Annotated in this window: 36 protein-coding genes; 9 read left to right on the top strand and 27 right to left on the bottom strand. The window is 39.0% G+C overall.

The window, feature by feature from the left end; genetic code table 11:
- Positions 1-877: 877 nt before the first annotated feature.
- Entirely contained in the window at positions 878-1,813 is a 936-nt protein-coding gene (locus DSM02_RS19465; protein WP_128767150.1) for a hypothetical protein, read from the bottom strand.
- A 342-nt stretch (positions 1,814-2,155) separates the two neighbouring features.
- Between DSM02_RS19465 and DSM02_RS19460 the strand changes: the two genes are divergently transcribed.
- Positions 2,156-2,719, top strand: coding sequence for a DUF4494 domain-containing protein (locus tag DSM02_RS19460; RefSeq protein WP_128767149.1), 564 nt, complete (start codon positions 2,156-2,158; stop codon positions 2,717-2,719).
- A 167-nt stretch (positions 2,720-2,886) separates the two neighbouring features.
- The gene (locus tag DSM02_RS19455; RefSeq protein ID WP_128767148.1) at positions 2,887-3,522 is read left to right on the top strand and encodes a thiamine phosphate synthase; all 636 of its coding nucleotides are present in this window, start codon (positions 2,887-2,889) and stop codon (positions 3,520-3,522) included.
- 128 nt (positions 3,523-3,650) lie between these two features.
- On the opposite strand, the gene DSM02_RS19450 is transcribed toward DSM02_RS19455, so the two are convergent.
- The 12 genes from DSM02_RS19450 to DSM02_RS19395 form a co-directional block, all read right to left on the bottom strand.
- On the bottom strand, positions 3,651-3,863 hold the full coding sequence (locus DSM02_RS19450) for a hypothetical protein (RefSeq protein WP_128767147.1): 213 nt from the start codon (positions 3,861-3,863) through the stop codon (positions 3,651-3,653).
- Position 3,864: 1 nt separating this feature from the next.
- Entirely contained in the window at positions 3,865-5,127 is a 1,263-nt protein-coding gene (locus DSM02_RS19445) for a S8 family peptidase (protein ID WP_128767146.1), read from the bottom strand.
- A 2-nt stretch (positions 5,128-5,129) separates the two neighbouring features.
- Positions 5,130-5,711, bottom strand: a complete 582-nt coding sequence (locus DSM02_RS19440; protein WP_128767145.1) for a hypothetical protein — start codon at positions 5,709-5,711, stop codon at positions 5,130-5,132.
- Between the two features lie 2 nt (positions 5,712-5,713).
- Complete coding sequence (locus DSM02_RS19435; protein ID WP_128767144.1) at positions 5,714-6,412, bottom strand: hypothetical protein; 699 nt, start codon at positions 6,410-6,412, stop codon at positions 5,714-5,716.
- A 3-nt stretch (positions 6,413-6,415) separates the two neighbouring features.
- Positions 6,416-7,246 carry a DUF2589 domain-containing protein gene (locus DSM02_RS19430; RefSeq protein WP_128767143.1) on the bottom strand — a complete coding sequence of 277 codons (831 nt, stop codon included), beginning with the start codon at positions 7,244-7,246 and terminating at the stop codon, positions 6,416-6,418.
- A gap of 808 nt (positions 7,247-8,054) precedes the next feature.
- Positions 8,055-8,654, bottom strand: coding sequence for a DUF6642 family protein (locus tag DSM02_RS19425; RefSeq protein WP_128767153.1), 600 nt, complete (start codon positions 8,652-8,654; stop codon positions 8,055-8,057).
- Between the two features lie 483 nt (positions 8,655-9,137).
- Positions 9,138-9,818, bottom strand: a complete 681-nt coding sequence (locus tag DSM02_RS19420; RefSeq protein ID WP_128767142.1) for a type 1 glutamine amidotransferase domain-containing protein — start codon at positions 9,816-9,818, stop codon at positions 9,138-9,140.
- A 248-nt stretch (positions 9,819-10,066) separates the two neighbouring features.
- Positions 10,067-10,540 carry a ferritin-like domain-containing protein gene (locus tag DSM02_RS19415; RefSeq protein ID WP_128767141.1) on the bottom strand — a complete coding sequence of 158 codons (474 nt, stop codon included), beginning with the start codon at positions 10,538-10,540 and terminating at the stop codon, positions 10,067-10,069.
- A 272-nt stretch (positions 10,541-10,812) separates the two neighbouring features.
- Positions 10,813-11,634, bottom strand: a complete 822-nt coding sequence (locus DSM02_RS19410; RefSeq protein ID WP_128767140.1) for a hypothetical protein — start codon at positions 11,632-11,634, stop codon at positions 10,813-10,815.
- Positions 11,635-11,654: 20 nt separating this feature from the next.
- Entirely contained in the window at positions 11,655-12,668 is a 1,014-nt protein-coding gene (locus DSM02_RS19405) for a zinc-binding alcohol dehydrogenase family protein (RefSeq protein WP_128767139.1), read from the bottom strand.
- A gap of 217 nt (positions 12,669-12,885) precedes the next feature.
- Complete coding sequence (locus DSM02_RS19400) at positions 12,886-15,279, bottom strand: TonB-dependent receptor (protein WP_128767138.1); 2,394 nt, start codon at positions 15,277-15,279, stop codon at positions 12,886-12,888.
- Between the two features lie 49 nt (positions 15,280-15,328).
- Positions 15,329-16,219, bottom strand: coding sequence for a DUF6607 family protein (locus DSM02_RS19395; protein WP_128767137.1), 891 nt, complete (start codon positions 16,217-16,219; stop codon positions 15,329-15,331).
- 97 nt (positions 16,220-16,316) lie between these two features.
- On the opposite strand from DSM02_RS19395, the gene DSM02_RS19390 reads away from it, so the two are divergent.
- Both DSM02_RS19390 and DSM02_RS19385 read left to right on the top strand, forming a co-directional pair.
- Entirely contained in the window at positions 16,317-18,401 is a 2,085-nt protein-coding gene (locus DSM02_RS19390; RefSeq protein WP_128767136.1) for a TonB-dependent receptor plug domain-containing protein, read from the top strand.
- Between the two features lie 7 nt (positions 18,402-18,408).
- On the top strand, positions 18,409-19,041 hold the full coding sequence (locus DSM02_RS19385; protein ID WP_240674113.1) for an HmuY family protein: 633 nt from the start codon (positions 18,409-18,411) through the stop codon (positions 19,039-19,041).
- A 152-nt stretch (positions 19,042-19,193) separates the two neighbouring features.
- Here the strand turns inward: DSM02_RS19385 and DSM02_RS19380 are convergent, their stop codons facing one another.
- From DSM02_RS19380 to DSM02_RS20850, 4 genes are all read right to left on the bottom strand, one after another.
- Positions 19,194-19,715 carry a peptide-methionine (S)-S-oxide reductase gene (locus DSM02_RS19380; protein WP_128767135.1) on the bottom strand — a complete coding sequence of 174 codons (522 nt, stop codon included), beginning with the start codon at positions 19,713-19,715 and terminating at the stop codon, positions 19,194-19,196.
- Positions 19,708-19,965, bottom strand: coding sequence for a peptide methionine sulfoxide reductase (locus tag DSM02_RS19375; RefSeq protein WP_128767134.1), 258 nt, complete (start codon positions 19,963-19,965; stop codon positions 19,708-19,710). Before DSM02_RS19375 ends, DSM02_RS19380 begins: the two co-directional genes overlap by 8 nt.
- Positions 19,965-21,527 (bottom strand): protein adenylyltransferase SelO, encoded by a 1,563-nt coding sequence (locus DSM02_RS19370; protein ID WP_128767133.1) that lies wholly within the window; start codon positions 21,525-21,527, stop codon positions 19,965-19,967. The genes DSM02_RS19375 and DSM02_RS19370 overlap by 1 nt, the downstream gene beginning before the upstream one ends.
- A gap of 411 nt (positions 21,528-21,938) precedes the next feature.
- The gene (locus DSM02_RS20850) at positions 21,939-22,214 is read right to left on the bottom strand and encodes a type VI secretion system tube protein Hcp (RefSeq protein ID WP_128767151.1); all 276 of its coding nucleotides are present in this window, start codon (positions 22,212-22,214) and stop codon (positions 21,939-21,941) included.
- Positions 22,215-22,522: 308 nt separating this feature from the next.
- On the opposite strand from DSM02_RS20850, the gene DSM02_RS19360 reads away from it, so the two are divergent.
- Positions 22,523-22,786, top strand: coding sequence for a YtxH domain-containing protein (locus DSM02_RS19360; RefSeq protein ID WP_205875182.1), 264 nt, complete (start codon positions 22,523-22,525; stop codon positions 22,784-22,786).
- Between the two features lie 89 nt (positions 22,787-22,875).
- Positions 22,876-23,778 (top strand): DUF6268 family outer membrane beta-barrel protein, encoded by a 903-nt coding sequence (locus DSM02_RS19355; RefSeq protein WP_128767132.1) that lies wholly within the window; start codon positions 22,876-22,878, stop codon positions 23,776-23,778.
- Here the strand turns inward: DSM02_RS19355 and lpxD are convergent.
- From lpxD to DSM02_RS19325, 6 genes are all read right to left on the bottom strand, one after another.
- The gene (gene lpxD / locus DSM02_RS19350; protein WP_128767131.1) at positions 23,775-24,767 is read right to left on the bottom strand and encodes a UDP-3-O-(3-hydroxymyristoyl)glucosamine N-acyltransferase; all 993 of its coding nucleotides are present in this window, start codon (positions 24,765-24,767) and stop codon (positions 23,775-23,777) included. The genes DSM02_RS19355 and lpxD overlap by 4 nt on opposite strands.
- Positions 24,768-24,931: 164 nt before the next feature.
- Positions 24,932-27,241 (bottom strand): beta-glucosidase, encoded by a 2,310-nt coding sequence (locus DSM02_RS19345; protein WP_128767130.1) that lies wholly within the window; start codon positions 27,239-27,241, stop codon positions 24,932-24,934.
- Positions 27,242-27,350: 109 nt separating this feature from the next.
- Positions 27,351-27,917, bottom strand: a complete 567-nt coding sequence (locus DSM02_RS19340; protein WP_128767129.1) for a Crp/Fnr family transcriptional regulator — start codon at positions 27,915-27,917, stop codon at positions 27,351-27,353.
- Between the two features lie 116 nt (positions 27,918-28,033).
- A complete protein-coding gene (locus tag DSM02_RS19335; RefSeq protein WP_128767128.1) occupies positions 28,034-28,249 on the bottom strand; it encodes a VF530 family protein in 216 nt (71 codons plus the stop codon).
- Position 28,250: 1 nt separating this feature from the next.
- Positions 28,251-29,801, bottom strand: a complete 1,551-nt coding sequence (locus DSM02_RS19330; protein WP_128767127.1) for an SDR family NAD(P)-dependent oxidoreductase — start codon at positions 29,799-29,801, stop codon at positions 28,251-28,253.
- Between the two features lie 117 nt (positions 29,802-29,918).
- Positions 29,919-30,113 carry a cold-shock protein gene (locus DSM02_RS19325; protein WP_073098306.1) on the bottom strand — a complete coding sequence of 65 codons (195 nt, stop codon included), beginning with the start codon at positions 30,111-30,113 and terminating at the stop codon, positions 29,919-29,921.
- Between the two features lie 675 nt (positions 30,114-30,788).
- Between DSM02_RS19325 and treS the strand changes: the two genes are divergently transcribed.
- The 3 genes from treS (at position 30,789) to DSM02_RS19310 (ending at position 36,700) form a co-directional block, all read left to right on the top strand.
- Positions 30,789-34,106: a maltose alpha-D-glucosyltransferase gene (gene treS, locus DSM02_RS19320; RefSeq protein ID WP_128767126.1), complete on the top strand. Its 3,318-nt coding sequence runs from the start codon at positions 30,789-30,791 to the stop codon at positions 34,104-34,106.
- 7 nt (positions 34,107-34,113) lie between these two features.
- Positions 34,114-34,749, top strand: a complete 636-nt coding sequence (locus tag DSM02_RS19315; RefSeq protein WP_128767125.1) for a YdeI/OmpD-associated family protein — start codon at positions 34,114-34,116, stop codon at positions 34,747-34,749.
- Positions 34,750-34,837: 88 nt separating this feature from the next.
- Positions 34,838-36,700, top strand: coding sequence for a mechanosensitive ion channel family protein (locus DSM02_RS19310; protein WP_128767124.1), 1,863 nt, complete (start codon positions 34,838-34,840; stop codon positions 36,698-36,700).
- Between the two features lie 142 nt (positions 36,701-36,842).
- Here the strand turns inward: DSM02_RS19310 and DSM02_RS19305 are convergent, their stop codons facing one another.
- The 4 genes from DSM02_RS19305 to DSM02_RS19295 all read right to left on the bottom strand — a co-directional run bounded on the left by DSM02_RS19305 (position 36,843) and on the right by DSM02_RS19295 (position 40,250).
- Positions 36,843-37,742: an IS3 family transposase gene (locus tag DSM02_RS19305; protein ID WP_205875184.1), complete on the bottom strand. Its 900-nt coding sequence runs from the start codon at positions 37,740-37,742 to the stop codon at positions 36,843-36,845.
- Positions 37,706-38,140: a hypothetical protein gene (locus tag DSM02_RS20510; protein ID WP_205875180.1), complete on the bottom strand. Its 435-nt coding sequence runs from the start codon at positions 38,138-38,140 to the stop codon at positions 37,706-37,708. Before DSM02_RS20510 ends, DSM02_RS19305 begins: the two co-directional genes overlap by 37 nt.
- A 114-nt stretch (positions 38,141-38,254) precedes the next feature.
- Positions 38,255-39,898, bottom strand: coding sequence for a chaperonin GroEL (groL, locus tag DSM02_RS19300; RefSeq protein ID WP_128767123.1), 1,644 nt, complete (start codon positions 39,896-39,898; stop codon positions 38,255-38,257).
- A gap of 76 nt (positions 39,899-39,974) precedes the next feature.
- Complete coding sequence (locus DSM02_RS19295; protein WP_073100662.1) at positions 39,975-40,250, bottom strand: co-chaperone GroES; 276 nt, start codon at positions 40,248-40,250, stop codon at positions 39,975-39,977.
- Positions 40,251-40,454: the final 204 nt, after the last annotated feature.

Below are 40,454 nucleotides of genomic sequence, written 5' to 3'. Positions count from 1 at the left end.
TACATCCTTGAAAACTACGCAAATCCTTTATCGTGCGGATAGCAAACCGCTGCGCTAAGCTATCCTCCACTGCCCCGCGCTGCAGGCTTCGCTTGTTTTACTACGGATCTAAAAAGTAGGCCGGTGCTGACGTTTGAATAAACTTGAACTTCTAGTTGTGTTCTTGTTCTTTTGCCTTGATGCCAAAGAACCAAAAGATCAAGGCTGCAGTATACTTTGGAAACTATCACGGCTCACTCGCTATATTCTGGAAAGGAGGCTTACCCCTTAAAATGCTTTGAATAAGTTTTAATAATTTATGTAACCAATAAGCCTTACTACTTCTACTCCAGAATATAAACGCTCCTTTCACCTATAGTTTTAACCAAAGTCTACTGAGGCCGTTTGCACTTAAATTCATGTTTTATTTTTCTTTAGACAGGACTAAATTCAATAGACACCTTACAGGAATTATGTTATATGAACTCTTATTATTGAAGGAATTATGATCTTTTGGTATAGCATAACACGGCAATGCGAGGTGTAATTCCTTAAAAATCGTGATGGCAGGTACCAACACGCGATGCAATCGCGCGGAAACGGGGACATGTTTTGGATAACTTGAATTTCTAGTTGTGTTCTTGTTCTTTTGCCTTGATGCCAAAGAACCAACATATCTCCCGGCAGGCAGGAAAATCAAGGCTTACAGGAACTTCTCTAAACTTTTTGTTCGCTTCGCTGCATGCGCTTGACTCGGCGGCTGGCCTCAGACAGAACCGCCTGCTACGCTACGTTCTCTGCAAATTTTATGAGAACCTCCTGATAGGCCGGTACTGGGGTTTGAATAGGTGTTCTTTAGCGCTCTTTTTCTTCAGTATACCCAAAGACTAAACGTACATTAAGGTAGTGCTACTCTAACCCCGTTTTTCCAATAGCAGGCTTTATAGGAAGCTTGATCCCTACCTGTGGATCCACACACATAGATATCAGATCCGTCTATAAAAATTCCGGTTGCCTGAGCATCGTCTTCCAGCTCCATCAATTCTTCATTTTTCCAGTAGCAAGCTGTGTTTCCTGTACTGTTACTATCCGTTTTATTATAGTACCCAACGGCATAGACATCCCCGGCATTTACGGTGATCTGATTGACTTCTCCAAACAAACTTCCTAATTGTATCAATTTGGTGTTTTTCCAGTACATGGGGTATGGCATTTTTCCGCCTACATAAAAATTGTCTTCATCAACAAACACACAACTTACTCCTCTAAAGAAAACATCTTGAGAAACGGGTAATTCTATTGCTTCTGTACTACCGTCCCAGAAGAATGGTACATCCGGACGAAAACCTGGTCCGGCCTCCGTAACGGCTTCTTCGCTAAAGTGTCCACAGAAATAAGCTTGCTGGTTATAGAAATGAATGGCTGACAGAATACCAGGATTAGGAAGTGTTGTGGTCACTGCTCTCCTGTTTTTAAAATAGTCCATGGTACCTGCTGTTGTAAACGCTCCCTGATAGAAACTGTATAGCTCTGCGTCTTCACTTGATGTTTTGCTTACAAAGGTTTTCCGAAATGCGTCGTCCACATCGCCCCGGTAGACGGAACCTGTTTCTAAAGCAGCGCTAAAAGCGGTTGAATCTACCGGAGTACTATCGATCCAATAGGTTGTTTTCCGATTGTTTGAAAATTCAACACCACTCACCAGAACGTTCCCGTCATGGATGAAGATTGAATTGGCAAATGAACCTTTTAGTTCAGGAATTGTGTCCTCATCATCAGTTGAACAGGATATAGCAACGCCAATCCATACCAGAATAAAGATTTTTTTGATCATAATCGTTTGGGTTTTATCGGATAATCGAGATTTAAATGCTCCGAGGCTTGTCTCGTACTAAACATGATGTATTAGTTAGTTAACTGCTTCTCGGGCCTGCCTTTGTCGGCAGACAGGCTTGACCCCGAAGTCGGTTACTATTCAGATGGGGATTTGGGGTTTTGGTTGCGTCATCCACAAAAGAACTTGTGCACAACCCCAACAAGCACAAGTATTAGTTTTTAAAACCTTCACGTTAAAACGGTTACGCTTTACAATTGATATTTGTGAATATCTATCTCCTTTTAAGTCTTGCTGAGCCTTTGTGATATCCTATTTTTGGCGTCCTAAAAATTTGAAATTATGAGTGTAACCTGGTACGAATGCAAAGTAAAATATGCCAAATTTGATGAAGCTTCCGGCCTTAGAAAACTGAAAACCGAGCCGTTTCTGGTAGATGCGGTTTCGTATACGGAGGCAGAAAAACGTATTACTGAGGAGATGCAGCCTTTTCTAAATGAAGGTGAAGGGATGTTGATCACGAATATCAAGGTGGCCAATTTTGCCGAAGTGCATCCTTTTGAAAACGCAGATCGCTGGTTTAAGGCTAAAGTTTCATTAATTGCATTTGATGAGCAAAGCGGAAAAGAGCGTAAAACCAATGAATACCTTTTGGTACAGGCAAATAATGTTAAAGAAGCCTTTGAAAATACCGTATACGCGATGAAAGACACGATGGGTGAATACAGTATTCCCGCTGTTGCTGAGTCCCCTATCGTTGATGTGTTCCCGTATTTTACCGGAGAAGAAGAAAATTCTGAACGTGCAGAAGAATTTATACGCTTAAAAGATTCGGTACCGGTTTCTGCTACTGAAAATGAAGAACTGGCGATGGAAGATTCTTTAGTTGCTGAAGAGGAAGAATAAATAATTCTTAGACACGTTTTGATCTCTCTGAAGATAAACGCTACTTACAGCACAACGTCTAAATAATGCTTTGTGCTGTTTTTATTTACACCACCTAGATTTAGTAATAATTTAAACGTGCTGCCGATTTACAGCAGTATATTTACAAATCTTAAAAAGATTTGCTGATGATTATCCCTAAACTCCATTATGTTTCTCAAGGAAATACCCCTGAAGAGCACTTGGAAAATATACAAAAAGCCTGCACTTCGGGTATTGAACTGGTTCGGTTGAATCTCAATGGATATTCTGATAAAGAGGTTCGTAAAACAGCTGAGGAAGTTCATAAACTAACAGCACACTATCAAACCCGATTAATCCTCAATGATAATTATAAACTCGCACGAGATTTAAAAGCAGACGGTGTACATATTAGCGATCCCAATACAGATTTCATTAAGGTTCGTAATCATTTATACACGTGGCAAATGCTGGGTGGCACTGCATTTAATTTAGAACAATGTGAAACCTTGCTGACCAAAGAAGTAGATTATATAAATCTGGAATCGTTTAAAGCTGAAGTAAATACTGTACAGCATGCATTAGGTCTAAATGGCTATATGTTAATTACCGCAGCCTTAAAAACCGAAACTCCAATTCTTGGTTTTGGTGGGATCACTACTGCAGATGTTACCCAATTGCTAACAACAGGAATTTCCGGAATCAGCATTTCTGATGCGATTACTTCAGATTTCAATTCTATACGTACGTTTAATAAACTTTTAAATGCATCGGTAACTGAAGAGCAGCGTCATACCTTCTAATAAAGATCAATCTATTTGAATGCATGTATTTGTCGCGTTACTCGATAATCGAGATTTACATGCTACAGGTCATGACTCGAAGTAAACTAATGCTCATATGATACCTTGTGAGCTTGCCCCAAGGTGGTTTACGATTCGGTAGCGGGTCCCATAGGTAAATCTTGCTCTAGATTTTTTATATATCTCAAATTGTTACTATCTAATTCTTTTGAACTTTCAATCTTAAGCATCCCCAGATAAGAGTAATTTTTAAGAATTTTTATTTCCTTCTCTTTGAAGTATTCCTTGAGTTGGTTGTCTACTTTAACATGGTGCTCTAAAATGGCTAAATAAATATACATCTCATATAGCTTGAACAATTCCCTGACCAATATCTCGGTATAACTGATTATCCAGTTTCTTAGCTCCTTTTTCCAGTTTTAACCATATTTCTTCTGCTGATGCATTAGGAAATGCTTCCCAATACAATGCTGCGATTCCTGATACAAAGGGTGTTGCCATACTTGTACCATTCATTTTTCGATATATCTTACCCAATTTGCTGTTTGCAGAATAAGAGCTGTAAATACCGGTACCAGGAGCCGAAATATCTACCCGTCCTCCGTTACTTGCATTTAATCCCCCGTTAGAAAAGCTCGCTACCCGTAAAGCTTCGTCAAGAGCACCAATTCCCATTATAGATTCTGCATTTGCAGGGCTGCTCACCGGTTTAGGCAGCCCGGGGCGCTTGCTGTCATTGCCAGCAGCTGCTATAAGTAAGGTATTATTTGCCAAAGCACGCTGACCGATTTGCTCAAAAATAGGAGAAGGTTTTTCTCCTATAGAAACAGGAGATCCCAGGGACATAGATATAATTTTATGTTTTTTCTCAAGACTGTTATCAATAGCATCAAGGATTGCACTGGTAGAACCCATACCCCGATCACTTAAAACTTTACCTATTATGAGATTGGCTTCATAAGCCACGCCATATCTAATTTTTTCAGAAATCGAAAAATTACCTGCTGCAATACCGGCGCAGTGTGTGCCGTGACCGTGTGGATCTGTTTCCCAATTCTCTCCTGTAATAAAAGACTTTCCTTTTACAATTCGATCAACAAAATCAGGATGATCTTTATAAAACCCGGTGTCCAGGACACATAAATCTACGCCTTTACCGGTATATTTACTTTTTGCCAGACCAACTGCGTTAAGGCCCCATGCAAATGCGTTTTGATTGCTATTTTTATTAGCTTCAATACGTACTTCAAGTTCTTCAATACGTTGAGAAAAAGCTTTAAGATCCTCTTTCAATTCAGTTAGCATTTCTAACTCATTTACAGGTTTAAACGTGCGCTCTTCTTCCCAGTAGACAATAGGATTACTCAGCTTAGACTGTGCATTTTCAATTTTTGCAATTTCTAAATCCTCAACAATTGCAATGCCTAAATTTTTAAGATAGAGTCCGTTACCGGCATTCATAACATCCTGCGCGCGCACGGTGCTGCTGAGTTCTGCAGAAGAAGTGAACGTAACTCCCAGGTCACGTTGCGTATTTTTTATATCCTGTAGTTTATCTTCTTTTAACTGAATGATGTATTTTTTAGGTTTAGATTCTGTAGCCATAATCAGTTGGTTTTAAGTTTAGTTAAAGTTTGATCTAACAGGATATTAATATCCTGTTGCAGCACTTCTAGTTTTAATTTTTTATCAATAAGTTTTATTTGCTCATTTTGCTGAAATTGCTCCCAGAGTTTTGCACACTTATCAAGCGAATCTGTTTTTTTTATATGAGTATCTGTGATTAATTTAGACTGGTAAGCAGAGAGAATTACCTGATTTAAAGTTTCTTTTGCTTTTTCTATACTATCTATCAGAATTCTTAAAGCCTGGTCAAGATGCTCACCCAATTGCGATAGCACATAAAAACAGGCGATACGCAACATATCTCTTCTGTTTGTTTTGGTACGTTCCATTTTTACGGGGTCAATACCACCGGAAGCCATATCCAGATATATTTTTAAACGACTTATATTTTCTTCATTGCTACTCTCCCCTACTTGTTTAAAATAATCCTGTACATCAATCAAGAGTTGCATCATAGATTTTTCAAGACTGAATTCTTTTCTTATAAATTTTTCATTTTCAGCAATTAACCTGCTATTAAATAGCTCCAGTTGTTGTTTTTTAAAATGTAGAAATATCCGCATAGCTAAAAAATGATTTCTTCAATAGTTTTGCCCTCTGCGTTTGTGGCTTCGATAATTTGAATTCCTTCTTCTACCATTTCTACTTTTAGAGTAAGTAAAATCTTGTCTTTATCTGTTTCTTTAGAGGTATCAGGATCAAAAAAGATATTGTTAAGTTTAGCCGAAGTTGGCGTATACATCTTTTTTAAGCTGTCTTTAAGAATTGTAGAAATTTCATCTTTTTCTATGTCTTTATCAGTATCAGAGACGCTAACCCCTCTGATCTTTACAATATCCAGCACAGGTTTCTGAAAGTCAATTTTCACCAGTTTTTCATCTATTTTGCGTACAAACTTATCGTCTGGCTTTTCTAATTCATTTACAATTTTTTTAAAAGGTGCACTTTTTAAAGTCTCCTTTGAGATTGGCTGAATGGCCAAATTTTTCTCTTTGTTTACTTTAGAAATACGATTATTGACTTCTTTAAAATAGACATCCTCATCCATTTTAAACTCGTACTTCGTTTGTGAATCTAACTCGTTGATTTTGATTGGGATATCAAGCTTTACCGTGGGCATGATAAATCGCGGCGCTCTAAAGTATTTCAAATAGGGATCTTTAGCGTATTCTTTAGCCATTAGAATAGCTTGCTCATCAGCTTTTTTACGGGCAAGGACTATCTCTTCATTGAGATAGTCCATATAATCAGATAACTTTATCACAGCTTACTCAGATAAAATTCCTAATACTTTCTCTAACCCGCCGGGCATTTGATCATTAGTCGCAACAACCTTTACTCCCATTGTGTATTCTTTTTCAACTTTTACACCGGTACTTGAAGACCGCTTGTAAGAAGCCGATACTTTAAATTTAACCGGTCCCCAACCGCCACTAACCTGAGCGTCTAAACCAAATTCACTTTTTACATCTTTAGTGTAAACCGAATTCAATTTTACATTAAAGTCAACTTCGCAGGTCTCAATACGTAAACTGGGAATATTTAATACCGAAACAAACGGAACCTGTAAAGCGACAGCTTCTGTTATGGGTGTTCCGGGGTTATCAGGATCATCAACCTGTCTATTGTATGAGAAATCAACCATGCGTAAGTTTCCATCTTCATCAAATCCTACTTCTTTGATAAAACTCACTGTAGACATAGAAGCATTTGCTTGTGCTGTAACACAAGCATTTAATGGGCCACCTATAAGGTTTTCAAAATCTATACTTCCTAATTCTGCAGCAAAGTCAGCATCTGAAGCATCAGCTGCAACAAAGGAATCATCTTTACCTGCCAAGGCGAGGATCGTTTTGAAAGTTGCAGTTGAAGCTTTTGACAGATTGTTTTCCCAATCTGCATTGTAGTTTTCATTGAAAGAGCCCAAAATGGCAACAAGATCATCCTTATTTGTCTTCTGGAGTTCGTTTACTTGTAGTCCGGTGATTTTATCAAAGTCATCGCCTACAACTTGGCTGATACCGGTTAAAAGTTCTACCAGTTCTTTTTTTGTTTTTTTTGCGTGATCTTGTGCTAAAACCGCTTGTAATTTTTCCATCTTTTTGAATTAAATTGATTATTAATTCAAAGATTTAAACAAACACACTAATTTTAGTTATGTAAATAACTAATAATCAAAGGTATAAACCCCCTATTCAAAAAGAGGTATATCTCTTTTCGTAAGTATATTGGTGAATCTGCGATTTTTTCGATGAAAAAATGCCCCAACCCGTCTGTTCAGCCGAGCAGGAAAATCTAGGCTTACAGAATGTTCTCTAAATTTTTTGTTCGCTTCGCTAGATGCGCTTAACTCGGCCGCTGGCCTCAAACAGAATCGCCTGCTACGCTACGTTCAATGCAAATTTGACGATAACCTACTGATAGGAAGGTACTTACGTTTGAATAAACTTTAACTTCTATTCATATTCTTGTTCATTTTTTCCATCGATGAAAAAACGAACCAAAAAAATCTAGGCTTATTTTTACATCCTTGAAAACTACGCAAATCCTTTATCGTGCGGATAGCAAACCGCTGCGCTAAGCTATCCTCCACTGCCCCGCGCTGCAGGCTTCGCTTGTTTTACTACGGATCTAAAAAGTAGGCCGGTACTGTCGTTTTGATAAACTTGAACTTCTAGTTGTGTTCTTGTTCTTTTGCCTTGATGCCAAAGAACCAACCTACCTCCCGGCGGGCAGGAAATTCTAGGCTTACAGCAGCTTCTCTAAATTTTTTGTTCACTACGCTGCATGCGCTTAACTCGGCCGCTGGCCTCAAACAGAATCGCCTGCTACGCTACGTTCGCTGCAAATTTAACGAGAACTTTCTGGCAGGCCGGTACTGGCGTTATAAAAGACAATAAGAGCCCCTAATAATACATTCTAAAATCTAAGATTTTACAGGCCGTAAACTGTTTCTGATGTAATTGCTCTACCACATGAAACAGATCGTCGTCTTCATTAAACAGGTGAAAGAAGACTTTATCCAGATTGGAGCTGCTTAACCTGTCAACGGCATTTCCATAACCGGAAAGCGCTCTTGCATTCGTAATATCCAGAAAATACTGTGCTTCTTCCTCATCGAGATCCAGCACTTTAGCATTTGAAAAGTGAACGACTTTACCTCTTAACTTCCCTTCAAACAGTTCGGCTATTTCCTGAAGACTGTAGTAGTAATCATTTAAACAAATACTATTGGCTTCTCCGGTCATTACCAGGTATATAATTTCGTATTCTTTAAAGTAATGGTCGTCCATGATCAGGGTATTTAAGCTCGCTTCTAAGCCCTCAATGGTATCACAAGTTTGATAAATGCTTGCCACACCAAACTGAAGCGCCAGTTCTTCCAGACTTTTTTGAACTTCGGTAATTTGATGGGCATCTACATCGGGTACGCCTTCTAAACAATAAATGAATTTATCAGGTTCTAAATCATGTTCCCGGGGTAATTGGTTTCGTTTTTCCAGCACTTTTAAAACTTTTTTTGGCACCGCCACAGGGTATAATACCCAGTCCCGAGCTATCGGGATGCCTTGAATTCAGGGTTTGTTGCTTTTGTGTACCTCAATGGACCTTACCTGAGGTAGTTACTTTTATGCTCGCAAAGTTAGAATTTAATGCAATTCTTTTTTCAGATACTTAAAACAGTTAGTATATCTTAAATTTTTAAAATTGTAGTTTTTACTCAGGCGCATATATTGTACGGGACTTCATGAATCTGCGATTTTTTCGATGAAAAAACGTCCCAACCCGTCTGGTCAGCCGGGCAGGAAAATCTAGGCTTACAGCAGCTTTTTAAATTTTAGGTTCCTGCCGGTGCTGTGGTTTTGATAAAAAATAGTGCTGACTTTAGAATCGATTCTGTACTCAAAAAAGCCTTAGTGGAATTCATTACTAAGGCTTTTAGTATCTACAGCTATCTTGTTTTTACAAGAATGCAAGAATGTGTGAAATTAGTTTAGTTTTTTGACCAAGAGTTCGGCAACAGCTTCTGAAGAGGCGGGATTCTGACCGGTTATCAGCAAACCATCTTCTACTGCGTAAGACGCCCAGGCTTCTTTTTTAGAATAGATTCCGCCGTTCTTTTTAAGCATATCTTCTACTAAGAAGGGTACAACCTCTGTAAGCTGAACCGCATCTTCTTCCTCATTGGTGAAGCCGGTAACTTTTTTTCCGTTTACTAAAGAAGTTCCATCCGCATCTTTAGTGTGCTTAAATACTGCTGGTGCATGACACACTGCAGCAACCGGTTTTCCATTTTTATAAAAATCTTCTATTAAAGCGATGGAATAGGTGTCTTCTGCAAGATCCCATAAAGGTCCGTGCCCCCCAGGATAGAATACTGCATCATAATCCTGTTGGTTGATGGTATCTAATTTTAGGGTCTTTGCTAAAGTTTCTTGTGTTTCTTTATCCTTTTTGAACCGTTCTGTAGCGGGGGTCTGCGCGTCAGGAGCATCACTTTTAGGATCAATAGGAGGTTGGCCACCTTGAGGAGAAGCTACTGTAATATCAAAGCCTTTATCTTTTAAAAAATAGTAAGGAGCTGCAAATTCTTCGATCCAAAAACCTGTTTTTTCTCCGGTTGTTCCTAAGTCTTCGTGACTGGTTAATACAATCAATATCTTTTTCATAGCATTATTTTTTAGATTTCTATAGGGTTAAAATTAGAAGTTCAGTACGTATTAAAAATTGATGTATGCTAAGAGACTGTGTTAAAACCGTTTTAATTAGCAGAAGGCTTAACCTGATATTGGATCCATTCAAGTTAATCTCAGTATACTACCTCAGAGTATCAAACCTTTTGGCGGTGCCAACAAAAACGCTAAAACTAAAAATGCCACCTTATCGGTAGCATTATCAGACTAACATTTAAAAAGTATTACGCTAAATCTTCAAGCGTTTTGATGTTGCTTAAGCTTTGCTCTACTTCTCGTTTTTGGCTGGTTATGATGTTAGTTATTTCTGGTCGGTACGGCTTTTTTTGCAATACTTCTTCATATTCTTCAACACTGGCTTTTTCTCCACGGATGCATTCTTCTAAAATGGATTCGTCTTTATCTGTACTGAAAGCTTGTTTGATATTCATCCAGGTTCTGTGTAAATCTCCAGCGGTACTCCCCTTTTCCTTAGGTTTTTCATCTAAACGGAGCAGTGCATCACTCAATTCTGTCGCAAAGCGGTCGCGTAATACAGCACGCTCTTTGAGGTAATTCTTTAAATGCACATTTTCAGCCTTTTTTAAAGCTTCTTTATAACCTGCTGACGCATCATAGGTTTTTTCTAAAAGTTCTTGTAAACTGGCTACAGTTTCATCGTGCGATTGCTGTTTGGCTTGTTCTCTCGTTGTTTCCATAGTTCTTTTTTAAATGTTTTATCGAGTTTAAAAAATGCGGCGTTTAACTTTCTTTAAATTCGGGACAAACTCTTCTTTAAACGAACGTTTATTTTTAACCCAGTCATAGGTATAATAAGCCATTTGGGCAACAGTTATAATCCGCAATAATTTTCTCATGATTTCTTGTTTCTACTAAGCTATAACTATCGCTCGTTATATTGTTTTTATTAATATAATTTAACTTCAAATCGTTAAATTAACTTAATACCCCGTGTAGGAGGGCATTCTAATTATTCTAAGTCTTCACAAGAAAAATGGAAATAGGGTGTTGAGCCTATTCTGAATTCAGGTTTGGGATAGTTCTCCGCTTTCAATTGAATATAAGAATCTGAATTATGTGCTTCTGACTTTGGAAATAAGAGATTTTCGGGGTCTAAACGTGTTGGAAACTGAATGGTATTTAAGTACTTTTTACAGTAATTTAAGTCTTCCTCTGAAAGTGTGAATAAGGGACGTTTGATACCCAGACTACTTTCTTGCTGAGTATTCGTGGTTAGAGAAAATTCTTTAACTTCAGTATAATCTGGTTTAAGGTTGATAATCAACAACTCATTAAAATTTTGATCGTTTGTAAATTCATACATTGGAGTTTCCGGAAGGTATGCTGAATTTTGCAGCAAATAGATTTTTTTCACTTCTTGGTCTAAATCAAGGATATACGGAGGCACAAAACAATTTGCTTCTTTATTAAATACCGGGGTCATCTCCCCTTCTAGCGTATTCCAAGCAACAAGGGTTTGGTTGGGTTCATTTATTTTAAAATGAATTTGAGTTCCTTTTAAACCTGCTACATAACGCCCATAACATATATAATGAGGCACTGCAGCAGTTTTAAAATTAATTTGGTCTCCCTCCTGCTGCCAAATACCCTTGAGCATACCTCCAAAAAAAGTAATGACGAACTGCTGGTCTGGAAACAGCATATAATTCGTTCCCCCTTCCGGGCTGTTTCCACGGTGGTGATAGACTCCTGCAGGAGTCTCTGCCGGTTTTTCTTGTGCATGAAGAAGAACCGAAAATAAAAAGACTATTAGTAAAATGTTACTTTTCAAGACATAGCTTTTAGACTCGATTAAAACACGATCACATTCTTCCCGATGCTGGTTCCACTTTCCTGAAGCTCGTGGGCTTTCTTGAGGTTTTCTACCGTAAAACCTTCAAAAGTGGTCGTCAGCGTGTGTTGCAAAGTACCCTTATCCAAGAGTTCGGCGGCCCGATTTAGAATATCGTGCTGACGCTGCATATCAGGCGTCTGGTGCATAGAACGGGTATACATCAATTCCCAGGAAAACGTAACACTTTTGTTTTTAAGCAAGTTTAAATTGAGTGGTTCACTACTTCCTGTGATCGAAACGATATGACCTTGAGGTTTAATTAGTTCGGATAGTTGTTGCCAGTATTGCTTTAAGTCTACAAAATCCATTATAAAGTCGATTTGCTCGTGACCGATTCCTTTCAGTTCCTCCTTTAAATGGTGGTGATTTACCACGTGATCTGCTCCCATCTTATTACACCAGTTTTGGGTTTCTTCTCTAGAAGCCGTGGCGATCACCGTAAGATCAGTTAACTTTTTGGCCAGTTGGATCGCGATGGAGCCTACCCCACCGGCACCATTAAGAATCAGCAGGCTTTTGCCTTTATCCGTCTGTTGATTGTATTTAATGCGGTCAAATATACTTTCCCAGGCCGTTAGCGTAGTCAATGGCATGGCAGCAGCTTCGGCCAGGCTCAGGTTTTTAGGCTTATGGCCCACGATACGCTCATCAACCAATTGATATTCGGCATTGCTCCCGGATCTGGTAAGATCGCCGGCATAAAATACCGCGTCTCCAGCTTTGAAGAGACTTACCTCCTCTCCTACTTCTTCAACGATACCCACGGCATCCCAACCAATGATTTTAGGAGTATCAAGCTCCTCATCTTTGGCAGCATTCTGTCTTATTTTATAATCGACCGGATTGACTGATATCGCCTGAATCTGAACCAAAAGATCCCGTCCTTCGGGTTTGGGTTTTTCAGTCTCAAAAGCGATAAAACTGTTGGGTTCGGTTATGGGAAGTGATTTTTTAAATCCTATTGCTTTCATCGTTTGTTTTTTTATAAAGTTAGCGGCTTTGACGGGAACAGCCTGAGCTTATTTCTTTAGAAAATCATAAGATTTTAGAGGTTGCGTAGTTCCTTTAATAATCTCGTGCGCTTATTGTCTCTCTATAAAAAAGAAGCGCGACAGTTCTGTCAGACTGCCGCGCTTCCGGAAAAACAAGCACATTTTTTAATAGTGTTCGTTCGTTACGTCAAGCCTATTAAAATAAGAATTTAACACTGGCAATGAAGTTTCTAGGCTTTTGAGGCGCCAAACGGTAAGACCAGTAGTGCTCATCGGTTAGGTTATTTGCTTTTAAGGCGTATATCATATGCTGCGTGGTGTACGATAGACTGGCGTCTAAAGTGGTGTATGCAGGAATCACCACCGCTGCGTCTTGAGTTTTGGTTTGATAGGAACTACTGCCGTGATTACCCCCAAAGCCAAGCGCAAAACCTTTTAATGAGCCCGAAAAAGCATACCGCATCCATGTATTTACAAGATGCTCAGGACCTGATTCTGCAGGACGCAAGCCCTTTACTGAAGCATCTGCCATAGTATATTTACTGTCATTATAGGCGTAACCTGCCATAATGTAGAAGTGTTTAAACGGATTCGCTGTTAGGTTTAGTTCTAAGCCTTTACTCGTTAAAGTTCCATCCTGAATGGAATAATCGCTATCGTCTGGATCCTCACGTACAATATCCCGTACCTGAATATCATAATAGCTCAAAGATCCCGTTAGCTTGTGATGGAATACATCAAATTTAAGTCCGCCCTCCCACTGGTTGGCCTGCTCGGGTTTAAAGCCAGCGTCATTCTTGTCGCTTCCGCTCTGGTTGCTGAACCCGTTCATATAATTTCCAAAAGCGGAAAGTCTATGGGGAAGTAACTGATACACCACACCCAGTTTTGGGGATAAGGCGGTCTGCTCATACCCCTCAGTTTGTTTACCCGAAATCAGATTATAAGTACCGGTATCTTTAAAATGATCAACTCTCAGGCTGAGCATGGCCAGAAAGCGATCGGTTAAGTTAATCACGTCTGAAGCGTAAGCACTATAGGTTTGCGTTTCTTGATTTCTAATAGTTTTGCTACCACCCACAGCTGCTGAATCAATATAGGAAGTATTGAACGTGTCATAATATGTGGTAAGGGGCTGGGTAAAGTCTACCGTACCGGTGTTTACTTGAGCTACATTGCGGTCTGCATAGTAGTTGTAATAATCCACACCGACCACCAGTCGGTTTTTAAGACTTCCCAGCTTGAAGTTTCCGATAAAATTTTGCTGTATATCTGTGGAGCGATAGCCGTAGGTACCGGTAGTAATGCTGGGTCTTAAGGTGGTTGCAGCGCGGCCTTTTAACTGGACCGTATACCCATCAAAAGACGAGGACGTACGGGCAATAGCCGTTTGAGAGATCCAGTTTTCTGAAAGTTTATAATCCAGTTTTAAAAAGAGGTTGAGTGATGTACCGGTATAGAAGACATTGTTATTGGCAAAAGAACGGTCGTATGGAATGTTGAGATCGGTTATATTCTGCGAAGTAATACCTGTAGTATAAGGACTGAACCGTATAGGTGATGTCCCTTTATCGTTGTTATATTCTACATCCAGATAGGCTTTCGCTCTATCTGAAATCTGATAAGAAAACGATGGCGCCAACGTAAAACTGTTTAAGAAACCGGCATCCTGAAAGCTGTTTTCCCGGTGCACAGCAGTATTGAGACGAAAAAGTAACGTTTTATCTGCATTTATAGGTGTATTTACATCAGCCGTAAGTCGGTTTAAATTGTAGCTTCCGCCGGAATAACTAATGTTTCCACCGAAACTGTCAAAAGGCTTTTTGGTAACCCGATTTAACAAGCCGCCATACGATACCACACTGCTTCCAAAGAGTGTTGCAGAAGGACCTTTGAGCATCTCAATACGCTCCAGATTTACGGGATCTATATAGGTCTGCGTAAAACTGGTGAGTCCGTTTCTGACTTTCGGTTGTGTGATAAATCCTCTGGAGCGGAATACAATTCGATTTTGATTAAACCGAATGGGTACTCCTGCTCCCGGTATATTTTTAAGGGTTTCATCCAGACTGGTCGCCAGTTGCTCGGCCATCAAGGTTTTAGAAACCGAAGCATATACCTGTGGATTTTCTAAATCTGTTAAAGGTAAACGAGCTACATAACTTGTTGGCGCCTTGATAAATGGAGTTGTCGCTCCTTTTATCAATACCTGATCCAGTTCCTGATCTTCAGGTAGCAATGCTAATTTTAAATCGGTACGATCACCCTCAGTTATGGTAACCGATGTATGCTGAGTTTTCATTCCTATATAACTAATTTCTATAGTAAATTCTCCAAGCGGTAGTCCTGTGAGGTTAAAATGACCTTGTGTGTCTGTTGTCGTACCTTTTGAAGTATTCAAGAGCTTGACACTCACTTGAGCAAGCGGTTGCCCATCTAGAGTTTTTACACTTCCGGAAAGGCTTCCGGTTTGTTGCTGGTAACTTATAGTCGCGGCTCTTTTAAACGTATTTATCGTCGCAAAACTTGTTACGGGCAACGTTAAACAGGCAAGCAATACAGCAAAGGGGTGGTATGCAATTAATTTCATTTATGAAAATTTAGGGAGGCGAAAGGCTTTTTTGATCTTCAAGCGTTTCTTATTCTACAAATTGTGTGAGTATGGCTTTGATTTCTTCTGATCCGGCTTCGGGCTTTAACTCAAATAAATACTCATACAATCGCTTATCAGCTACTTTGCTTTTAAGCTTAATTTGGTCCTTACTTGCTAAAAGCACCTCCCATGCTGCACGTACTTTTTTCCATACGTCTTGATTTTCTACCCACCACTTTTGAGCAACAGCACAACGGGAATCCGGTACACGCTTATAACTATTGTATCCTTTTTCTTCAGCAATGTTAGTTGTTGATCCATCATTATCTTCAGCTATCTTTTTATTATCCTGCTCGTGTAACCAACCATAATCAGTAAGTTGTACCTGATTGTTACGCAGCATAATATTATAATCGTGACGCTTGGTATATTCACGGCGAGGTAAGGGTGCCGGAGTGCTATTTTGCCATTCATCTCTACCATCAACGTGAACCCAAGTCGCAGAACCTGAATACCGCGGACTGTCATCTACCTGATATACTTTTTGCGTCCATTGCCCCTTAACCTCTTTTTTATCCAGATCTTCAAGAGTCCATGATTTATCTGCCTGGTAGGTAAACAAACGGGTATTTTCAAATTCCCAATCCTGACGCCAATGTTTAATCACCATCGTGTCTTGTACGATTAGTAAATGTTGAATAGCGAGTTTGTCTTTTTCGTCTTCAATTAAAGTCGCCCATTCTAATGCTGTTGCATAATAATCATCGTGTTTTTTATAACCCTCCTGATCAGAAAAGGTTTCAGCGTATTTGAATTCAATCTCAAAACACCCGCACATATCCTTAATTGTCTCCTGATCCTTTCGTTTAGTAGATTGAGCAAAGGTTACGCCTGCAGTAAGTAGTGTTAATGTTACAGTTAGTACTCTGTTTTTCATGTTAATAGGTTTTAAATCAAATAAGTTTTTAAACTTATGCATTAAACTTATTTAGAATAAATAAAAATAAATATATTTGCTGCAAATGTAATCAAGAATGATTCTAAACAAATACTTTTTAGGAATTTATTTTACAGTATGTTCTATTCTCCATTCATTTAGTCAGGAAACCAAACCTTTGACAGGGATAGATTCTTCTGAAGTCTTAAATGAAGTCTTGATTACGGCAACCCGAACAAAGAGCCAATTATCATCACTTCCCCTACCCGCTCAAATAATCAATAAAGAAACCATACAGCAATCAGGTTCTATGCGTTTAGGTGATATTCTCGCTGAACAAACCGGCTTGATAACCGTACCTGATTTTGGAGGTGGTGAAGGTTTGCAAATGCAGGGTTTAGACTCTCAATATATACTGGTTTTGGTTGATGGTGTTCCTCTTGTGGGACGCTCTGCCGGTACACTTGATCTCAATCGCATTTCGGTGGGGAATATTCAAAAAATAGAACTAGTAAAAGGAGCTTCTTCCAGTTTATACGGTAGTGATGCGCTAGGTGGAGTGGTGAATATAATCACTGAAACCCCAAAACAAGACTGGCACGGAACCCTCAATTATAGAGCAGGAACCTTAAACACACACGATCTAAGCTTCAATACCACATACGGCAACGACAAATTAAAACTGAGTTTGTTTGGGAACCGGTATAGTTCGTCTGGGTATGATCTTACTCCGCAAAATGCATTACAAACTGTAGAGCCCTTTTCTAATTATACAGCACAGGCTAAACTAGCTTACTCCTTCTCTACCGCCACATCGGCATCGTTGTCTACACGATATTATAGGCAAAGTCAAGAGTATAAAGCCTCAGAAAGTTTACAAGGGGAAAGTAGTATAGAAGAATGGAATACTCATTTAAAACTGAATCATCAGTTCAATTCAGCCTGGAGCAGTTCGTTAGAGCTCTACGCAACCCAATATCAAACAGATGAGTATTTGAACGACGAAGCGGATGCTTCCTTAAATAGTAACGGATTTTACGATCAGCGTTTGTTACGTCCTGAATTGCGGGTACGTTATCAACCCAATACGCAAGCAGCATTTATAGCAGGAACCGGATATAATCACGAGACTTTAGACCGTACTGATTTTAGTGAAAATCCTACCTTCAATTCAGCGTATATGTATCTTCAATATGATGCGACATATTTTGAAAAATTGAATGTGATTGCTGGTGGAAGGCTGGATACCCATAATGTGTATACGACACAATTCAGCCCTAAAGTTGCCTTACGTTATCCCATTAGTAATTCTATAGCTATCAAAACTTCAGGAGGGCGGGGTTTTAAAGCTCCAGCTTTTCGTCAACTGTATTTTGATTTTACCAATGCTACAGTAGGATATACCGTATTAGGGCATCAAGCTGTGCCCACGGCTCTGGCTGCTATGCAAGAGCGTGGCGAAATTGCAACTATACTTGTCCCCGTTTCTACATTTGATAACGAATTGAAACCTGAATCCTCAATAAATTTAAATCTGGGTGTTGATTACTCCTTTTCTAAGCGACTCACTTTTAGCCTAAATGTGTTTAGAAATTCACTTACCAACCTGATTGACACCCGGATTATTGCTACTAAAACCAATGGTCAAAGTGTATTTAGTTACACCAACATCAACGAATCTTATACACAGGGACTGGAATTCAATTTCACTGCCAATGCTATTAAAAATCTAACTATATCCGGCGGCTATCAATTGCTATATGCTAAAGACAAAGAAGCTGAAGCAGCTTTTAACGCGGGAAAAATTTATGCACGTGCAGCAGCGAATGGATCATCATTCGCTTTGAAAAAGTCAGATTATTTTGGATTGTACAACAGATCCAGACATTCAGCAAACCTGAAGCTGTTTTATAACATTCCACAATATCGTATGAATGCCAATTTACGCGCAACCTATCGCAGTAAATATGGGATTTCTGATACTAACGGAAATGGCTATCTGGATAACTATGATGATTTCGTTTCTGGTTACGGAATACTGGATTTTGCTTTGACTAAAAATCTAGGCAAGCATTTGCAATTGGGTGTTGGCATAGACAATGTACTTGATTTTACTGATGCTGAAAACATCACCAACTTACCCGGAAGACTATATTTTGGAAAATTAAACTATCAATTATAATTAAATCATGATGAACATTTTTAAATCTTTAACCGCCTTAAGTCTAGTGCTTGCACTTGGCTCTTGTAGCTCTGATGATGACAATTCAGCACCCTTAATAGCGTTAGAATCTGAAACCGTAACTAATTTATATGCACCACAGATAGGAGGACGTGGAGAACCTATTTCTGGAGACTTTGTAAAATTTGATTTTGAAACCGGTAGTGAGACTACTAGTGAAACCGATTGGGATGTTGCTTTTAGAGGCTCTACCCTAATTGTAAATGGAGGTAGCACAACCGGAACAACAGATGAGCCTGAGCGCACAGCTGATGCAGCGGTTTATTTAACTCAGGGAAGCTTAGCTAGCGTTACAGAAGTAAATATTTCGCTATTTAAACAAGATACCGCAGAAGGCCCTGCAATTGCTACTGGAAGTGGCAACGGCTGGTACAATTATACCGGAGAACCTGATCATTTAATTGTGCCAATACCAGGAACTATACTTGTGTTTAGAACTTCTGAAGGCAAGTATGCTAAACTGGATATTCTGAGTTATTATGAAAATGCTCCTGAAAAACCGAACGCTTCTTTTGATGATACCCCCTATTATACTTTTAACTATGTATATCAACCTAATGAAGGTGTAATAACTTTCTAAGAGGTTAAACGCTTGGGAGGAGTCCCAAATCCTGTACGTTCAGGAATATTAATTGTTATCTGAAACACCCCATATTCTCGAATGCGGGGTGTTTTTTTGTAATGTCGTTTGTTAGATTTAATAATTAAAACAGGGTTCTACAGTCTTTAATCTTAACCCCTTTTTACATATAAGAGGTCTTTATTGGTAAAATATTCAGAGAATTGCTTTTTTAGGAGTGATAGTTTTGGATTTATATAAATCTCACAAAAAGGTTTCTCTGGATTGCAGTAGTAATAATTCAGTAAAGAATCCCGGGAAGCTTTAAAAGATGAAAATGGAAGAATTTGAGTAATCAATGGTTTTTCAAAATCCTGTTGAAGCTTCTTTAAAATAAATTGTGACTCGCGTTCCTGAGCTTCTGAATAGGTATAAATGGCAGAACGGTATTTGGTTCTGAAACTGTGCGCCGAAGTACTCTTATGCGTGTGCAGGTGAATTTCGATAAGCATTGTAAGCGTAATTACTTCTGGATTGAAGTGTACGATAACTGCTTCAGAAAACTCGGTATTTTCACCTGTTGATGTCACATAGCCCTGCTCTACCTGTTTCACTCCTTTTAAAGATTGAAACACGGCTTCGGTACACCAATGACAGCCGCCACCTAAAGCAATTTTTTGCAAGCGCTTACCCATTGATCGGTTTAAAATTTTCAAGAAAATCAATCACTTTTTCCCAGGGCATTTCACAGGGTTTGAGTAAGTCTTTGCTTTCGGTTCTGTAGAAATTAAGGCTGATGAAATCAGTTCCGCCCAATTCTTCCGCATAGATTTTTAAGCTTTTGCCATTATTAAAATCGGTACGCGTGATGCCGTATTTTCGGTCGTTATACATTCCTTCCGAATAACCTGAGGGAATGCGGCTGATGTAGCGTCTGAGGTTCATTACGAACTGCAGGAAAGCATGGAACAACCCACTTTATCCCGTGCCCATTCCGGTCGTTTGGCAAACCAGTTCTGGTATTCCGGTTGGTCTTCATAGGGTTTTTTAAGCATTTGGTACAAGGTGTCGATCAATGAATAATCCCCTTCATCAGCAGCATCTATAGCCAACTGTGCCATATAATTGCGCAATACATACTTGGGGTTAACCCGATTCATCGCTATCCGTCGCTCCTCATCAGAACGGGATTCTTGTTGTAAACGTTTCGCATACGCGGAAAACCAATCGGTCCATTGACTTTTAACTTCTTCAGTTAACTCATTGGGAGCATAAAAGGCTTCTTCAATGAGCTCAAATCCATCTACCGAAGTATCCTTTTTAAAATCACCCCATTTTCGGAAGAAAATCGTCATATCGGTTTCAGTGAGTTGCAGACAATTTTCCAAATCTGCAATCAACTGAAAATCTTCCTCTTCCGGATTGGTAATTCCCAGTTTATCAGCCATCATTTCCAGAGATTTGATGGCATACTCTTTTTTATAGCTATCGAGGATTTCCTCGAAGCCTTCAGATTCCTCAACCAGTGGATATAAAGCATTTGCCAACTGGTATAAATTCCATAACCCAATATTGGGTTGATTGCCGTAACGGTAGCGTTTGTGCTGTCGGTCTGTGGTGTTGGGCGTCCAGCCCCACTCAAAACCTTCTAACCAGCCGTAAGGTCCGTAATCAATGGTAAGCCCCAGAATGCTCATATTGTCAGTATTCATGACGCCATGAACAAAACCCACCCGCTGCCAGTGAATGATCATCGTAAGGGTACGTTGAGTTACTTCTTCAAAAAACTTCAAATATGTCTCCTTTGATGGCGTACCCAAATGACTAAAATGTGTTTCAATGGTATAGTCTACCAGTTGCTGCAACCTGTGTACATCGTTACGGGCGGTAAAAATCTGATAATTCCCAAAACGCAAAAAAGATTCGGCCACACGCGAAACCACTGCCCCTTTTTCATACGCCGGATTGCCGTCATACATCACATCTCGCAAAACGTGATCACCGGTTAGCGCCAAAGAAAGGGCTCGGGTGGTGGGAATTCCCAGATGATGCATTGCTTCACTCATTAAATATTCCCTAATAGAAGAACGCAAAACCGCAAGTCCGTCTGCCGAACGAGAATACGGAGTCTCCCCTGCTCCTTTAAGCTGCACTGCCCAATCTTGATTTTTTCCTTCGGCTTCAAATAAGTTGATTGCACGCCCGTCACCCAATTGTCCTGCCCAGTTGCCAAATTGATGTCCGCCATACACCATCGCATAGGGTTTGGTTTCCGGTAAAATCGTGTTTCCGGTCATCAGATTTAAAAAGTTATCTGACGGGGTTTCTGCCTGATCAAGACCTAGTTCTGTTGCCATCTCATCAGAAACATGCAGGAGTTGTGGTTTATTTGTTTCTTTGGGTGTGACATAGGAATAAAACCCCTGAGTAACCTGCCGTCTGGAATTTTCAGGGTTGGGATCTGCAGGAAGATTTTTAGAAAAGCGGTTATTGATTTTAAAAGGCATACAAGGCATTTTATACAAAGCTACAGGTTTTTAATCTTTGTCGGGAGCTGTTGGCCTTCCTGTCTGAAAAAAAATCATGCCACAGCAGTAATAGTGTTTTTTCAATTTTAAGATCGTATCAACAATAACTCCCTGTTTTGGCACTATACGCAAACTCATTGGAATCGCCGGCAGAACCATCAGAATCCGTTTGGGAGTATTCTGCATCTCAAACTAAATCAGCCATTCTTCTCTGGGCTTGTTGTCTTCTGTTGTTCCCTCAATACTATAGGAAGTAATTACAGCATTGGTTAAGGTATAGATTAAGTAGGGTCTGCACTCTGGTCAGACGAAGGGTTGAGCAGACTGAGTTTTACTCGATACTCCAGATTTAAATGCTCCGAGTCTTGTCTGGTTCTAAACATGTATTGTTCAGTTTAATGCTTCGTGGACCTGCCTTTGTTGACAGACAGGCTTGCTCCGAAATAGTTTCCTTCTTAAACGAATACTCTTCATTAATGCATCGAGCATCGGATTTGTCGCAATATCTACTTTTTTCGTTAGGAAAATCCCTGAAATTTTGGGAATACTGCGTTGTCTGCCAGAACCCATTTTAGATTTTGGCTTTTTGATTGAAAAGGAAAAAGCATCAATCTCGATTTGATCCTCAACATGTATATGTTGAGATTCTTCCTCAACATCTGGAATTTACATCTATAAAGTAGCTTGTGCATTAAGAACAGCTAATCCCAGAAAAAACAGGAACAGAAGTGTGATAAAAGTGCGTCTCATGATGATGGCTTTTTGTTTGTACAAAGGTATTGGGAAGCTGTACGTATTACGACAGGGATTAAACCCTATTATGACAGGAATACAACCTTTTTAAGAAGTGATTCTAACAGAATTTTATCATTAGAAGGCCGGTTCTACTAAATTTTTATTAAAGTATTCTGTCAAATTATTTTATAGCATGTACTTTAATTAACTTACTCTGTATAAACTAAAAAAGAAAAATTATGACAACTAGAAATCAAAATGCAGGAATCGCAGCAGCCCTTTTAGGATTAGCAGGTGGACTTTTTGCTTGGTGGAAATATAACAATGCAACTCCAGAAGAAAAAGAACGCCTTAAAAGCAAAGTAAATGATCTGGGAGCTAAACTTAAAGACAGCTATACTGAAGTAGAAGATACGGTTTCTGATAATTTAGCAACATTGAAAAATAAACTCGCTAAAGAAAAAGAAACTATTTCTGACGAAATAGAAAAAGTAGCGAGCTAAACTAACCGCAGGAAAATATGAAAAGAGCGACTTTTAGAGTCGCTTTTTTTATGTAACAATACTGAGTGCTTTTTTGCTATATTCGTCAAATGAGAATTGTATATCAGCTTGTATTTGTTGTATTGAGCAGCTCCTTGCTACACGCACAAAACTATATAGACCTCGCCAATCTGTCGTACAGTATAACTCCCCAGAATCAGTTTGAAGACCGTGAAACACAAACTCAAGTTGCGGAGGTGGAATTTCAATTCACTTTTCCACAGATTTTAGATGATAAAAATACATTTATAGCAACTGTAATGCTAGAATCTAACACCTTACGATTAGACCCTACTCTAACTCAGTGCACAACTTTGGCTTCTTTGGGACTGGCCTTGGGATTCAATCATAAATACTCAGATAAGTTGGCGATAACCTACCTCGTAATACCAAAAATAGCATCAGACCTTAATCATATTACTAATGAGGGTTTGCAATTGGGTGGCCTGGCTTTAGCTACGCTGAAAAAAAACGAACACTTCAATTATAAAATTGGTTTATATGCCAATACCGAAGCGTTTGGACTCTTTCTTGTACCCTATGTAGGTTTTTATTATTTGAGTCCGTCAAAACGATTTGAAGCATACATTACCACCATTAATGGCGATATCAATTATATGCTCACCGATAAACTCAACTTAGGTGGTGATGTAAACGGGCTGACTTCAAGTTATGCTTTATCTGAGCCTTATTTCGGCACTTCGCCAGAGTATTTTGCCAAAAACACCACAGAGTTTTTTGCCTATTTGAGATATCCTATTTCAAAAGGGTTCTATCTAAAAGCAAAAGCCGGTTATTCTATAACCAGAACCTATAAAGTCTTTGAACAAGATGATAAAGTTGCTTTGGGATTAAGTCTTTTTTATCTGGGAGATGACCGTAACCCGTTGAACACGCCTTTGCAAAAAGGAGCATTATTTAAATTAGAATTACTGTATCGCTTTCAACTTTAGCCTTTACTCAATTTACGAACAGCTGCCCACTCTTTAAGTTTTGCACGAGAATCTGTTGCAGGATATCCCAGTACGGTTTTTCCGGCAGCCACATCGCCCATAACTCCAGAGCCGGCAGCAACTATTGCTCCAGAATGAATGGTCGTATGATCTTTAATTGATGCACTTCCACCTATAATAACACCATCTCCTAAGGTTACTGAACCAGCAAGGCCACTATGCCCTGCCATAATACAACAACGCCCTAAAATGCAATTATGTGCAATTTGAACCAAATTATCAATCTTACAGCCGTCTCCTACGATTGTTGAATCAAATTTTGCACGGTCCACACACGAATTTGCTCCTATTTCTACACCATTGCCAATAATCACATTACCGATGTGTACGATTTTAACCAATCCGCTACCATCTTCAGCAGGTCTGTAACCAAAACCATCTGCGCCAATACTTACATTATTGTGAAAAATACAATAAGCACCAATTTGAGAACGCTCTCTAATTACCGTTCCGGGCCAGATTATAGTTTGTGTTCCTATTTGGCATTCATCCATAATGGTGACATTGGGATATAACGTTACTCCGTCTGCAAGTACCGTATTTGCACCAATATAACATCCCGGACCAATTTTACAATCGGCTCCAATACGCGCTGTAGGATGTATATAGGCCTGAGGACTTATGGCTGTCTCAAAAACGGGAGATTGGGGTTCATAAAGACTTAATAATTTAGCCATTGCAAGGTCTGCATTAGGCACTAGCAGTAATGGTATTTCTCCAGAAACTAAATGTTTGAGGTTTTCATTGATAACCACTGCTCCTGCCTGAGAAGCTGCATACAACTTGGTATATTTGGAAGAACCTATAAAACTTACCTGATTTGCTGAAGCACTTTCTAAGTGATTTAAACCGGTGAAATCTTGATTACTTTCACCAATTAACGTTGCAGAAATATGTTTTGAAAGGTCTTCTAAAGAATAGGATATCATAAAGTTAAATAAGTTAATTCTGAGTTCAAGTAAGCCACTTGTAAGAGGAATTAACCTATTAGAAGCTTTGAAAGATAGGTATAATCTCTTTCACTTAATCAAAAAAAGGCAGTTTCGCGAGGAAACTGCCTTAACGTCAAAACAATTCTAGGGTGAAAGAACGATTACTTCTTTAATAAATCAATGGGTTTTTGCGGACTTAAAAGTGCGTTAGTTTCTGATATAACACTTTGATCAATTTGAATTACCGCTTTCAGTTTTGGTGTTTCTGCATCTGTCGAAACCAAAATAGTATACGACCCGGTATCTAACACCCAAGCGTGTTTGGTATCGTCGTAGGATGCCAGATCTTTCAGTTTCAATTCAAAAGTTAGGGTTTGCGTTTCACCCGGATTTAGCGATTTTGTTTTACCAAAAGCTTTGAGTTCTTTAAGTGGTTTTTCGAGTCCGTTCTGAGACGCTTCCACATAGACCTGAGCAACTTCTTTTCCGGTGTACTCGCCGGTATTTTTTATACTGAATGCTATCTTAATCGTGTTATCAAATGTTACATCCAGATCATCGTATTCAAACGTGGTATAGGATAATCCAAAACCAAACGGATAAGAAACCGGTACATCAAAACTGTCGTAATAGCGGTATCCTACATAAATTCCTTCCTCATAAACTTCTTCTGAAGGGACACCTTGCAACGGATTTTCAGGTTTGGGAGTGTTTGGGTCTAATACGCTTCCCGGAAAATTTTTAGATGAAGAAACCGAAGCTAAAGTCTTTGGGAAGGTTATAGGCAATTTACCACTTGGAGTAACCGCACCGGTTAACAGATCGGTAATGGCATTACCGGCCTCCTGCCCGGGTTGCCAGGTCAATAAGATTGCGTCTGCAAGACCTTTCCAGCTTGCGGTTTCAATAACGCCGCCAATATTTAATACGACGATAACCGGTTTGCCCTTTGAGCCAAAGGTCTGTTTGATATTTTTTAAAAGTGTGAGCTCCGTTTCCGTAAGGTCAAAATCACCAGTTTCTTCCCGATCCTGAAATTCCCCAGACGTACGTCCTAATGTGAAGATGGCCATATCATTTTTAGCAGCAAGCGCATTCAGTGTTTCTAACGTCCATTCTTTTTCGGGAACGAGTTCGTCTTTCAAGAAGAACATAGCTTTGGGAGGAATCTTAGCACGTTCTTTTTTCATATAAGCCTCGTAAGTTGTGGTAAGTTCAGTATCCAGATTGAGTCCAGCATTTTTTAATCCTTCCAGAAGAGATACGCTATAGGCTTTATTCACGTCCCCACTACCTGTTCCACCGGCAATAGTCTCATAAGATGAGGAACCAAATAAAGCTATTTTAGCTTCCGGTTGAAGGGGTAAAACGGCATTCTCGTTTTTAAGCAACACCATTCCTTCAGTCGCGGCTTGTCTTGCGATAGCCTTATGACCTTCAAGATCGGTCACGCCGGTAGGTTCATAGCCCTTAAAAGCAAATGTTTTCTGATAGGCATTGAGGATTGCCATTACATTTCGATCTAAAATCGATTCGTCTAAAGCTCCGGATTCAACAGCTTCTTTAATCGCTTTGGCTTGAGCATCTGTACCGGGCATTAGTAAGTCATTACCGGCTTTCATTTGGGCTACCGGATCTTTGCCCGCAAACCAATCGGTCATTACAAAGCCTTTGTAGCCCCATTCTTCGCGTAATAATTGATATAATAATTCTTCATTTTCTGAAGCATAGGTTCCATTTATTTTATTGTAGGAAGACATAATTGCCCAAGGATTACTGTTATCTAGGGCTATTTTAAATCCGCGCAGGTAAATTTCGCGAAGCGCCCGTTCTGAAACAACGGTATTTAAAGCCGTACGATTTGTTTCTGAATTGTTTGCCACAAAATGTTTTATAGTAGCTCCCAAACCCTGAGACTGCACTCCGTTTACAAAACCAGAAGTGATCATTCCTGCCAGAACCGGATCTTCTGAATAGTATTCAAAATTACGCCCGCCCAACGGATTACGTTGTATGTTAAGCGCAGGGGCTAATAGAAAATCAACGCCATAATCCCGACCTTCAATCCCAAAAGCTTTACCCACCTCTTCGGCAAGGGCTATATTCCAGGAGGAGGATAAACTGCTCGCAGTAGGAAATGCTGTAGCATAAAAAGTCTGGTCTGGGATATCTTCTCGTGTAGGGCTGATGCGTATTCCTGCAGGTCCGTCTGCAAAAACAACCACCGGAATATCTAAACGGAATATCCCGTAACTGGTTCCTGCTGCACCAGCAACCTCATTATTTGTGCTGCCTACAATGGCTTGTGGAACACCATTGCCTTCCGGTAAGCCGGGTATATTCATCCCTGTACCAATTACCAAAGCGATTTTTTCATCAAGTGTAAGTGCATCTACTAACTCTTTAGTAGTTTGCTGTGCGTGCAAAGCTCCAAAAGTAAGGAGCAGCATGGTGAGGGTTTTAAATTTCATACGGTTTCTTTGTTTTCTTCAAAATTGAAAAAACAGTAAACGAAAACCTTTGACATTTGTCAAATAACCAGTTTATGGCTTAAGTTTCTACGAATTTGTAGGGGAAGCTCTAGATTTTCGCACGTATACGACTTAACGTCTCCTGAGTAATCCCTAAGAATGATGCGATATGAGCTAAAGAAACCTGTTGTAATATATGCGGTTGTTTTTTGAGGAGATTTAAGTAACAATCTTTTGCACTTTGAAACAAGATACTTTCGGTACGCTCCTGTGAAAAAATCAGGGAACGGGAAAACATTGTAATTGCCAGTTGCGCAAGATCCAGATGGGTTTTGGTAAGTGAGGTAAAGCCTTTTTTATCGAGATAGATTACGGTACTATCTTCAAGTGCTTCAATCATTAAATTGCTCGGCGTATTCTTAAAATAACTACTGATTGAAAAACAAAACTCCTGTTCTCCCGCAAACCATTCTGTTATATCTTTTCCGTTTTTAAAATAGTATTGACGGGCAAAACCAGATTCAATAAAATAGATGGCATTACAGGCTTCCTGGTACTTTAATATAAAATCTCCTTTAGCTACTTTTCCCGTATAGATGTGTTTTTTGAGTAAATCCCGTGATTTTTCACTAACCGGACTAAAGTGTGTAAGTCTGTCAAGGTATGCTTCAACCATAATACTTAATTAACATGGAAAAGATACCAGAAATTTTACACATGCAAATTCCTGTTTCAGCATTTTAAGGCAAAAACATCGTGTTTAAGAGAAAGGCTCTGTTATTAAAGCAGAGTTTATTTAAAAGTCCTGATGTATAAACGCTCTACTTTTTCCCGAGCCCAGTCTGTTCTTCGCAGAAATTTTAAACTCGATTTTACTGAAGGGCTACTTTTAAAACAATTTATAGGAATACGTGCAGCGAGCTCCTCCCATCCGTAATGATCGGCAAGACGTTCTACAACGACAGCGAGGGTGATCCCGTGTAAGGGGTTGTTTGGTTGTTTTTCCATATTACCAATCTATTGGGAAATAGTCTTTTAAAAATTTACCACTCCAGTGTTTACCGGTATTGATACCGTCAAAAAGAGGATCTATCACCCGTGCAGCTCCATCTACAATATCCAGGGGTGGCTGAAAATCGTGTTGTTCTACTTTGCGTTTTGCCAATTCAGCGGGGTCTTCATCGGTAACCCAACCGGTGTCTACCGCATTGATAAAAATACCTTCTTTAGCGAGGCTTCCTGCTGCGGTATGCGTAAGCATATTGAGAGCAGCCTTAGCCATATTGGTATGCGGATGTCTATCTTCTTTAAAAAACCTATGGAATTTACCTTCCATTGCAGAAACGTTGATAATATGCTTTTTACCGGTGTTATCTTTCTTCATAATTTCAGAAAGCCGGTTACACAGTACAAAAGGCGCCACCGAATTTACCAGCTGAACTTCTATCATTTCTGTAGTTTCGATCTCTCCCAGTTTAAGACGCCAGCTGTTTGTTTTACGTAAATCAACTTGCTGCAGATCGGCATCCAATTTGCCTTCAGGAAAAACCTCTGAAGCTTGCAGCGAATTATCAAAGCTGTATGGTATTTGAGAAAGCTTAGCCGAAGCTCTTATACCTATACCCGGCTCTGGACCGTGCCATGTAACCGGCATATTTTTAGTTCCACTGGCTGTAGTGCTTAATGACTTTAATTCATCAAGACAAGTCAGGTGGTCGTGGAGTAATTTAGTAGCCACTTTAGGCAACTCACTTACCGGCATTTCTTCTTTAGCCATTAAATGCTGATAAAAACCGGCTGGTCTTCTTACCGTTTGCGCAGCATTATTAATAAGAATATCTAAGCGCTCGTAGCGTTGTTCAATATAATTACAAAAGATCTCAACGCTTGGAATATGCCGTAGATCAAGTCCGTGAATTTTTAAGCGATCAGCCCAAATATGATAATCCTCTTCTTTTGCAAAACGCAATGCAGAATCAACAGGAAAACGGGTTGTTGCGACAACGGTTGCTCCTGCGCGTAACAACATCAAGGTGATGTGATAGCCTATTTTTAAACGCGAACCGGTAATAATTGCTACTTGTCCGGTTAAGTCAGCATTCTGAAAACGCTTTGCATAATTATAATCTCCACATTCGGTGCACATGGTGTCATAAAAATGGTGTAGTTTGGTAAATTCAGTTTTGCAAACGTAGCAATTGCGGGGAGTTTGTAATTCTGGAGTATCTATATTTTGAAGATCTGCCGCAGCGAGTAATTTTGGCGCGGTGAAAATAGCTGCCTCACGCGCACTGCGAATTCCGGTTATTTTACGCGCAGCACGATCTTTTGCAGCTTGCTTGCGCTTCTGTGCTTTTTTTGCATCTTTTTTACGACGGGAAAACTCCTCACGATTAGGTCGAGAAAGTTTACCGGAAGCTTTTAAAACTGCAACGCGATCTTCTTTAGTAAGCTCAAAAATAAGGTTTGTGTTCGTGTTTAATTGTTCTAATACACGAATGCACGTCTGTAGATCTTCAGGAGAAATGTCAGAGGGGAAAGCTTCTTCTAGCTGATTCATTTGTAAAAATTAAATGGGGCTAAATTAATGTAAAAAGTTTTAGATGATTCCTTAAAAAAAAGACATAAAAAAAGCCTTCATACTGAAGGCTTTTACGCTTAAAAAGGTAAGCTATGATTAGTCAATCACACGAACGTTAATCGCGTTGATTCCTTTTTTTCCTCTTTCAGTTTCAAACTCCACACGGTCGTTCTCACGAATCTCATCGATTAATCCACTTGCGTGAACAAAAATATCTTCGTTTGAATCTTCTGGATTGATAAATCCAAATCCTTTAGTGGTGTTAAAAAACTTTACTGTTCCTTCTTTCATTACTTGTACTCTATTATTAATTAATTTATTTACAAAACGTTGTATTGCATTCATGTTTTCAATTTTAGGACTCGATTGCCGAGACTTTAAATTATTTGAATCATCTTATGATTCAACAATTACAGGGTATTTAAAAGGTTCTTATGGAAGTAGAACTAATGAAGAAGTAGTATTTGAAACGTATAAGTGAATTGGAACATTCACCATTTATTTAAACTGAAACTTGCCTCGAGAGAGCTATTGTCTTATTAAATGTACTGCACTATTGCTATTAAAAGATTTAAGAGCAGTGTTTGTTAGGCATTGTCTAAATAATTTAACGAGACAAATGTAGACTAAATAAACGACACATTCACTAAAATGTGATTTATCTTTCAATAATTTTAATTTTTTGATTTTCAGCAGGTTTGATGACCTTGTTTTATCACAACCTCTATTTAAGTGCTAATCGGCATGGTCAGTAGTAGAACCAAATTCTTCACACTAATTGGCTTTCCAGCTTCAGCATAGTACATGGAGAACACTATCCCTTTCAGGTTATCATTTAGAAAAGCCAATTCCTTAAGCTTTAATCATTATTTAACGAGGGATTTCATGATACTTCTTTAACTTTAACAATTCCGATTCTAGCGGAAGCCTATTCTTTTAACCAAAACCAACGTATAAAAACTATCTATGGCAATCACTTCCTTTGTTGACGATCAAAAAAACTGGTATAAAGACGCAATTATTTATGAGTTACACATCAAAGCTTTTTTTGATAGCAACAGTGACGGTATAGGAGATTTTGAAGGATTGCTTCAAAAACTGGACTATTTAGAAGATCTTGGGGTTACGGCTATCTGGTTGCTTCCTTTTTACCCTTCTCCATTGCGCGATGATGGTTATGATATTGCAGATTATTACAGCATCAATCCATCTTATGGAGAAATCGAAGATTTTAAACGCTTAGTTGAAGAGGCACACAAACGCGGTTTAAAAGTAATTACTGAGTTGGTTATTAATCACACCTCAGATCAGCATGAGTGGTTTCAGCGGGCACGTAAAGCTCCTGAAGGTTCTAAATACCGAGACTATTATGTCTGGACCGATAACATTGATAAGTATAAAGATGCCCGTATCATTTTTACAGATACCGAACCTTCGAACTGGACGTGGGATGCCGAAGCAAATGCTTATTACTGGCACCGCTTTTTCTCACATCAACCTGATTTAAATTTTGATAATCCTGATGTTCAAAAAGAGGTTTTTGACATTATGGATTATTGGTGTGAACTGGGCGTTGATGGTTTTAGGTTGGATGCCGTGCCTTATCTCTTTGAACGAGACGGCACTAATTGTGAGAATTTACCCGAAACTCATGTTTTTCTCAAAAAATTGAGAGCCCATATTGATGCCAATCACGATAATAAACTCTTATTGGCTGAAGCTAATATGTGGCCTGAAGATTCTGCAGCATATTTTGGTGAAGGTGACGAGTGTCATATGAATTACCACTTTCCTATTATGCCGCGTATGTTTATGGCGGTTAAGATGGAAGACCGCTACCCAATTATAGATATAATAGACCAAACTCCTACTATACCAGAGTCCTGTCAATGGGCTATTTTCTTGAGAAATCATGACGAACTTACCTTAGAAATGGTAACCGATGAGGAACGTGATTATATGTATAAAGTTTATTCTCAGGATCCCAAAGCAAAAATCAATGTGGGGATCAGACGCCGACTGGCTCCTTTACTTGACAATAACCGGAATAAGATTGAATTGATGAATGTTTTGTTATTCTCACTTCCTGGAACACCCGTTCTGTATTACGGGGATGAAATAGGTATGGGAGATAATTTTTATCTGGGGGACCGTGATGGCGTACGAACCCCTATGCAATGGACAGCAGATAGAAATGCAGGTTTCTCTATGGCCAATCCGCAGAAATTATATTTACCTACTATTATAGATCCACAATATCGCTCTGAGTCAGTTAATGTAGAAGCACAGCAAATGAATCCTTCTTCCTTATTGTGGTGGATGAAGCGTGTGATGCATATGCGTAAAAGTTTTAAGGCTTTCGGTCGTGGAGATATCAATTTTTTATCACCTTCTAACTCAAAAATACTGGCATTTACGCGTACTTATGAAGATGAAACGATTTTGGTTCTAGCTAATTTATCACGTTTTTCACAGGCGGTAGAACTCGAACTGGAAGACTATGTAGATTATATTCCTGTGGAAGTTTTCAGTCACAATAAATTCCCCAAAATTACAAACAGGCCCTATTTGTTTACGCTTGCTCCACACGGCTATTACTGGTTCTCTTTAACACACCGTGAAAGCGAAACTCAAGACGGTCCGTTGTCAAAACTCAATACGAGTAATTGGGATACCTTATTTGATGCAAAAAACAGTAAAGTCCTTGAGCGAAAGATTCTACCCGCCTATTTTAAAAGTAAATACTGGTTTGGGGGGGATTCAAGCAGAATCATTCAATCTATGACTATCACCAATATGCTTGATCTTTCAGATGATACGGTTCTTGTAAAGAATCTAATCGTTGAAGTTAATTTTAATGAAGGGTTGCCTGAAATCTATCAATTGCCCCTCACCTATCTTTCCCATACTCAGGAAAGTCTGGTGGAAGCGGTTCCGCAGAAAGGGATTTTAGCTGAAATAGCATTAGATAGTGGTTCTGGCTTGCTGGTAGATTCTGTTTATGTTGAACCTTTTAGAGCGCAACTTTTTTACGGCTTACAAGACGGAAAAACCCTGAAATTCGGCAAAGAAAAACTGGCTTTTATAAAAGGAAATTTGACACCAGATTCTGAAATTAAAGATGTTAGTTCTCGAATTATTGAATCTAAACAGAGTAATACTTCGATCATTTATGATCACCGCTATTTCTTAAAACTGTACCGTCGTTTAGACAACAGCATCAATCCTGATGCAGAACTAGCGCAGTACTTAACCGAAACTGTAAAGTATGCCAATACACCTGATTATATGGGTAAACTGGTTTACCATACTCAAAAACGCAATGAAGCGGTGCTGGGTATGATGCAGGATTTAGTAACAAATGTGGGTACCGGCTGGGTCAATGCAAAGGATGCCGCACATCGTTATATGGAACGCGTGCAGACACAAGCTCAGGAAAACGATCCAAGCTATGATCTTACCAAACGTTCACAACCCTTGCTTTTTGAAAATCTTGAGGAACAAGAGCAAGATCTTATAGATAGCTTATTTCCAGAACGTGTAAATTTATTGGGGCAACGCAGCGCAGAAATGCATCAAGCGCTTGCCAGTCATAAAGAACTCAGTGGTTTTGAACACGAGGCTTTTTCTTTGCATTATCAACGCTCATTATATTCCTCACTGCAAAGTATAACTCGTGAAGCATTTGAAAATCTAAGAAAATCAATACCCAGTCTTCCGCTCACAATTCAAGGAGAAGCAGAAGCTATTTTAAACCGAAAAAGCGAAGTATTGTCGTGTTTTAAACGCGTTTTTAAACACAAAATAGATACCGTAAAAATACGTACACACGGTAACTTTCAATTGGGTCAACTGTTATGGACGGGAAAAGATTTTGTGATTATCAATTTTGAAGGTGAACCGTCTCGCCCATTTAGTGAGCGCCGTATTTTGCGTTCAGGATTGCGTGATGTAGCCTCGATGATTCGCTCTTTCCACTACGCCGCATACAGTCCGTTAATGCAACAAAATTATGCAGAAGAATACCGCGAGTCACACCTAGAAGATTGGGCAGAAGTCTGGTATTATTACATTTCCCGGTTTTATTTAAATGGGTATAAAAAGACTCTTGTAAACTCAGACTTGATACCTGATACTGATCGAGATTACACAGTTCTTCTGGAAACCTTTTTATTGGAAAAAGCCGTTGTTGAACTCAATTATGAACTCAACCACAGACCCATTTTTGCATTGATTGCGCTCCGCGGAATTAAAGCAATTCTAGACGGAAGTAAAAAAGAATAAAACCGTTATGAATGCAGGTGTAGAAGATTTTTATGCTAAAAAAACGCATTGGCAGACAGCGTTGAACACGCTGCGGAAAATAATCTTAAGGTCTCAACTGACTGAAACATTTAAATGGCGTAACCCGTGCTATACGATTGATGACAAGAATATTCTCATTGTCAGTCAGTTTAAAGCGTATTGCGCCGTTAGTTTTTTTAAAGGAGCATTACTTCAGGATAAAGCCGGTTTGCTTCAAAAACCCGGAGCTGATTCTCAAGCTATTCGCTTATTAAAATATACGAATGAAACTGAAGTTTTTGAGCAAGAACAGTTAATCCTCACTTATATACAAGAAGCTGTAGATCTGGAACGCTCTGGTACTAAACTAGAATTCAAGCAGATTAAAGCTTATGACATACCTGAAGAATTTCAGGAATTTTTAGATCGTGATGATCAATTAAAGTTTGCTTTTAATACCTTAACTCCGGGCAGGCAAAAAGGCTATTTATTGCATTTCAATGCTGCTAAACAAGCTAAAACAAGAGTATCCCGTATACAAAAATATATCCCCAGAATACTCAGCGGCAAAGGAATATATGATTGCACCTGTGGAAAATCAAAGCGTTTACCGTCTTGTGACGGTTCCCATAAAAATCTATAAGCCTTTTTAGTTTTTCCAATTTCGATAGAAAAACAGGACTGGTAAACTAGAATTAATTATTTTTCGTGCTTAATTAAAAGTTTTTCTAATGGTATCGGTTAAGCAATTAGGTATTCTCTTATTCTTTCTCAACTTTGGTTTTGCCCTTGCACAGAACGATTCTACGACGATGGTCCTAGACAGTGTTGCAACACAAACTACAGGAGATGATTTTGTAAAAAAACTCGCCGATTTAGAAAAACAACGCTTTGCAGATTCTATACGCAGAGCAGATTTGGAACAACGCATCAATGCTTTGGGTTCATCTAATAAAGACCGAAGGGAGCTTGAAGCACAACTTCAACAATTTAAAGCTAAAGATTCATTACTTCGGGAAACTAAAAAGCAACAAATAGCTTCTTTAAAGCAAACAACAAAGGGGTATCCGGTCATCGGTTTTCATGAGGATACCTTATTTCTAATCTATAATCGTATTGCAAGCTTTTCAGCACAAGACCGTGCTGATGCTATTTCTCAACGTATCAAAAAACTTCCTGAAGCATTAAGTTTTGATACCGATTCTTTAAAAATTTCTGAAAATGAAGCTACAGTAGATGTTATCTATGAATCACAAACAATAATTAGTATCACCGATGTAGATGCTCTCTGGTTTGAAACCACCCAGATCGAATTAGCTACCACTTATAAAAATATAATAGGTGCTGAAGTGGTTCGGTATAAAAAAGAAAACAGCTTTTTAAATCTACTAAAAAGTTTTGGTCTTGCCCTAGTTGTTTTAATCATAATTGGACTGATCATTAAATATGTTTTACGGCTTTTTAGATGGACAGCCCTCAAGATTCAGCGGCAAAAGCACAAGCGTTTAAAAGCATTTACTATAAAGAACTATACCCTGCTCGATGCAGAGCGACAAGTACACGTATTGTTACTCTTGAACCGTATTTTAAAATGGGTTACCGTGTTATTTGCGATTTACGTTGCCCTGCCTATTATATTTGGTTTTTTTCCGCAGACAGAATCTTTTGCAACTGCGTTATTGGGTTATATCATAAACCCTATCAAAAGTATTTTCTTAGCCTTCTGGAATTACTTGCCAAACATTTTTGCGATCGTGGTTATCATTATTGTTTTTAGACTGGTTTTAAAAGGTTTGCACTTTTTGAAAGTAGAAGTTGCAGAAGAGCGTCTAAGTTTTAATGGCTTTTATCCAGATTGGGCAAATCCTACCTATCAATTAGTCCGGGTGCTGGTTATCGCTTTTGCATTTGTCGTGATATTCCCGTATTTACCCGGAAGCGAATCTCCCGTATTTCAGGGTATTTCGGTGTTTTTAGGTTTCTTGTTCACCTTCGGTTCCGCCGGGTCTTTATCTAATGTGATTGCCGGTCTGGTACTCACGTATATGCGTCTTTTTAAGATTGGTGATCGGGTTAAAATTGGTGATATCGTAGGTGATGTGATTGAAAAATCATCTTTGGTAACCCGTGTTCGAACCCCAAAGAATGAGATCATTTCTATCCCAAATTCTACAGTAATGAGCAGTCACACTATAAACTACAGCAGTGATGCACCAGAAAAGGGTCTCATTATACACACCACTGTTACCATAGGTTATGACGTCCCCTGGAAAGATATGCACCAGGTACTTATTGATGCCGCTTTGCGTACAGATCTGGTTTTAAAAGATCCACAGCCGTTCGTTTTACAGACGAGTTTAGAAGATTTTTATGTGGCATACCAGATTAATGCATACGTGCGTGAGGCTAATAAACAGGCTTCTATTTACTCGCAACTGCATCAAAATATTCAGGATGTATGTAATGAAAATGGTATCGAGATCCTTTCTCCGCATTACCGCGCAGCACGTGATGGTAATCAAACAACCATCCCTTCTGATTATTTACCCAAAGATTATGAAGCGCCTAGTTTTACTGTGAAATCAAAGAAATAATAAACTACTTCGGGGCTGTCGCTAAAAAGAAATTTCTTATTTTCAAGACAAGCTTCAGGGAGATCAGACCCTTTGGCGGTGCCAATAAAAGTGTCTAGTCCTAAATAAACGATACAGATTATTGATGGATTAAATTTATAATTTAAAGCTTGACGATTCTATTATCGTCAAGCTTTTTTGATTTATACCGTTTTGGTTTTATCTTATCTTGTTTGTGCATTTGTATTGGAGTCAGCATATGGTTAGATAAATGTGGTCTTAGATTATTATAAATAGCAATTGAGTTTTTGATTAGTTTTTTCTTCAATTTTATATCCTCTATGTTTTTTGCTATATCAAACTCTTGTTTTAGTATTCCGTTTATCCGCTCTGCAATTGCATTTTCATAAGGGTCGTATTTCTCGGTCATACTGGTTTTGATGTTATTTTGATCCAATATTCTTTGATAATCATTAGAACAGTATTGCAGCCCCCTATCTGAGTGGTGTATTAAGGCTTTATTATAAGATCTGTTTTTCAGTGCCATTTCTAAGGCTTGCAACGAACCTTTGACTGCAAGGGTGTTAGAAACATTATATCCCATTATCTTTTTGGAGTATGCATCAGTGATCAAGGCTAGATACGACGGGTTTGCCCGTGTACCAACATAAGTTATGTCGCTGACCCAGACCTGTTCTGGTCTTACAACCTCTAGGGAACCGGTTATATTTTTATGCTTTTTAAAGCGATGGTGTGAGTCTGTAGTAATATGATAGCTCCTTGTTGGTTTTATCAGTAGGTTATTGGCTCTTAGTATCCTAAATAGCTTATCCCTTCCCACGCCAAGAGCCTTGAGCTCATTCTTAAGTAAGTCATATAATTTTCTGGTCCCTAGTTTAGACATAATATTGCGTATAGTGCGTACTAAAGCAACTACCTTTTGCCCAAGAGCCTGTCTTTGCATTGTTGTTTTGATAGTTCTGTAATAGACCTGTCTGTTCAGCCCGAGTAAGTTACAGGTAGAAACTAATGTTTCTTTTTGCTCTTCTTTGTAGCGTTCAATAACCCGGGCTTGTAATTTTTTCTGATAGAAATATCATATTCTTTCTCTGCCATCTCAACAAGCATATCAAAGATAATCACTTTCTTATCTGCCCGCTCAGCCAAGTATTCAGCTCTGGCTTTTTGCTTTTCAAGAAGCTTTACTTTGGCCTGGAGTTCGATGATCTGCTGCTCTGGTGTTTTGCTCAAGGTAACAACGTTTAAATTTTCCCAGTCAAAGGTACCATATTTCCTGAGCCATTGGGTTATTGTTGACCTTGCCTGTATACCATATTTCAGGTGAGCTGAAAGCCTGTCAAGCTCTCCAGATTCAATTTGTTGGACAACCTGAAGCTTAAAAGAAAGCGAGTAGTCTTTTTGGGTTCTTTTTGCATAACCACTCTTTGAGGGTGTTTTCATTACACTAAGGTTTTAGTGTATCGCTATTTCAGGACGGGACATAAATTAAAAACAAAAAACCCTTGAGAAAATTCTCAAGGGTTTTTTTATAATAAGTGCGTGTACGGCACGTGTTTACATCATACCTGGCATACCACCGCCCATTCCTCCTGGCATACCGGCTCCGCCGCCGCCATTTTCTTCAGGAATGTCAGTTAATGCACATTCAGTAGTTAAGATCATACCAGAAACAGATGCAGCATTTTCTAATGCAACACGAGTTACTTTTTTAGGATCTATAATACCTTCAGCAAGCATGTTTACATAACGATCTGTTTTAGCATCGTATCCATAATCATCATCACCTTCGATAACTTTAGCGATAACAACAGAACCTTCACCACCAGCATTTGCTACGATTGTGCGCAACGGAGATTCGATAGCTTTTGCTACGATTTTAATACCTGTCGCTTCGTCTGCATTCAATGATTCTAAGCTTTCTAATACACGTATAGCACGTACTAAAGCTACACCACCACCTGCTACGATACCTTCTTCTACGGCAGCACGAGTTGCATGAAGTGCATCATCCACACGGTCTTTTTTCTCTTTCATTTCTACTTCAGAAGCAGCACCTACATAAAGTACAGCAACACCACCTGCTAATTTAGCAAGACGTTCCTGAAGTTTTTCTCTATCATAATCGCTGGTAGTAGTCTCGATCTGAGCTTTGATCTGATTTACACGTGCTTTAATATCATCGCTGCTACCAGAACCGTTTACTATAGTCGTGTTGTCTTTATCAATAGTTACATTCTCTGCTGTACCTAACTGATCAATTGTAGCGTTCTCAAGAGAGAAACCACGCTCTTCACTAATTACCGTACCACCAGTAAGAATTGCGATATCTTCTAGCATTGCTTTACGACGATCCCCGAAACCTGGTGCTTTTACAGCGGCGATTTTAAGAGCTCCTCTCAATTTGTTTACTACAAGAGTTGCAAGCGCTTCGCCATCTACATCTTCTGCGATGATCAATAAAGGCTTGCCTGATTGAGCAACTGGCTCAAGAACAGGAAGCAAATCTTTCATAGAAGAAATCTTCTTGTCAAATAACAAGATATACGGATTCTCTAATTCAGTTTGCATTTTCTCGCTGTCTGTAACAAAATAAGGAGAAAGGTAACCGCGGTCAAATTGCATACCTTCTACTACATCAACATAAGTCTCTGTACCTTTTGCTTCTTCAACTGTGATAACACCTTCTTTACCAACTTTGCCAAATGCTTCAGCGATAAGTTCACCTATCACATCATCGTTGTTAGCAGAAATAGCAGCCACCTGCTTGATTTTTTCTGAAGAGCTTCCTACTTCTTTAGTTTGCTTTTCAAGATCTTTTGTGATTGCTTCTACAGCTTTATCAATCCCACGTTTTAAGTCCATTGGGTTTGCGCCTGCAGCAACGTTTTTAAGACCTTCTTGTACGATAGCCTGAGCAAGTACAGTCGCGGTAGTAGTACCGTCACCGGCAAGATCATTGGTTTTAGAAGCAACTTCCTTTACCATCTGAGCTCCCATGTTTTCAAGAGGATCTTGTAGTTCAATTTCTTTTGCTACAGAAACACCATCTTTAGTCACTTGAGGACCACCAAATGATTTACTGATGATTACGTTACGGCCTTTAGGACCTAAAGTTACTTTTACTGCGTTTGCCAGTGCGTCAACACCGCGCTTTATGCCATCTCTAGCTGAGATGTCAAATGTTATATTTTTTGCCATTTTCTTGAGTTGTTTAAATTTTTCGCGGCTGCGAAAAATACAAGGTTGTTAATACTTTAAATAGAAGATTCACTAATTAGATTACAGCAAGGATGTCATCCTCACGCATAATAAGATAGTCTGTACCATCTAATTTTAATTCTGTGCCAGAATATTTACCGTAAAGAACAGTGTCTCCCACTTTTACAGTCATATCGTGGTCTTTTTTACCGCTTCCTACAGCTACGACTTTACCTTGTTGAGGTTTTTCTTTTGCTGTATCCGGAATGTATAGGCCGGATGCTGTTTTAGTTTCGGCAGCCGTTGGCTCTACCAAAACACGATCTGAAAGAGGTTTAATGTTTACTCCCATTTTAATATAAATTTTTAGTTAACAATTTTCTTAGTTGTGTTGTCTATTAAACAGAAATTATGCCACCAAAAATGCACTGACAAAAAGGCAAAAAAAGAGGCCGTCTAAAAACATTTAGGCGGTCTTTTTGTTTTTTTGCTGTAGCTATTTTTTTTGGTTTTGCGGATCGGGTAGGATTGTTAATCGTTAATAATTAAAAGCTTT

Origin of the sequence: Leeuwenhoekiella polynyae (assembly GCF_004104075.1) — a bacterium.
GTDB lineage: Bacteria > Bacteroidota > Bacteroidia > Flavobacteriales > Flavobacteriaceae > Leeuwenhoekiella > Leeuwenhoekiella polynyae.
This window is presented reverse-complemented; position numbering and strand designations above follow the sequence as displayed.

What these genes read in the sequence shown, in the direction of transcription:
- DSM02_RS19465 (WP_128767150.1), bottom strand. Translation starts at nt 1,813, where the DNA reads ATGATCAAAAAAATCTTTATTCTGGTATGGATTGGCGTTGCTATATCC.
- DSM02_RS19460 (WP_128767149.1), top strand. Translation starts at nt 2,156, where the DNA reads ATGAGTGTAACCTGGTACGAATGCAAAGTAAAATATGCCAAATTTGAT.
- DSM02_RS19455 (WP_128767148.1), top strand. Translation starts at nt 2,887, where the DNA reads ATGATTATCCCTAAACTCCATTATGTTTCTCAAGGAAATACCCCTGAA.
- DSM02_RS19450 (WP_128767147.1), bottom strand. Translation starts at nt 3,863, where the DNA reads ATGTATATTTATTTAGCCATTTTAGAGCACCATGTTAAAGTAGACAAC.
- DSM02_RS19445 (WP_128767146.1), bottom strand. Translation starts at nt 5,127, where the DNA reads ATGGCTACAGAATCTAAACCTAAAAAATACATCATTCAGTTAAAAGAA.
- DSM02_RS19440 (WP_128767145.1), bottom strand. Translation starts at nt 5,711, where the DNA reads ATGCGGATATTTCTACATTTTAAAAAACAACAACTGGAGCTATTTAAT.
- DSM02_RS19430 (WP_128767143.1), bottom strand. Translation starts at nt 7,246, where the DNA reads ATGGAAAAATTACAAGCGGTTTTAGCACAAGATCACGCAAAAAAAACA.
- DSM02_RS19420 (WP_128767142.1), bottom strand. Translation starts at nt 9,818, where the DNA reads ATGAAAAAGATATTGATTGTATTAACCAGTCACGAAGACTTAGGAACA.
- DSM02_RS19415 (WP_128767141.1), bottom strand. Translation starts at nt 10,540, where the DNA reads ATGGAAACAACGAGAGAACAAGCCAAACAGCAATCGCACGATGAAACT.
- DSM02_RS19405 (WP_128767139.1), bottom strand. Translation starts at nt 12,668, where the DNA reads ATGAAAGCAATAGGATTTAAAAAATCACTTCCCATAACCGAACCCAAC.
- DSM02_RS19400 (WP_128767138.1), bottom strand. Translation starts at nt 15,279, where the DNA reads ATGAAATTAATTGCATACCACCCCTTTGCTGTATTGCTTGCCTGTTTA.
- DSM02_RS19395 (WP_128767137.1), bottom strand. Translation starts at nt 16,219, where the DNA reads ATGAAAAACAGAGTACTAACTGTAACATTAACACTACTTACTGCAGGC.
- DSM02_RS19390 (WP_128767136.1), top strand. Translation starts at nt 16,317, where the DNA reads ATGATTCTAAACAAATACTTTTTAGGAATTTATTTTACAGTATGTTCT.
- DSM02_RS19385 (WP_240674113.1), top strand. Translation starts at nt 18,409, where the DNA reads ATGATGAACATTTTTAAATCTTTAACCGCCTTAAGTCTAGTGCTTGCA.
- DSM02_RS19380 (WP_128767135.1), bottom strand. Translation starts at nt 19,715, where the DNA reads ATGGGTAAGCGCTTGCAAAAAATTGCTTTAGGTGGCGGCTGTCATTGG.
- DSM02_RS19375 (WP_128767134.1), bottom strand. Translation starts at nt 19,965, where the DNA reads ATGAACCTCAGACGCTACATCAGCCGCATTCCCTCAGGTTATTCGGAA.
- DSM02_RS19370 (WP_128767133.1), bottom strand. Translation starts at nt 21,527, where the DNA reads ATGCCTTTTAAAATCAATAACCGCTTTTCTAAAAATCTTCCTGCAGAT.
- DSM02_RS19360 (WP_205875182.1), top strand. Translation starts at nt 22,523, where the DNA reads ATGACAACTAGAAATCAAAATGCAGGAATCGCAGCAGCCCTTTTAGGA.
- DSM02_RS19355 (WP_128767132.1), top strand. Translation starts at nt 22,876, where the DNA reads ATGAGAATTGTATATCAGCTTGTATTTGTTGTATTGAGCAGCTCCTTG.
- lpxD (WP_128767131.1), bottom strand. Translation starts at nt 24,767, where the DNA reads ATGATATCCTATTCTTTAGAAGACCTTTCAAAACATATTTCTGCAACG.
- DSM02_RS19345 (WP_128767130.1), bottom strand. Translation starts at nt 27,241, where the DNA reads ATGAAATTTAAAACCCTCACCATGCTGCTCCTTACTTTTGGAGCTTTG.
- DSM02_RS19340 (WP_128767129.1), bottom strand. Translation starts at nt 27,917, where the DNA reads ATGGTTGAAGCATACCTTGACAGACTTACACACTTTAGTCCGGTTAGT.
- DSM02_RS19335 (WP_128767128.1), bottom strand. Translation starts at nt 28,249, where the DNA reads ATGGAAAAACAACCAAACAACCCCTTACACGGGATCACCCTCGCTGTC.
- DSM02_RS19330 (WP_128767127.1), bottom strand. Translation starts at nt 29,801, where the DNA reads ATGAATCAGCTAGAAGAAGCTTTCCCCTCTGACATTTCTCCTGAAGAT.
- DSM02_RS19325 (WP_073098306.1), bottom strand. Translation starts at nt 30,113, where the DNA reads ATGAAAGAAGGAACAGTAAAGTTTTTTAACACCACTAAAGGATTTGGA.
- treS (WP_128767126.1), top strand. Translation starts at nt 30,789, where the DNA reads ATGGCAATCACTTCCTTTGTTGACGATCAAAAAAACTGGTATAAAGAC.
- DSM02_RS19315 (WP_128767125.1), top strand. Translation starts at nt 34,114, where the DNA reads ATGAATGCAGGTGTAGAAGATTTTTATGCTAAAAAAACGCATTGGCAG.
- DSM02_RS19310 (WP_128767124.1), top strand. Translation starts at nt 34,838, where the DNA reads ATGGTATCGGTTAAGCAATTAGGTATTCTCTTATTCTTTCTCAACTTT.
- DSM02_RS20510 (WP_205875180.1), bottom strand. Translation starts at nt 38,140, where the DNA reads ATGAAAACACCCTCAAAGAGTGGTTATGCAAAAAGAACCCAAAAAGAC.
- groL (WP_128767123.1), bottom strand. Translation starts at nt 39,898, where the DNA reads ATGGCAAAAAATATAACATTTGACATCTCAGCTAGAGATGGCATAAAG.
- DSM02_RS19295 (WP_073100662.1), bottom strand. Translation starts at nt 40,250, where the DNA reads ATGGGAGTAAACATTAAACCTCTTTCAGATCGTGTTTTGGTAGAGCCA.